We start from the raw sequence: 57,671 nt of genomic DNA, 5'->3' as shown, positions 1-57,671 counted from the left end.
CATGGGCGCAGAGCGACACTCATGATTATCAATATCCAGATAAGTTAGAGAAGTTCTCGCAAGCCACTCTCATTGAAAAAACACCGAAAGGCACTGCACCTCAGCATGCAGTTTTCGGAGCGATTGAGGATTTCTTAAATCACCCAGCTGATTTGAAAGCTCCGTTATTGGCGCATGCGATTACTCATTGTCGAACTATGCTCGCCAAGGCGAAACAGCAAAAGCAGTGGTTGTCGTTTGATGACCTACTGACCCAGTTATCTGCGTCGATCGATGTCGATGAGCAGTCACTGCTGGTGGAAAGGATTCGCACGCTCTACCCGGTGGCGATGATCGATGAATTTCAGGATACCGACCCACTGCAATACAGTATTTTTAGCCGAATCTATCTTGATAATCCGCAGTGCGGCTTGTTTATGATCGGTGACCCAAAGCAGGCTATTTATGGCTTTCGTGGCGCAGATATCTTTACCTATATCAAGGCGAGAAACCAAGTTAGTGCTCACTACACCTTAGGCACTAACTGGCGTTCAAGTGCCGATATGGTCAGCGCAGTAAACCAAGTTTTTATGAACTCGGATAGCCCGTTTATCTACGATCAAGACATTCCATTCTTGCCCGTTGCTGCCAGTCCATCGGCCGACAAACGCCAATGGGTAATGAACGGAGAAACTCAGCACGCACTCACCTTTTGGCTGCAAGAGGCTGAAGACAAGCCGTTACCAAAGGGCGAATATCACAAGGCAATGGCAGAGGCGACGGCGAGTCAAATTCAAACCATTCTGACCGCTTCTCAAAACCAGCAAGCCTATTTTGATAACGGCAAAAAACAACATGCCGTGAATGCGGGTGATATTGCTGTCTTGGTTCGAACCGGCAGTGAAGGTCGCCTGATCAAAAATGCGCTGTCTGAACAAGGCATTGCGAGTGTGTATTTGTCGAACCGAGACAGTGTGTTTACCAGCTTAGTCGCACAAGATATTCAACGCTTGCTACAAGCTGTGCTGACACCTGAAAACGATCGAGCATTACGCGCCAGTTTAGCGTCGGAGTTGTTTGCTCTGGATGCCGCATCATTGGATGAACTCAACAACGATGAAGTGGTGTGGGAAAACGTCGTTAACGAGTTTAGAGAATATCGTAAGTTGTGGCTTCAGCGCGGCGTGTTGCCAATGCTTCGCAGCGTGATCAGTAAACGACATCTCGCGGAACGCTTACTGGAAGAAGAAAATGGTGAGCGCTCACTCACTGATTTAATGCACATTGGCGAATTGTTGCAACAAGCTAGGCAGGAGCTCGACAGTGACTATGGCTTGTTGCGTTGGTTGGCAGAAGCGATATCAGATGCACAAAATGGTTTAGGCGGCAGTGAAGATGACATTCAACGTCTTGAGTCAGAGAGAAACTTGGTTCAAATCGTTACTATTCACAAATCGAAAGGTTTGGAATATGACCTTGTATTCCTCCCATTTGTCGCGAGTTACCGAGAAGCGAGCGAAGGCAAGTTCTACGACCATGACTCAGATACCACGGTACTTGATATTACGGGTAGCGATAGTGCCTTAGCGCAAGCCGACAAAGAGCGATTGGCGGAAGACTTACGTTTGATTTACGTGGCGCTGACTCGTGCTGTTTATGGATGTTTTATTGGCATGGCACCGCTACGTAAAGGGCGTTCAACCAAAGAGCCGACCGGCGTTCACTTGAGTGCCATGGGCTATTTGGTTCAAAACGGACAAGAGCAAGGCATCGCCGAGTTGCATCAAGCTCTATCGGCTATTGAGGGTAAGAATTCCAGTGTGCTGTTAGCCGAAACACCTACCGCTCACGAACAAATTTTTGTGCAAACAGAGCAAGTGAGTGACGACTTACAGGCCAGTGAACTTAAGGCTTCAATTGACCGAGCTTGGCGTATCACCAGTTACTCGGGGCTTGTCAAACAGGGCAGTCACGGTGCGAGTCATGACGCGACCATTGAGGTGTCTGGTTTTGATATTGACTCGGCTGATGAGCAGGATGAGTCTGAGTTGATTGAGCCTGAACGCTCTATCTTTACGTTCCCTCGTGGTGCTCGCCCAGGTACTTTCTTACACACCTTGTTTGAGGAGGTTGAATTTACCGAGCCAGCAACCAGTGAACATAACACGCAAGTAATCACTCACTTATTAGAATCAGAGCAATATGAATTAGAGTGGCTACCTGTGCTTCAGCAACTGGTCGATACAGTGCTGAACACCGCATTAGACGGCAAGAACTTAAAGCTAAGCGAGAAAGACTCGACGCAACGTTTAGTTGAGATGGAATTCTTACTGCCGATCGAAGTATTGGCTGCATCTGAACTGAATCAAACCATTCAATATCACGATCCATTGTCAGCCAAAGCGGGCGATCTAGGTTTCCAAACCGTGCAAGGTATGTTGAAAGGCTTCATCGATTTGGTGTTTGAGCACCAAGGTAAATACTATGTACTCGACTGGAAATCGAATCACTTAGGAGATGATGTTGCTGTCTACCATGGCGAGGCATTGAAATCGGCGATGGCCGACCATCGCTATGATTTGCAATATCAAATCTATGCATTGGCGTTGCACCGTTTCTTACGCAGCCGCGTTGCCAATTACAGCTACGAACAACATTTTGGTGGCGTGTACTACTTGTTCTTACGAGGAATGGACGGCCAATCTCAGCAAGGTATTTTCTCGGCCAAACCAACACTGGCTTTACTTGATGAAATGGATCAATTGATTGACGGTAAAGTGATAGACAGACGTTCGGCACAATTGAATGACGATGAAACTGGACAGATGGGGCTTTTATAATGACAACAACGACCACTAATACCGGCATAGATACTGCGAACACAGCAAAGCCAGTTTCACTTATTCCTGAGCAACTGATGGATGTACTCCAGTTTCTTGCGGATAAGGGTTCTATTCGTCAGTTGGATTATCAATTTGCCCGTTTTCTTGCTCAGCAAGCCACGAGCTACCCTCAAGAGATCGGCTTTCTCGCGGGGGTAGTGAGCCATGAATTAGGCAAAGGACACATTTGTACTCAGCTTATACAGCAGCATACGACAGGCCCTGAACTAGCGGCAGATCTTGCTCAGTTACTTGGGTTATACGGTGAAACTGCACTGCAATTGAACCAAAAACTGTTGGGTATTGATTGGGTGGCTGTGCTTCAATCATCAAACTTAGTGGGAACGACCAACGATTGTGTTAAGCCTCTAATGTTCGATGGGCAGCGTGTCTATTTACAGCGTTATTGGAACTACGAAGTTGTGTTGGCTGAGACCTTAAACCGTTTAAGTAAGCCGGTAGAGTTCAATACTGAGCAGAAAAAAGCGCTGACTGAAACGCTCAATCTGCTTTTTGCACGTAGCTATCATTTTCTGTTTAACGCCTTAGCCAGGGCTGAAGCAAATCAGCAGACGTCTCAGGTATTACGCCAACAATTGGTGTGTGACCATCTTGATATTGTGAATGAGCAGGCTTTAGATTGGGGATCAATCGACCAAGCGATTGTACAAGCTAAGCAGGTGACGGACTTAGATGTGTTGGACGACTTGGTGCCGTTATCGGCATGTTTGAACTGGCAAAAAGTCGCGGCAGCGGTGGCGCTGAGTCGTCGTTTTGCGGTGATTTCTGGTGGGCCGGGTACTGGTAAAACAACCACGGTAACCAAATTACTGTCGGCGATGGTCGAGCAATCTCTCAGCCAAGGTAAAACACCAACGATTAAGCTAGTGGCACCAACGGGTAAAGCGGCGGCGCGTTTAACCGAGTCGATCGGTAAAGCAATTGAACAGCTGCCATTAGCGCCTGAAGTGAAAGCCAACATACCGACCGAATCGAGCACCTTACACAGATTACTCGGCGCGATTCCTAACCGTGCTGAGTTTAGGCATAATCGACGCAATCCACTCCACCTTGATATCTTGGTAGTGGATGAAGCTTCAATGGTTGATCTGTCGATGATGTATAAGCTGGTGGATGCACTTCCTGAGCACGCAAGGCTCATCTTATTGGGTGATAAAGACCAACTCGCTTCAGTAGAGGCAGGTGCTGTGCTCGGTGATATCTGTTCATTCAACTCTGCAGGGTACAGCACAGCGCAAGGCAATTTGATTGCAGAGATGACAGGTTTTGATGCGATAGCTAAACCAAGACAAGACAAAGCTGGAGCGGTGAATCCGCCTGCGATTGCGGATAGCTTGTGTATGCTGCAGAAGAGTTATCGTTTCGATGCGCGCTCCGGTATCGGTCAGCTGGCAAAAGCAATCAATAATGGTTCTGCGAATCAAGTAGACCAAGTGTTTGCCAAAGGTTTTGGCGATATCGAAAACCAACCTCTGTCGAGTGACAGCTATAACCTGATGCTGCGTACTTTGGTTAACGAGTATGGTGCGTACCTCAATAGAATGAATGTGCCGTTGGAAGAGTTAGAAACTCAAGAAGCGAGAGCGAAATCGGTACTCGATTTGTTCAGCCAATGCCGACTGTTGTGTTCCATTCGTGAAGGGGATTTTGGTGTTAAAGGCCTCAACCACAGAATTGAAAGAGCACTGGCCGCAAGGCGTTTGGTGAGCCCTCATAATGATGAGCTGTGGTATCACGGACGTCCTGTTATGGTGACGCGAAATGATCATGGCTTGGGTTTGTACAATGGTGATATTGGTATCTGTATGCTTGAGGCGGGTTCTAGTCAACCTGACTTAACCCCTCGTTTGAAGGTCTATTTTGAGTTGCCCGATGGCAGCGTAAAAGCTGTGCTACCAAGCCGAGTGCCCGATCATGAAACGGCTTATGCAATGACAATACACAAATCTCAGGGTAGTGAATTTGATCTGACCTTAATGATCTTGCCGCCAGATTTCAGCCCTATTTTAACGCGGGAGCTTATCTATACAGGTATTACACGTGCGAAGAAACGACTGATGATGTTCAGCGATACAAATGTGTTGAAGCGTGGGATTAAGGTGAAAACAGAGCGAGTGAGTGGTTTAGGCAGTCGCTTAACGAATTAGTCGTTATGGACGGCTAGAGAAGGTTTTGAACTTAGGGCTAGACAAACACAAAGCAACCATCCTTGGTTGCTTTGAGCGTTATTAGGAATCAGAGCCTAAAAACGCTCGAGTAAACGATATGTGGTTTATCTTGTACTTTGCTTGGCAATTCAAAATAAACTCTTTTAGATTCTCGCTAACAGGGAACACGCAGTGTACGTCTAGCCCTTCTAAGAATTGGTTATCAGCCATATCCCAAAAACTTTGCAGCGAGTTACAAACAATGGTTCTCATATCAATATTGCTCTTTTTGCTGTTTATATTAACGAGCAGAGCTAATGTTAGCGTGCTGGCCGTCAACGGGTATAGCAATCCGTGCAGTGACCACCTCAATGAGTTCGACATGACTATCGAGATGGCAATTCCAATAAAAACATTTGTTAAGATTATTAAAGCGTCTAAATTCTATACAATTATACGTGTGAGTGAAAGTGCATAGTTAATAAATCTCATATAGAAAACGATTACATTTGCAATTATTTTTCTGTCGAAGTGAGATTGTGCTCCAAAATTTTATTTATACGTTGAGCGCCAAGATCTTTGAGTTTCTCTGATAGTTGTATAACCCTTGTTTTTCCATCGGTAATTCATCAACCGCTATCTCGTAAAAACCCTGTTCACGGAACCAGTGAAGGCTGTGCGTAGTAAGGACAAAAATCTGGTCGATATCACGAGATTTTGATTGGTGACGCATGTAATCCAGCAACAATTGCCCACGGTTTCCATCGCGATAGTCAGGGTGAATCGCCACACACGCCATCTCTGCCATGTGATCTTCCGGATACGCATATAGTGCAGCGCAACCAATAATCAGTCCGTCTTTTTCGATAATCGTAAAGCGGTGAATCTCTTGTTCCAATTGTTCTCTTGAGCGACGAACGAGAATGCCTTGTTCTTCCAAAGGACGAATAAGGTCAAATATGCCACCAATATCGTCAATCTGAGCTTGTCTTACTTGCTCGGCACTAGCCATGACCACTTGGGTTCCAATACCGTCAAAAGAGAACAACTCTTGGATTAATGCGCCATCTACCTTGTAGCTGATTAGATGACAACGAGGCACACCAGCTCGACAAGCGGAGATCGCTCCTTTCAAGAAGCGCAGTGTTCCTGTGCTCATGTCTTCGGCAGGATTTTGAGATTCCGTTAATCGTTCTAGAATTTGCTTGGCATCTTTAGGGAAGAGTTCGGCGAGCACGTTACCGCGTTCATCTGTTACCCCTTGTTCGGAGCAGAAGCCAATCAGCTTGTCGGCCTTTAGACGAATAGCAACTTGGGTAGCGACCTCTTCAGAAAGTAGGTTAAAGCTTTCGCCTGTCACGGAGCTGGCAATAGGGCCAAGCAGTACAATTGAACCTTGGTCAAGCGTGCGATTGATCCCTTCGATATCGATTCGACGAATACGCCCGCTGTGGCAATAATCCGTACCGTCATCCACGCCAAGCGGTTGAGCCGTAATGAAGTTACCACTCATAACATTGAGTTGAGTGCCTGCCATCGGCGTGTTGTTTAAGCTCATTGAGAGGCGTGCGGTGATGGCAAGTTGAAGCTGTCCAGCAGCCTGCATAGCGACGCCCAAAGAATATTCATCAGTGACCCTAATATTCTTGTGATAAGGCGTATGGCAATCTTGCTTGGCGAGCAATTGGTTGATCTGCGGTCTTGCCCCGTGAACGAGAACAATCTTTACTCCAAGGCTGTGGAGCAAGGCTATATCACTAATAATGTTACCAAAGTTCCTGTCGGCAACGGCTTCGCCTCCCAGCATAATGACCATGGTTTTGCCACGGTGAGCATTTACGTAAGGGGTTGATTGTCTGAAACCTTTTACTAGCGCTGTACTTCTTAATTTCACAGAACAAGTCCATTTTGTTTATTTATTCGATAATTTAGCATTTAAATTCAAATGTAAACAACACCTTTTTGGAATAAAGCGCAAACTATTCTTATCTAGGCTTCAATATATAAACTGTCTCAGTGTAGAATGCGCATAGCATCCTTATGAGTAGTCACCGAATGCAACAAGCTCCAGCAACAAAGAACAAAATCGATGAGATAACCAAAGGTCTCTATAGCGAAGCTGATCAGCGCAATCAATCTAAGTTGAAGCGTAAGATCATTGAACGTTGTTTAATGGTTCTAGCCTTAGTGGGTTCGTTTGCGGTGGTTTCTTTGTTCGGCGATGTGCTTTCCCGAGTGCAAAATGCGGCGACGCCCGACAATCTGATATACGGCACTTGGATAGAGCAAGATGTTGCACATTATGCGACCGATGAGTTTGTTCTGAATGCTAATGGTGTGTCAGTTCGTGGGTCTGTTGTTTCGACGAGCTTTGACTTTGATGGAAACTACTTTGAATACAAGGCGGGTGATAAAACCTATCGCTTCCGCATGACCAATTCTGACAATACAGAAATGGTGCTCGATTCTGACAGTCACTACAATCCCATCTTCCGCCTTAAGGGCCATATCGATAACTCCGTCCGATAGGTTATCTTCTTGTAAACTCTTACAATCTAAGATTGTGTTATCTGACTGTTTTTGTCATCCTCGATGCATAGAATTTTTAGGATGACTCTTGTGATTAAAAAATGGCTTCCCCTTGTCGCTGCCTCTTTGTTATTTGGCTGTGCTCAACCCACTGATCTTGCTCAGCAACACCTTGATGACGAATTTCCTCGTACCTTGAATAAGGTCGATCAGGTTGAATCCAATAAACCAAGAGACTACACCGCATTTGCAGAACAAGCTGAGATGGTGGTTTCTAAATCCCCTTCGATGGCTAAAATCTATGAGCCGCTTTATCAACAACTCAATGAGTGGGCGATGCTGAGTGGAGATCCAAGCGAGCTAGCGAATTTTGGCGTTCAAACCGCTCAACTAGGTGGTGGTGATAAACAAGGCAATGTTTTGTTCACGGGCTACTTTTCTCCTGTGATGGAGCTGCGCCACGAAGCGAATGAAGAATATCGTTACCCTGTTTACGGGCTTCCTGAGTGTGGTAAAGAGTGTCCAACACGCCAAGAGATTTACAACGGCGCACTAGAAGGTCAGGGCCTTGAGTTAGGTTACTCAGCAAACCGTATCGACCCATTTATGATGGAAGTACAGGGCAGTGGATTTGTACACTTCGGTGATGATGACACGCTGCAGTATTTCGCCTACGCGGGTAAGAACAATAAAGCTTATGTGAGCATTGGCCGTGTTCTGATTGAACGAGGCTTAGTTCCACGCGAAAAAATGTCGCTAAAAGCAATCAAAGAGTGGGTATTGGCAAACGATCCTGAAGTGGTCAAAGAGCTGCTTGAGCAAAACCCATCTTTCGTGTTTTTTGAAGCGAGAGACGACCTATCTGTGATGGGTAGCGCGGGCATTCCTCTATTACCGATGGCGGCGGTTGCGGGCGATCGCTCTATCTTGCCTATGGGGACGCCGATTCTTGCTGAGGTTCCATTATTGAATGCTGATGGTACTTGGAGCGGCGCTCATCAACTAAGACTGCTATTGGTTTTGGATACGGGCGGCGCGGTTAAGCAAAACCATTTGGACCTTTACCACGGCATGGGCCCTCGAGCGGGTACAGAAGCGGGCCATTACAAGCATTTTGGTCGTGTGTGGAAGCTCGGTTTAGATGGCAGCGCAACTGAAGCGCCTTGGGCTTTGCCTCCTGAAAAGGTTGAGTAAGCTACAATAAAATAGGGCATTGAAAGCGAATCGCTAATCCCCTAGACTTTTTATTCAAGAGTGCGTATAAAACGCACTCTTTTCTTTTTCTCAGAAATAAATTGGCGGCAACAATGCGTGAATTGACCACTCCAGCTTCAGAAAACTATGACCAACGATTTGGTGGCACCCGTCGCCTATATGGCAATAGTGAAGTCGACATACTTAGAGCAGCACACGTGTGTGTGATCGGTATTGGTGGTGTCGGTTCATGGGCGGTTGAAGCGCTTGCTCGTACCGGTTTAGGTGAGCTGACTTTGATCGATATGGATGACGTGTGTGTAACTAACATCAACCGTCAGATCCACGCAATGTCGGGTACCGTTGGTAAAAGCAAAATCGAAGTGATGGCAGAGCGCGTTAAGCTGATTAACCCTGAGTGTAAAGTTAACCTGATTGACGACTTTATCGGCCCGGATAATCAGGCTGAATACCTATCGAAAGAGTTCGACTTTGTATTAGATGCGATTGACAGCATGAAAGCTAAGGCTTCACTATTGGCATATTGTCGTAGCAACAAAATCAAGGTGATCACCACTGGTGGTGCGGGTGGTCAAATCGATCCGACTCAAATCAAAGTGGCTGACTTGACTAAGACGATTCAAGATCCGCTAGCGAAGAAGCTAAAAGACACCCTTCGTCGTCATCATAATTTTCCTAAGAACCCTGCGCGTAAGTTTGGTATCGATTGTGTGTTCTCGACTGAGCAATTGAAATACCCTCAAGCCGACGGCAGTGTATGTGCTGCGAAAGCAACAGCGGAAGGTCCAAAACGCATGGACTGTGCGACGGGTTTTGGCGCTGCGACAGTGGTCACCGCGACTTTTGGTTTTGTGGCTGTTTCACGTATTGTTGAAAAGCTGATTCAAAAGCACGCTAAGTAACGTCTTTTACTCAATTAACAATCGACTGGATATTAAAATGACCACATTCCCAAGCTCTCCATTCGGCACTGAAATTACCAGTGATGATATCGTCGCGAAGATGCAGACATTCAGCGGCTGGGAAGACCGTTATCGCCAAGTGATTCAATGGGGTAAGAAACTGCCAACGATGCCTGATGAACTGAAAAGTGAGCAGGTGATTGTCTCTGGCTGTGAAAGCCAAGTGTGGTTGGTTTCTCAGAATATCGATGGTGTTTGGCACTTTTGTGCTGATTCTGATGCGCGTATCGTTCGCGGTCTGATTGCTTTGGTGATGGCTGCGTATGATGGAAAAACATCAGAGCAGGTTCAAGCGTTCGATATTGATGGTTACTTTGAACAAATCGGTCTAATTACCCACCTTAGCCCATCTCGCGGTAATGGATTAAAAGCGATTGTTGCTCAAATCCAAGAGCTAAGTGCTTAATATCTCCTTGATACACAGAAGCAAAAAGGGTTGACGTTAAACGCCAACCCTAAGTAATTTCGCTACTCCCTAAAGCATATCAACGGCTTTTTCTATCGCCGCTACGAGCTTTTCAACATCATCCATGTTGTTGTAAATACCAAATGAAATTCGAACCGTTCCTTTCACATTAAGTGCATCCATTAATGGGTGAGCACAATGATGTCCTGCACGTACTGCGATACCTTGCTGATCCAGTAGAGTCGCTATATCTTGATGGTGAACACCATCCATCACAAAAGTAATCACACTTGCGTTAGGTTGATACCCTAAAATCTGAATGTCATCCAGTTTACTGAGAGCAAGATAAGTCTCGTGTTGTAGTTGGTGGATATGATTTTCGACATCTTGTTGTACAAAACCACTTAACCATTCTATTGCGGTGCTTAGTGCTATGGCTCCTGCCACATTTGGCGTGCCCGCTTCGAATTTGCCAGGCAGTTCTGAAAAAGTAGTGCCAGAGAAAGAGACGCGCTCGACCATTTTGCCACCACCATGCCAAGGTGGCATCGCTTCTAACAATTCAAGCTTGCCGTAAAGCACACCGATGCCCGCAGGGGCATAGAGCTTGTGTCCAGAGAATACGTAGAAATCCGCACCTAAAGCTGCAACATCAATAGGCTCATGGACGATGCCTTGCGCGCCATCGACCACAACAATCGCATTCATCTTGTGTGCTTTTTCTATGACAGCTTCAATTGGCTGACGAGAACCCGTTACGTTGGTTACCTGAGCTAATGCAACAATCTTGGTTCGTTCATTTAAAAGCGTATCAAACGCGACTAGGTCAAATTCGCAATCCGGTGTCATCGGTACTTTAACGACTTTAGCCCCGGTTTGTTCTGCCACAATTTGCCAAGGAACTATGTTAGCGTGATGCTCCATTTCACTCACTAAGATCTCATCGCCAGGCTGAAGAATACTTCTTGCGTAAGTTTGAGCAATTAAATTGAGCGCTTCGGTTGCACCGCGAGTCCAGATGATCTCTTTTGAAGAGCTTGCACCGATAAACTGAGCGACCTTATCTCTGGCTGCTTCAAACTGACTGGTCGCGTTCGCTGTTAAACTATGGCTACCGCGGTGAACATTGGCATTTTGCTTGGAGTAATACTGGCTAATGGCATCAATAACTACCTGAGGTTTTTGTGTCGTTGCCGCGCTGTCTAAGTAAATCAATGGTTGTTGATTGATGGTTTGTGATAGCGCAGGGAACTGCTCTCGGATGTGATTGATATCAAGCATCTATTCTTACCTAAAATCTTGGAAATTGGTGCCAGCGTTATGCTTAGCGGTATTGTTATTTTATCGCGACTTGTTGACCGTTGCTGACTAATCTTGATGATTCCAGCTATTTTCTTGCTCTTTGACCTGATTGAACAGCTTTTGGTTAACGGGAACTTCTATCTGATGCTTAAGCGCTGTTTTTATTAGGTGTCCAGTGATGAAGTCGATCTCTGTCTTACGTTGGTAAAACATATCCTGCTTCATGGATGAGTTGTTTTGAGCCGTAGCGTGGATAACCTTGTTGACACTTGCTTCTAATCCGTCGAATGAACAAGCTATCTCTTCGGCCTGCATAACTTGTGTGAGCTCTTCAACGATAGAACTTAAAATACCCTCAAACCTTTGGTCTGCAAGTTCACCATTCTTGATTTGTTCCAACCCAGTAAGTGGGTTGATAGCACAATTTATGGCGAGTTTAGTCCAAAGCGCGGTTTTTATTTGTGGGTTCCAACTCACAGCGGGGAGAGCATGATCCAACACATCAACTAAAAACGTGCACTGCTGACCCGTTTGGTTAAAAGCACCTAACTGGGTTTGCCCTATTCCTGTGTGAGATACACTATTACGATCAGGTTTGAATGCTGCTTGGGTCGTGGTTGCCAATACTATCGGGTGAGTATCAATTTGAGTGGCGATGTTGTCGACCGCCCCCATTCCGTTATGCATGAATATGAGAATGGTGTCGGGATCGAGATGTTGAAGCAGTGGAGTGGTTGCTTCTGCTATTTGCCAAGCTTTGACCGTGAAAATAACCAAGTCACTCGCTGATAGCTTTTCGATATTGTTGTTACTGAAGGAAAGGGAAGCTTGTCCATCAAGTGATAAGTCAATTGAGTTATCAGTGGAACGACTCCACAAAGACACATTATGACCAGCTTGAAGTAGTTTTATTGCCCATAAAGAGCCGATGGCCCCTGGCCCAACAATAGTGATGTTCACAGCAATACCGAGATAAGAAAGTGATGCTGCAAGGATAGCTAGGCATTAAATGAAAGCAATAAAAAATGGCACCCTAGGGTGCCATTTTGGAAACTTTTCTTAGAAGTTCGATTAGAACTTGTAAGTTACTGCAACGTAGTGACCTACGCCAGAAGAATCAGCTTGTGAAGAAGCGTCCCATGGTAGGTCTGCACCATCTTTAAAGCCGTATACATCGCTGTATAGTTTCAGGCCGTAACCAACTGCAAAACGATCTGAGTGCCAGTAGATACCGTTGAACATTGCGCCGCCGTTGCTTACTTGAGCGTACTCATCTTTCATACCGAATTGGTAATCAATGTAACCTTGGTAAGAGATGAATGAACCGTTCTCGAAGAAGTAGAATGGCTTGAACCAGTTAGTCGAGATTTGGAAACCGTTCCAATCTTTTTGGTTTGAGTCGTATGTACCGTAAAGGTTTAGACCCATTTTACCGAACCATGGAACCATTACGTCAGAACCTAGACCAACTTTCTGAGTGTTAACACCACCGTTGTTACCATCCCACTCGAAAAGAGTTGAAAGGTATAGTTCTTCAACTGGACCGAAAGAAAGGTCTTTACCAGTTAGGCCGTCAAGAGACATACGAGGAGCAAACTTCATGAAGATTTTGCCATCTTTGTCTGCTTTGTCGCTGCTTGAGTCTGATGTTAGGTTAAATACATCAACATAGCCGTAAAGGTCGAAGATTCCAGAGCGACCACCAAATTCCATCTCTAGGTAATCATGAGTAGATTCGTAAGGACCTTTCTCGTTGATTGCACCCATGATGTTGAACTGCATCCACTTGTAATCGTTTTTGTGGATGTCGCCGTCAGAATAATCTGCTGCCATTACTGGAGCAGAAGTCGCTGCAAGTAGGCCAAGAGTTAAAAGTGATTTACGCATAATGGAACTCTCTATGTTTAAAATAAGTAACCCGCTAATCCGTGCGTGTTTGTGTGTCCGAATGCCGAGCATCATAGCGATTTTGTTCTCAAATAAAAGTGAGACAGAGTGAAAATTGCAATTATTAAAGTGAGATCGATCACACTAATGATCTAAATAATGGAACTTTACGGTGGCAATGCATCCTGATGCACCTCTAATTCTATTGATTTTGTGAAATTCGATTATTTTGTGGATAAATAGGTGAAATACTGCGCTAAGCAAACGATTCTACTAATTAGAGTGATATGCATATCAAAATCAACAGTATTCTTTTCTAAGCGTTTTCTCTTAAAAAATGACTCATTCAAACCACCTCTTAATCTCGTCTTTGATCTATTTTTGACCAACAGCGTAGTGGAGTTGGAATCAATTGATGGACAACTCATGTGATGACTGCCTAGGGATTTGAACCTAGCTACTTTTTGAATCACGGAGAATTAAAGACAGTTCACTGCACTAGATTTTGAAATACTTTTTAAAGATTAGTTATTGGACTAATCATTTGTGTGACGAACTGGTCTAACTTTTTTGGAGAGAAGACCGATGAAATATTCACCTATACTCGCTGTAGCGATATCAGCCCTTTTCATTGTTGGGTGTGATGATGACGATGAACCAACAACTCAACTACAAGCTGTACATGCATCGCCAGATGCGCCTTTAGCTAACGTTTTAGTCAATAGCCAGGCTCGTTGGAGCGGTGTCGATTATGCTCAGGCATCCGGGTACGCTTCAGTAAATCAAGGCCAGACAACTCTTCAAGTCGATGTCCAACTCCCAGGTGACGCAGTTGCCACTGTAATTTCGCCAAGCCAATTCGATTTGAGCGGTGAATTAGATTACACCGTGATGGTGGTCGGTGACGCTGACGGTTCTAATAACCCGGTTGAGGCTTTAGTTGTGACGCGACCTTCTGAGGGAACGGCAACGAGTTCAAGTTTAGATGTGCAAGTTGTTCACGCGGCAACAGGGGTTGGAGATGTGAACTTATACGTAACGGCGCCGAATGATCCATTGGGTGCTCCGCTTGGCACTCTCGGTTATAAAGATTTTACTGACGTGCTGAATATTCCAGCTGGTCAGTACCGAGTAAGATTAGAAACAGTGAGCGGAAGTGCTATTGCTTTTGATTCTGGAGAGATAACTCTGGCTGGCGGTAGCGAGCTAACTATTGCAGCGGTATCAAGAGCTGACTCAAACAGTGTATCTCCGGTGAAGTTGATGGTGATGGACGGTAGTGGATCATCGTTAATATACGACATGGCAGAAACTGCCGAAGTAAGAGTCGGGCATTTGGTCGATGGCGCACCAGCTGTAGATGTATTTGTTAATTCTGCTAAGTTTGCTCCTCTTGATGGTTTAATGTTTAAAGAAATTCGCGGTTTCTTAGATTTAGCAGCAGACAGTTATGATATTGATATATACGAAACGGGAACGACGTCTCCGTCATTTATTGATGTTGATGGATTAGCTGTATTTGCTGGCATGGATTACAGCATCTATGCGGTAGGGACGGTAACTCCACTGAGTTTGGAACCATTGGTTATTCCTGAAAACCGTCGTCCGGTTGCGACCAGCGCGGTGCTAAACATTACCCACGCCGCTGCTAACCCAATAGCGGCTTCGGTGGATATTTACTTAACAGAAAACGCGGGGATCTCTGGTAGCACTCCAGCGCTAAGTGATGTGAAGTTCAAAGATTATGCGAATGGCATTTATGTTGCGGCGGGGTCTTATTTTGTGACGATTACTGTAGCGGGTCAGCCGTCGGTTGTGGCTATCGACTCTGCGCCCGCAACCTTAGCTGATGGTGTAGTGTATCAAGTGGTGGCGATCGATGACTCGGCTGGCACAGGCTTCAACCTTATTGTGAGTGATACAACAGACTAGTTCTTACAGGTTACTAGTGACAAAGAAAAAGAGGGTAGCGTGATGCCACCTTCTTTTCTTTTGCTTTTTTGTTCAACTACTCTTGGTTGGTTTTTGCTTTTTCCAGTAAATCTGTGAAAAAGTGGCGCAACGAATAGAGCATGATCAAACTTGGAATCACCATGAGTGCAGTCAGTATAAAGAAGGTTGACCAATCATTGAGGTAATCAACCAACTCACCACTGAATGAAGCCAGCGTTGTTCGACCGAAATTCCCCAACGATGCTAACAAGGCATACTGTGTCGCTGAGAAAGCTTGCCCGGTTAATAGTGTTAAGAAAGAGACAAAAGCTACGGTTGAAAACGCAGTTGTAAAGTTATCGACAATGATGGTTGCCAAGAACAAGGTTTCACTCGGGCCAGTGTGAGCGATCCACGCAAACATTAGATTACTGGCCGCCATTGCCACACCGCCGATCATCAGTCCGCGTACAATACCGAATTTCACATTGAAGACACTGCCTACCAAAGTGAAGAATATCGTCGCGCCCCAGCCAATTAACTTGGAGTAATGACCGATCTGTTCATTACTGAAACCTATCTCTTTATAGAAGGTGATCGACATGCGACCTAGGAAGGCTTCACCTATCTTAAATAGGAACACAAACAGCAATAGAGTAATGGCAACTTGAACTCCGTTTCTTTTGAAGAAATCATAAAATGGTTCAATTACCGTCACACTGAACCAAGCGACAAGCTTTGAGCCGACCACTTTATTGTGTCGCTGTTGTGCTTGTTCTTGTAGGGCTTCACGTTGTGTATTTGGCTCTCCGACAAAAAGAGTAAACAGCATTAATACAACAACGACACCTGCCATTCCGTAATACACGCCATTCCAACCGATTGAGTCTGCATTAATAAAGGCAAGGTAGCCTGGTAGTGAATACCCCGTCCACCACCCAATTACGGCCATTGCGGAAGCTTGCGGCAGTTTTGATGCTTCGGATTTTGGGAAGGTATCAATACGAAATGCATCAATCGCGATGTCTTGCGTGGCTGAGGCAATGGCAATAGCGAGCGCCAACATTGAGGTAAACGCCAAATTCTCTGCGGGATTGACGCCTGCGATGAATAAGGTGCCGATTAAAACAATGGTTTGGCAGAAAAAGATCCAACTGCGGCGCTGGCCGAGTATTGCGTGAAGCACCGGCAGTTTTACTCGGTCTACCAATGGTGCCCATAAAAAGTTAATCGCATACACGGCAAACACACTACCAAAGTAGCCAATGGCAGCACGCGTTAAACCTGCATCTTTTAGCCAGCCAGACATGTTGGATCCAATAAGAACCCATGGGAAGCCACTCGAACAGCCGAGCATAAACACCCAAAGTAGACGTTTATCTAGGTAGCTGCGAAAAGTCTGCATCCAAGAAAGAGAGGGAGTGCCTGATGACATAGGGCGTCCTTGTATAGAAAAACGCCCTTAAGAAATAAGGGCGTTACATTGGATTACTTAAGAAGGGTCACTTTAGTGATGACGATTGGGTCGACTGGGATGTCTGACATGCGGCCCATTCGCTTGGTTGGAATCGTTGCCATCTTTTGAACAACATCAAAACCTTCAGTTACTTTGCCAAATACAGCGTAGCCTGGGTTACCACCTTTTGCGTTCAAGAAATCATTATCAGAGAAGTTAATGAAGAACTGGCGAGTTGCAGAATCTGGCACATTAGTACGAGCCATAGCGATTGTTGCTGTATCGTTCTTCAGGCCGTTGCTGCCTTCATTCTTGATAGGAGCATAAGTCGCTTGTTGATTCATGTCTTGATCGAAGCCGCCACCTTGTGCCATGAAACCAGGGATAACACGGTGGAAGATAGTGCCTTCGTAGCTGCCGTCTGCAACGTATTTTAGGAAGTTCTCCGCGCTAACCGGTGCTTGTTCTTGGTTTAGCTCAATTGTGAAGTCGCCTAATGTTGTTTCTACGTTCACTTTAGGACCAGCCCAAACGCTCACGCTCACCAACATTAATGCGATAGAAGATAAAATACGAACCATTAGAAACGTTCCTTCATGTAAGTTTGTAGCTCTTGGTCGTTAGCGATTTCCGTAAGAACCAAGTTAATCACGTCATTAAGAACCATAGAGATGTCGTCATTTGACGCACTCAAGGCACCAGTGCGCGTTGCAGTACCGTTGAATGTTTTCACTAGTTTGCCTTCAGGCGTTTCAGCCGTAACTTCAAGCGTTACTTTACCGTCCATTTTGTTTTCCATAATGGTGTGTTCTACGGTAACAAGCGCTTCTTGAATCTCCAAAACAATTGAGTTTTCACTGTTTACGCTTGCACGAAAACCTTGAGACTCTAACTGCTGAGCAATAGCGTTTTCTAGAGAAATACGCATGTTTTGCTTAGCATGAATTGGTTGAATGTTTGAACGGCCACTATCAACCAATGCAACATATTGAGCGGCACGAACATCTTTACTGGTTAGTGTGTATGTTTTGCCTTGTACAAGGTTGCTTGAGCTTAGTGAAGCTTCTGGCATTACATTGATTTGTTCTTGCTGAGGGGCTGAACATGCTGTCAAAGCCATAATAGAAGCAGCCAAAATCAGTTTTTTCATTCCTTTATCCTTTCTAAATTCACACCAGAAGCTCGGTATCTTAAATTCTTGTGAAGTCGTTTCTGCTTATTTATTAAAATTCGCAGGCTCTCTTGTTGCTTGTAATATCTCAAATTTTTGGTTTAGTTCAAGCGTTTCAACGTTAGCTTCACCAAATAGTCTTGCTAGTTTGACATCGTATCCGAGGTGTCGGTTGCCAATAACAATTAATTTGCCTCCATTGCTTAGAACATGCTTTGCATCACAGAACATTTGCCACGCAATGTGATCCGTAATCGCTTGTTGCTGATGGAATGGAGGATTACACATCACTAAGTAGGTGCTGTTTTTCTTGAAGCCATCTAAACAGTTGTTGGCGATGAACTGGAAGTTGCCTTCTTCACCAAGGTTATCTTTGACGTTTTGGCGCGCCGATTCCACCGCCATAAAGCTTTCATCCACACAGGTGATACGGGCTTGTGGGTTCAATTGCCCTGCTTTTACACTCAATACACCGTTGCCACAACCAAGATCGATGATATGACGTAGCTCAGGATCTTGAGGGATGTGCTCTAGCATATAGCGAGCGCCTTGATCGAGTGCTTCCCCTGAGTAAACATTTGGTAAATTTTTCAGGCGGATATCTTCACCGTCTACATCCCATTCAACAAAAGGCTCTACCGTTTGAATTGGCTGGCAGTTTGGAGATGAGAAGACTAAGCGGTGTTTTTTCTTCGCTAGTGATGTTTTGGTTTCGCCTAGGTATTTTTCGAACAGGTTAAGCGTAGAGGTGTGAATCTCTTTTACCTTGTTGACGCCGATCACTTGGCAGCCTTCAGGCAATGCTTGGCGTAGCTGGCTCAGTTGCCAGATTAGGTGACGATTTGTTTTTGGCAGCTGCATGATCACAAGGTCGATACCGTGTGGGATATCATCCATCGTGTTCAAGAAGTTCACTCGGTTACTTTGATTGCGCTGCAAGTTTTTCAGGGCGCCACGGTGAGAGATAAATGAGTCGCTCATCATAGTGACATCATGATCTTTCGAGAACCAAGTCGATAGGGCACCGAAGCTGTCGTTCATGATCAGGATGTGTTTACCAGGTTCAAGGTTCATCTCTTCAACATGGCTAATAATGTATTCGTCGCCCGCATCCCAAGCTTGAAGGGTTTCATTTGAACGTTTCGGGAAACGATGTAAGGTCAAAGTTCTGTCGTGAAGGGTAAGTTCGGTTTTCATTGCTTGAGATACTTATGTAAGAAATAACAAAGATATTGTCTCAAATGCAGGCTGAACAAGATAGAAAAAACTCAACCAAACCTATGCCATTCGCTATGAAATACTCAGACACTCGACCTGTTAGGGTTTATACTCAGCCCACGGATAATGCCAATACGTTATTAAGGAATCACAATGATCCAAGAAGTTATCGAAACAAAATTGCACAATGAGTTTTCACCAAGTCATTTAAACGTGGTCAATGAGAGCTATATGCACAATGTTCCGGCTGGTTCTGAGAGTCATTTCAAAGTGATTGTTGTCAGCGATGTGTTTGAAGGTTTGCGTCTTATTGCTCGTCATCGAGCGGTAAATAAAGCTCTTTCAGAAGAGCTAGCGAATAATATTCACGCACTGTCCATTCACACTTATACAAAAGATGAATGGATGAAGCAGCTCGATAACGTGCCAGACAGCCCTATGTGTATGGGTGGTGGCAAGTAACACAGCGAGCATATTGACAAAAGGTGGTGATGCCGCCTTTTTTGTCGCCAAACCTATGTGTTTTTCGTTGTTATATCACTCAAACTGATGGCAATTTGAACGACTAAAAATACCTACAATGAGTAATGTTTTTATTAACAGTGTTTCAACATAACTCGTAAAATATTAGTTTGTGACAGAGTATTAATCTCTTGTTTAAAACACGATTCAAAAGCCAATCTATCTGTGCGGCTCGTCAAATTTATACATATTTGAGAGTCCATATGCTTCAAATCTCACCAAATAAACGCGGTATTCAAGTTATTGGTCATGGCATCAAGTTGTCAAAAAATGCTAGAATACGGCACCTGATAAATCTCACATAATATTTGTGATGAGTTTATTAATGTAATGTTGCGATTTTGGTATCTCAAATTTACCAAAACCGGACACTGTAATGTCGTGTCTAAGGGCGATTTTAAAACGTCCTGAATTTACGCAATTAAAAGAATCTTTTTCCCGATAAAGTAGTGCAAGTGCGTATGATTACAATAAAGAAGGGTTTGGATCTTCCTATCGCAGGAACTCCATCCCAGGTGATTAATGATGGTAAGTCCATCACTAAAGTCGCCTTGCTTGGCGAAGAGTACGTTGGTATGCGTCCTACGATGCATGCTCGCGTTGGTGATGAAGTGAAGAAAGGCCAAGTTCTTTTTGCAGATAAAAAGAACCCAGGTGTTGTATTTACTTCTCCAGCAAGCGGTAAAGTTATTGAAGTGAACCGTGGTGCTAAGCGTGTTCTTCAATCAGTAGTGATTGAAGTAGCAGGCAATGAGCAAATCACGTTCAATAGCTATGAAGCTAACCAACTAGCAAGTCTTGACCGTGAAACGGTTAAAGCTCAGTTAGTTGAGTCTGGCGCATGGACCGCTTTGCGAACTCGTCCGTTCAGCAAGGTTCCAGCAGTTGATTCTGAAACTCAGGCTATTTTCGTTACTGCTATGGATACTAATCCGCTAGCAGCTGAGCCAGAATTAATCATTAACGAGCAGTCTGATGCTTTCGTTGCTGGTTTAGATCTTCTTTCAACTCTGACTAACGGTAAAGTGTACGTTTGTAAAAAAGGTACTAGCTTACCTCGTTCAGCTCAGTCTAACGTTGAAGAACATGTTTTTGATGGCCCACACCCTGCAGGTCTTGCAGGCACGCATATGCATTACCTATACCCGGTAAATGCACAAAATGTAGCGTGGAGCATTAACTACCAAGACGTTATCGCATTCGGTAAGTTGTTCCTTACTGGTGAGATTTACTCTGAGCGTGTTGTTTCTCTGGCTGGTCCAGTAGTTAATAACCCACGCCTAGTTCGTACTCAAATTGGTGCTAGCCTTGAAGAGTTGACGGACAGCGAGTTGATGCCAGGTGAAGTTCGCCTGATCTCAGGTTCAGTATTATCTGGTGTTCACGCTTCAGGTCCACATGCTTACCTTGGCCGTTACCATCAACAGGTTTCGGTTCTTCGTGAAGGTCGTGATAAAGAGCTATTTGGCTGGGCTATGCCTGGTAAGAACAAGTTCTCTGTTACTCGTTCATTCCTTGGTCACGTGTTTAAAGGTCAGTTGTTCAACATGACAACGACAACAAACGGTAGTGATCGCTCTATGGTTCCAATTGGTAACTACGAGAAAGTAATGCCATTAGATATGGAGCCTACTTTGCTGCTTCGCGATCTATGTGCTGGCGACGTTGATAGTGCACAAGCACTTGGTGCGCTAGAGCTAGATGAAGAAGATTTAGCACTGTGTACCTTTGTATGTCCTGGTAAGTACGAGTACGGTCAGTTACTTCGTGAATGCCTAGATACAATTGTGAAGGAAGGGTAATTTTCATGGGCCTTAAAAAGTTTATTGAAGACATCGAGCATCATTTTGAACCAGGTGGTAAACACGAAACGTGGTTTGCGCTTTACGAAGCTGCAGCAACACTTTTCTACACACCAGGTACAGTTACAAAGAAAAGCTCGCATGTCCGTGATAGCGTTGACTTAAAACGTATCATGATCATGGTTTGGCTTGCGGTATTCCCAGCAATGTTCTGGGGTATGTACAACGCAGGTGGTCAAGCTATTGCAGCACTAAACCACATGTATTCAGGTGCAGAACTAGTTTCTATCATTGATGGTAACTGGCACTACTGGCTAACCGAAATGCTTGGAGCCTCCTTAGGAGCCGATGCAGGTTGGGGCAGTAAGATGCTCTTGGGTGCGACTTACTTCTTACCTATCTACGCGACGGTCTTTATCGTTGGTGGTTTCTGGGAAGTACTGTTCTGTATGGTGCGTAAGCACGAAGTTAACGAAGGTTTCTTTGTTACTTCTATCTTGTTCGCGCTTATTGTTCCGCCAACACTTCCTCTATGGCAAGCTGCACTAGGTATTACCTTCGGTGTTGTTGTTGCTAAAGAGATTTTTGGTGGTACGGGTCGTAACTTCCTAAACCCTGCACTTGCTGGCCGTGCGTTCCTATTCTTTGCATACCCTGCTCAGATTTCTGGTGACGTAGTTTGGACTGCAGCTGATGGTTTCTCTGGTGCAACAGCGCTTAGCCAATGGGCTCAAGGCGGTGGTAGCGCGCTAATGAACACGGTATCTGGTGAGACGATCACTTGGATGGACGCATTCATTGGTAACATTCCAGGTTCTATCGGTGAAGTATCAACGCTTGCACTTATGATCGGTGCTGCAATGATCGTATACATGGGCATTGCTTCATGGCGCATCATTGCGGGTGTTATGATCGGTATGATTGCTGTATCAACATTGTTTAATGTGATCGGTTCTGACACTAACGCAATGTTCAGCATGCCTTGGCACTGGCACCTAGTTCTAGGTGGCTTCGCATTTGGTATGTTCTTCATGGCAACAGACCCTGTATCAGCGTCATTTACCAATGGTGGTAAGTGGTGGTACGGCATCCTAATCGGCGCAATGTGTGTAATGATTCGTGTAGTTAACCCTGCATACCCAGAAGGCATGATGCTTGCGATCCTATTCGCAAACCTATTTGCTCCTCTGTTTGACCACGTTGTAATCGAGAAGAACATTAAGCGGAGACTAGCGCGCTATGGCAAGTAATAACGATAGCATTAAAAAGACGCTGTTTGTTGTTATCGCATTGAGCTTAGTGTGCTCAATCATCGTTTCAACAGCTGCAGTTGTTCTTAAACCTAAGCAACAAGCTAACGCAGTTCTGGATCAGCAAACTAAGATCCTTGAAGTTGCGGGCATTGAACTTGCGGGTAATATTCCAGCACTGTACGCAGAGAACATTGAACCTCGTCTAGTTGATTTCGCTACTGGCGATTTCGTTGACGGCGACGCTGCTGCATACGACCAACGTAAAGCGGCAAAAGATCCAGCTCAGTCAATCAAGCTTTCAGCTGAAGATGACATCGCTAAGATCATTCGTCGTGCTAATACGGGTACTGTATACCTAGTGAAAGATGGCGCTGAAACTTCTAAAGTTATCATCCCTGTTCACGGTAACGGTCTATGGTCAATGATGTACGCATTCGTTGCGGTAGAAACCGATGGCAACACAGTTTCTGGTATCACTTACTACGAGCAAGGTGAAACTCCTGGACTTGGTGGTGAAGTTGAGAACCCAACTTGGCGTGCTCAATTCGTTGGTAAGAAATTATTCGACGAAAACCACAAACCTGCTATTCAGGTTGTTAAAGGTGGCGCTCCTCAAGGTTCTGAGCACGGTGTAGATGGCCTTTCTGGTGCAACACTGACTAGCGTTGGTGTTCAACATACATTTGACTTCTGGTTAGGTGATATGGGCTTTGGTCCGTTCCTAGCAAAAGTTCGTGACGGAGGTCTGAACTAATGTCTAGTGCAAAAGAAATTAAAAAGAGCATCTTAGCGCCGGTGTTGGACAACAACCCAATTGCGCTACAGGTTCTTGGTGTGTGTTCTGCTCTTGCGGTAACCACTAAGCTAGAAACAGCATTTGTTATGACTATCGCGGTAATGTTCGTTACTGCTCTGTCTAACTTCTTCGTTTCTTTGATCCGTAACCACATTCCTAACAGTGTGCGTATCATCGTTCAGATGGCAATTATCGCATCACTAGTAATCGTGGTAGACCAAGTGCTTAAAGCATACCTATACGATATCTCTAAGCAGCTATCTGTATTCGTAGGCCTAATCATTACTAACTGTATTGTAATGGGTCGTGCTGAAGCATTCGCAATGAAGTCTGCGCCAATCCCATCTCTAATCGATGGTCTTGGTAACGGTCTTGGTTACGGTTTCGTTCTTATCACTGTTGGTTTCTTCCGTGAGCTTCTAGGCTCTGGCAAACTATTTGGTATGGAAGTACTACCTCTAGTGAGCAACGGTGGTTGGTATCAGCCAAACGGCTTGATGCTTCTAGCACCTTCTGCATTCTTCCTAATTGGTTTCTTGATTTGGGCAATTCGTGTGTTCAAACCAGAACAAGTAGAAGCGAAGGGGTAAGGTAGTCATGGAACATTATATTAGTCTGCTAGTTAAATCGATTTTCATCGAAAACATGGCGCTTTCTTTCTTCCTAGGTATGTGTACATTCCTAGCGGTATCTAAGAAAGTTAAAACTTCTTTTGGTCTTGGTGTTGCGGTAGTTGTAGTACTTACAATCGCTGTTCCTGTAAACAACCTTGTTTACACACACATCCTGAAAGAAAACGCGCTTGTTGAAGGTGTCGATTTAAGTTTCCTTAACTTCATCGCATTCATCGGTGTTATCGCGGCACTTGTACAAATCCTAGAGATGGTTCTAGACCGTTTCTTCCCACCTTTGTACAACGCACTAGGTATCTTCCTTCCACTGATCACAGTTAACTGTGCAATCTTTGGTGGTGTATCTTTCATGGTAACTCGTGACTACAACTTTGCTGAATCTGTTGTTTACGGCTTCGGTTCTGGTGTGGGTTGGATGTTAGCTATCGTTGCTCTTGCGGGTATCCGTGAGAAGATGAAGTACTCTGACGTACCTCCAGGTCTTCGTGGCCTTGGTATCACGTTCATTACTGTTGGTCTGATGGCGTTAGGCTTTATGTCTTTCTCTGGTGTTCAACTGTAGGGTAAGCACCCAGTAATAAGGAATAACAAATGTTTAGTATTATTCTTGGCGTAGCGATGTTTACCATTATTGTACTGGCTCTAGTACTAGTGATTCTTTTCGCTAAGTCTAAGTTAGTACCATCAGGTGACATCACTATTTCAGTAAACGGCGACCCTGAAAAGGCGATCGTTACTCAACCTGGTAGCAAGCTACTTGGTGCCCTGGCTGGCGCTGGTATCTTCGTATCTTCTGCTTGTGGTGGCGGTGGCTCTTGTGGTCAGTGTCGTGTAAAAGTTAAGTCTGGTGGTGGCGACATCCTTCCAACTGAACTTGATCACATCACAAAAGGTGAAGCTCGCGAAGGCGAACGTCTTGCATGTCAAGTTGCTATGAAAACTGACATGGAGATTGAACTAGACGAAGATATCTTTGGTGTTAAAAAGTGGGAATGTACTGTTATCTCGAATAACAACGAAGCTACTTTCATCAAAGAACTTGCTCTAGCGATCCCTGAAGGTGAAGAAGTTCCGTTCCGCGCGGGTGGTTACATTCAGATTGAAGCTGAACCACATCACGTGAAATACGCAGATTACGATATTCCTGAGGAATACCGTGGTGACTGGGATAAGTTCAACTTGTTCCGTTATGAGTCTATCGTTAAAGAGCATTCGATCCGTGCTTACTCTATGGCTTCATACCCAGAAGAGAAAGGCATCATCAAGCTTAACGTGCGTATCGCAACTCCGCCGCCAAACAACCCTGACGTAGCTCCTGGTGTTATGTCTTCATACATCTGGTCTCTTAAAGAAGGCGACAAATGTACTATTTCTGGTCCATTTGGTGAGTTCTTTGCTAAAGACACAGACAATGAAATGGTATTCATCGGTGGTGGTGCAGGTATGGCGCCTATGCGTTCTCATATCTTCGACCAACTTAAGCGTCTTAAGTCTACTCGTAAGATGTCTTACTGGTATGGCGCGCGTTCTAAGCGTGAGATGTTCTACATTGAAGATTTCGATGGCCTAGCGGCTGCAAACGAAAACTTCGTGTGGCACTGTGCACTGTCTGATCCTCAACCAGAGGACAACTGGGACGGTTACACTGGTTTCATCCACAACGTACTGTACGAAAACTACCTGAAGGATCACGAAGCTCCTGAAGATTGTGAGTACTACATGTGTGGTCCACCGATGATGAACGCTGCTGTTATCGGCATGCTGAAAGATCTTGGTGTAGAAGATGAAAACATCCTACTAGATGACTTCGGTGGTTAATCCACTTAAGTGATTGATATTATGGCTGACTCCTACGAGTCAGCCATTTGTTTTTCTAAGACAGCTTTTGACAACATACTGGCTTATATAAGAAAGAGTAAGGCATTCAAAATACCTATTTTTTACTCTTATTTTTCCTTATATAAATCCTCAACATTAGACAGGAGTAAGCAAGTGAGAATTTGGCTTGTTGCATTAACTTCTTTGATTTTTCTTGCGGGCTGTGAGCAGTCAAGAGAGCAAGTGCATTTGAGTGGCCCAACGATGGGCACGAGTTACAATATTAAATACATCAATGGTGATGAATTTCCTGAGTCTAATGAAGTTCATACAGAGATCGATCGTCTACTTGAAGAAGTAAACGACCAGATGTCGACTTACCGTGAAGATTCCGAATTAAGCCGTTTCAACCAGTATAAAGGTGCGGATGCGTTCGAAGTATCTGAGCAAACAGCGACGGTTGTGAAAGAAGCGATTCGTTTGAACGGTCTTACTGAAGGAGCTCTGGATGTAACGGTTGGTCCGTTAGTTAACTTATGGGGTTTTGGTCCTGAAGCTCGTCCTGAAGTTGTGCCATCAGATGAAGAGCTGGCGGCTCGCAAGGCTAAGATTGGTATCCATCATCTTAGTGTTGAAGGCAACATGTTGAAGAAAGACCTACCTAACCTGTATGTCGATCTATCCACGATTGCAAAAGGTTGGGGTGTTGACGTCGTCGCTGACTACCTTGATTCTATCGGTATTCACAACTACATGGTTGAAGTCGGTGGCGAAATTCGTCTGAAAGGTTTAAACCGTGAGAACGTGGGCTGGCGTATCGCGATTGAGAAACCAAGCGTTGATGAGCGTAATATCCAAGAGATCATCGAGCCGGGTGATATGGCTATCGCAACCTCTGGTGATTACCGTAACTATTTTGAACGTGATGGTGTTCGTTACTCACACATCATCAACCCTGAAACAGGAAAGCCTCTTCACCATAAAGTGGTTTCTGTGACTGTTTTAAACCCGTCTTCAATGACTGCAGACGGCTTATCTACGGGCCTTATGGTCTTAGGTGAGGAAAAAGGAATGGAAGTCGCAAACCAACATAACATCCCAGTGTTCATGGTGGTAAAAACAGCAGATGGCTTTAAAGAAATTGCTTCTGAAGCATTTAAGCCATACTTAGGTAAATAAGGTAAGCGAGATAATTATGAATACATTTCTGATTACATTTGGTGTTTTTCTTGCAGTAATCGCAGCGATGTCAATTGGCTACATTATCCAAAAGAAAGTTGTGAAAGGTAGCTGTGGCGGTTTGGGTGCTGTTGGTATTGATAAAGTATGTAACTGCCCTGAACCTTGTGACGCGCGTAAGAAGCGTGAAGCACGTGAAGCTTACCGTGAAGAGAAGCTGGCTGAGCGTCAACAAAAAGAAGCGGCTTGGAGTAAAGACCGTATCGCTTAATTGGTGACAGTCATAGGGGATAGAGTTATCTATGCCCTCAAATTGAAAAGCTCAAGATTATCGTCTTGAGCTTTTTTAGTTTTGAGGTCTAGCAATTAATCTTGGTATACCAAAAATGGAAACAGAGGCGAATGACTATTGTTCGATTTGCATGCTGTTACGCGCAAACACTAGTTGGTTTCTACCTTGCTCTTTTGCCGTATAAAGAAGCTCATCAGCGGCTTTGATCTGCTCATCTAGCTTCGCGTCTAAATCGGTTACGCCGATACTGATACTGACCTTGATTCTTTGAGAGTCATGCTCAACAACATGGCTTTCAATGGCTTCTCTCATGGACTCTAAGTTGTCAACAAAGCTCTCAAACGAACCACACGACTGAATACAAAATTCTTCGCCACCGAAGCGTACAGCAACATCATCTTTAAAATGGTCTTTGATGATCTTGCCGACTTCCACGAGGACTGCATCACCACCATCGTGACCGTAGGTGTCGTTCACTTTCTTGAAGAAGTCGATATCCATCATGGCTATACTGCGCTGCTCACAACCTTTACATGTTTGATTGAACAGGTAACGACGGTTCCATAAGCCAGTAAGAGCATCCTCGTTGGCATGTCGAAATAGCTCGTTGGCCGCTTCTTTCATATCAAGCAGTTGATGGATACGGCAAAAAAATTCTTCTTGGTTAAAAGGCTTGTAAAGGAAGTCGTTAGCCCCCGCTTTAAGGAATCGAGCTGTCATGGTGCGATCATCGCTGCCTGATAACCCTAGAATAGCCAACTGGTTTCTGTCGTGATCGCGTCGTATCTCACGGATCATCGCTATACCGTCTTTCTTCGGCATATCATGGTCTGTAACAACGAACGTAATATCGGGATCGTTATGAAGGAGCTTTAATGCTTGTTCGCCATCTTCGGCTTGGATAGTTTGGATAGTTTGGATATATTGGTGTTCTAGAAGTTGAGCTATGTAACGGCGAACGACCGCTGAATCATCGACAACCAATGCTTTGTGATGGCGATTATTCGAAATTCTTTGAACCAGGGGAAGTAGGTAGCTTACTGATGACATACTGTCTTTAAGTATGTAATCGATAACGCCTTTGGCTAGGACTTGCTCTCGCAGTTGATTGTCGAACATCCCGGTCAGGACAATGATTTTCTGTTGATAGCCTAAGACGAGATCAATGATCTCGCCGTCTTGGCCGTCAGGTAAACAGTAGTCGAGGACTGCACACAAGAAATCCGTTTCTTGCTCTAAGATCGCTTTGGCTTCTTCTACAGATTCCGCCAACGCAACTTCATAGCCATCGTTCTTAAATTGTTGGTAAAGATAGTTTCTGAATGCGCGACTATCCTCTACCACTAGTATTTTTTCACTCAAAAGCTATCCCTACTTATAGACTAAATACTCCTAACAATACTATCAGAATAGTGGGCGGCGAATGAAGTGAAACCTGTTGAGCTGGACTCCAGATCATTTTAAATCTGAGAATAATTGATTATACTGTTCATAGATACAGTTGTAAGGTTGAGTTATTTCCAAATGTGCAGTTCGGACCAAGAGAAAGTCAGAAAAATAATCCATGTCGATATGGATTGTTTTTACGCGGCTGTAGAAATGCGTGATAACCCTGCTTACCGAAATCGCCCGTTAGCTGTTGGTGGGCATGAAAAGCAACGCGGCGTTTTGAGCACCTGTAATTATGAAGCCCGCAAGTTTGGTGTTCGCTCTGCAATGCCTACCGGAAAGGCCCTACAGCTTTGTCCTAATCTATTGGTTGTGCCGGGAAGAATGTCGGTCTATGTCGAGATATCTAAAAAGATCCGTGAAATCTTCTCTCGATACACATCAATCATTGAACCACTTTCCTTGGATGAAGCTTTCCTTGATGTCACCGATTCTAAGCGGTGTCACGGTTCAGCAACACTTATTGCCGAGTCTATTCGCCGTGATATTTGGAACGAACTGAACCTGACAGCTTCTGCAGGAATTGCACCGATTAAATTCTTGGCGAAAGTGGCCTCAGATCTGAATAAGCCCAATGGTCAGTTTGTTATCCCTCCACAAGACGTGCAATCAGTGATCGATGAGCTACCACTTGAAAAGATTCCCGGTGTCGGCAAAGTGAGCATAGAAAAGCTGCACCAAGCGGGTTTCTTTACTTGTAAGGATATCAAAGAGTCTGACTATCGAGACCTGCTACTCAAGTTTGGCCGTCAAGGTGCATCACTCTGGAAGCGCAGTCATGGCATTGATGATCGAGAAGTTATCATCGAGCGCGAGCGAAAATCGGTAGGTGTAGAGCGCACCTTTACCCAAAACATTTCAAGCTACGCAGAATGTTGGCAGGTAATCGAAGATAAGCTATTTCCTGAACTCGAGACTCGCTTAGAAAAGGCTAGCCCAAGCAAAGCGATCATCAAGCAGGGCATTAAGCTCAAGTTCGCCGACTTTCAACAAACCACGATTGAACACATCCATGCCTCTCTCGATCGTGAACACTTCAAAGAGCTGCTTAGTGAAATACTGAAAAGACAACAGGGGCGAGAAATACGCCTGCTTGGTTTAAGCGTAATGCTGCAACCTAAAGACCAAATGCGTCAGTTGAGCTTCTTTTAAAGATAATGAGTGAGATGAATACCGACTACGCTTCATAGCCTAGTCGGTTTTTTATAAGTAAGAATTACCTAGGAAGTTGTTTTACTCGCGCTAAGGTATCACTGAACGGTTGCTGCTCTAGCTTGCCGTAACCGACCATTTTACTGGCTTTGAGTTTGGTTGAAAGCGGGGTGGCGATTCCACATAAGAAGCGAGTAATTGCCTCGTCGGTAATCAGTTGTTGGCTAGCCGAAATAAACTCATGTATCCATGTCATCACCGTCTCATCATCGATAGGTTCAACATCAACGGTTGGTAAGATTGCCACTTCTCCTCGACATACAGAGCAGTGACCGCAGTTTGTTGGTGCTTTATCATCGGCAAAATAACTCGCAAGGCGTGAGCTTAGGCAAGTATCCGCCTCAAAGAAATTCAGCATTTGGTTAAGGCGGTTTATCTCGCTGTTTTCTTTTGCTTTAAACAACTCAGTTAGACGCTCTGACAGTTGCATCATATCTTCAGAAGTATTGTGGATCGCGTAGACATCGGTGATCTGCTTGCTTTCTAGTTCAATCCAACCTTGTTCATTGAAGTAGTCGATAGCCGCAATCACACGCTGACGATCGGCTTGGAAGTGTGTCCAAAGCGCATCGAAGTCGACTTGGCACCACACTCTTGCTTGAGGAGAGCATTGGAAAATCGCTTCGACAAATTGACGACGTTCACTTTGAAATTGCTCTGTGATCTGCTGTTTCGGACGAATGAACTTAAATTTGTAGTCTGCGAAGTAGCTGTACTTGGGCTCAATCACACCTTCAATTTCGAGATACACCAGTAGTGTTCTTAGCGGTAACTGACGAATGTTGGATTCACGTGATAGTTGATTAAGCATGATCTCCCATTGATTCGAGCCAGAAGCGCCAATGTTTTGATTTTCGTAGATCTCTGTTAATACCGCTTGGATCGATATGTTGTCTGGCGTATCACCAAAAACGAAGTTCTCGAGTGTGCTTAAACCGTGTTTGTTAGCCAGTAAAATACATTCAGACGCTTGCCCATCTCGACCAGCTCTGCCGATCTCTTGTGAGTAGTTTTCGATCGATTTTGGTAAGTCAAAGTGAATCACTCGGCGAATGTTGGACTTATCCACGCCCATACCAAACGCGATAGTTGCGACGATACAGCTCACGTCATCATTCATGAATTGGTGTTGAATAGCATCTCTATTTTCAGGCTTAAGACCCGCATGGTAAGCCACTGCATTAACGCCAGCATTGCGAAGCTGCTGAGCCACCATCTCTGCCGTTTGTTGAAGGGTGACATAAACAATAGTCGGAGCGAGAGAAGCTTGGTTAACCACATTGCACAAGGTTTCTAGCTTACTGGTTTGTTCACAAGGTTGAATCGACAGATCGAGATTTTGACGATAGAAACCCGTAACCACAACGCGCTCCTCATCAATTTCAAACTTTGACTTCATATCTTGGATAACCGCTGTAGTCGCAGTGGCTGTCAGTAGTAGAACCTGAGGAATATTGAGCTGTTTTTGGTATTGAGGAAGCTTCAGGTAGTCGGGTCTGAAGTTGTGTCCCCATTCTGAAATACAGTGCGCTTCATCGACCACAAGCAGTGAGATCGACACTTGGGAGATAAACTGACGAAAGCGTTCGTTCTTCAAGCGCTCGACGGAGATCATGAGGATCTTGGTGTCACCGTTACGCACTGACTGCATAACCTGTTGTGTGGTTTGTCGGTCTTGGCTTGATTCGATTGCCGCTGCGCTAATGCCTTTACTGTGCAGGAAAGCGAGTTGGTCTTTCATCAAGGCTAACAGTGGCGATATCACCAAGGTTAAGTGCGGTAACTCTAATGCTGGTAATTGATAGCACAGCGATTTACCTGAGCCTGTCGGGAATATCGCGGCAGTCGAGTGACCAGATAGAACGTTATCAATGACTTGCTTTTGCCCATTGCGCAGTGAGTCGAATCCGAATACTTGTTTTAGCTTCTGCTCAATCATTTATGTTCTACCTGAGTTATTAAGTGTCGTATTGATGCTAAAGCGGGCGCCCATTCATGATAGCGTCGCTTGATGAATCAAATGTCTTGCACCTGATTGTACCTAATTCTATTCTGTAGCTCCTATAGAAAAGCACCCCAATAGTATGAATAAGTCTGAGCTTCGCCAAATAATCATAGAGCAACTTGAATCCCGATTACGTATCGCACAATCTGCTACTCAACGCGCTATTGATGCTGCGACAGATGAAGAGACAGTGCCTGAACATAAGTACGATACATTGGCATTAGAAGCTTCGTATCTCGCCCATGGTCAAGCGGTGAGGGTACAAGAGTGTGAAGACGATATTCAGTGTTATCGTAACTTAGTGTTGCGTGATAGTGAGAAGGTTACGGTGAGCAGTTACGTTGTGGTCATTGACGAGCATGATCAATATAAACACTTTTTTATGGGGCCGAGAGTCGGCGGACTTTCTGTCACGTGGAATGAGAATGAGATTGCCATCGTGACGGCAAATGCACCTTTTGGCCAGGCTCTAATGGGTAAAGAAGTTGGTGATGAGATTGAGTTTAAGGTCGCAGATAAACAGTTTTGCTACGAAGTTATCTCTATCGACTAACTAACTGACTAATAGATATAAAACGTTTCTCTGACAAAGGAGCATATACCAAGGGTATAGTAATCTGTCAGATTGATGAGAGGATGTTATGAAAAACAATGTATTTATGAAAAACAGTGTATTAATTGCATCGTTAACAGCGGCGATCTCTGTTGTGAGCCTGCCAACATTTGCGGCTCAATGTCGAGTTGATTTGAAGAATGAGTTGCGAATCGATGACCAAAAAGTCGAAATTCATCAGGTAAATGGTGATACCGCCGTGTTCGATGATAATAACGATCTCTATATTCATGGCGAGAAAGTTGAGCTTGATGCTGACCAACAAGCGGCGATTGAGAAATATCGCGAAAACATGAGTGAGTACTTACCTCGAGCGAAACAAATGGCCAACGATAGCTTAGCGTTAGCCAATGACGTGATTGATGATATCGCGGCTAGCCTGGATTCACCTGAGTCATTTGATAATGTAAAAGAATCAATGAAAACCTACTTTGCAGAACTGGAAGCGCGTTATTACAAAGATGGCGAATTAGTGTTGCCTGCAGAAAGCTTTGATTCGATGGCCAATGGCTGGTCTGAAGATTTCGAGAAGGCGAAAGAAATCTTTAACCAAGAATTTATCTCTAGCGCTTTTAATGCGATGTCAGAAAAAATGAAACAAGACGGTGGCCTAAACCTGACTGAACTGGCTGACAGTATGGCTGAATTAAAGCTGAAAGTTGAAGAGCGAATGAAAGAACACTCTCAACAAGTACAGGAGGAAGCGAATGAGTTCTGTGATTCACTTGATGAGATGGCAGAACAAGAGCAAGAACTGCATGAAATCATTCCGAACTTAAAAGATTACCAAGTCTTCACAATTTAATTCGAGTCTAGTGATGAATAGTAAGAGCACCGGTCGGTGCTCTTTTTGTTTGTATAAATGGAACCACACGGCGAGTATTTATCTCAATTCAATCCATTTCCTTCTTAAGCCTACTGCTTCGCTTTGTTGCTTATAATTGAACGATAAGACTGGTTTTTTGTTAATTTTGTTGTTCTAAATAGCGCATTGATTGTAAAAATCAGAGAATTGTTCATTTATTGGTTGTGCCTATCATTGCTTTTTATTACTGTACTTCTCAACTAGTTCACTGATTTTTAATGCGGGCGATATGGACCAACAATCTTCCTCTTCAAGAGAGCACTTTAGCTCTCGTTTAGGTTTTATTTTAGCAGCGGCTGGTGCAGCGGTTGGCTTGGGTAATATTTGGGGTTTCCCGACTCAAGTTGCTAGCAACGGTGGTGGCGCTTTCCTTTTAGTCTATTTGATCATGATCTTCGTGGTTGCTTTCCCTATGTTGGTGGTTGAGATGGCTATAGGCCGTCACGGCCAAGCAAACCCAGTTGATAGCATGCGATCTTTGACGACAAACCCTTTGGGTAAGAAAGTCGGTGAGTTTGTCGGTTGGGTTGGACTGAGTGTACCAAGCGCAGTGTTGGCGTTTTACAGTATTGTTGGTGGCTGGTTGATCTGTTTCCTAATTGGTGCGGTCGCGGATCTTATCGGCCTAGAAGCGATTGCTGATTGGTTTAAGGGCTTCAGTGTTGAGCGCAACGTATTTGGTACCGTCGCGTTCTATGTACTGACTATCTTGATTGTGCAGGGCGGTGTTAAGCAAGGCATCGAGAAATGGTCGACTCGTTTGATGCCTGCGCTGTTTGTTTTATTTGGCTTATTGTTTGTTTACATCATGACGCAATCTGGCGCGATGGAAGGCCTAAAACATTACCTTATTCCAGACTTTGAGAAAGTGTGGGATAGAAAACTGATTCTGGCGGCAATGGGACAGGGGTTCTTCTCACTCACTATTGGCGGTTGCTCGATGTTGGTTTATGGCTCTTACTTAAGCAAGAAAGAGAACCTACCAAAAATGGCGATGAACGTAACTCTGGTGGATACTGCTGTCGCTTTTATTGCTGGATTAGTGGTGATGCCAGCAATGTTTGTTGCGATGCAAAAAGGCGTTCAAATCTACGCTGAAGACGGCTCACTATTAAGCTCTGACACTCTAGTATTCACGGTTTTGCCGTTGATGTTTGATAGTTTAGGTGTGCTTGGACAGATCTTTGCGATTGTGTTCTTTTTACTACTAACGATTGCTGCACTGACTTCTTCGATTTCGATGCTTGAAGGCCCGGTTGCGCTAGTGAGTGAGCGTTTCAATACTAGACGAACGCCAACAAGCTGGGTGATTGGTGGTGCTATCGCGCTGTTTAGTGTGGTGATTGTTTACAACTTTGCTGCGATGTTTGGCATGGTAGCGATGATTGCAACTCAGTATCTTCAACCAGTCGCTGCACTGATGTTCTGTGTGTTTGGTGGTTGGGTATGGAGCCGAGCTTCAAAAGTGAAAGAGCTTGAACAAGGCAGTCCTGATTTTCAACTTGGTTGGTTTGGTAAGGTTTGGCCAATGTATGTGAAGTTTGTGTGCCCAATTTTGGTAGCAACGGTTATCTGGGCATCTTTCGGTTAATGCAGAACCCTATCTGGGCTTTTTGAAATTACCTCCTCTGAACTTGAAATATTAAGCACAAAGCCACTCATAAAGAGTGGCTTTGTTGTTTTTATATAAAGCTTAGTGGCACGAAATATAAAGCTATAGAGGCACGAACAAGATAGAAAAAAGGCGCTGAACATAATATTCAGCGCCTTTGTATTGTTCGTTAAGCAATCGTGATTACTTAATTTCCATACCTTGAGCTTGCAAGTCCGCATGGTAAGAAGAACGTACAAACGGGCCACACGCTGCGTGAGTAAAGCCTAGCTCTAGAGCAATCTCTTTCAGCTCATCGAACTCAGAAGGCGGCACGTAGCGTTCTACTGGTAAGTGGTGACGGCTTGGTGCTAGGTATTGACCTAGTGTCAGCATAGTCACACCATGTTCGCGAAGGTCTTTCAGTACTTGAACGATCTCTTCTTTTGTCTCGCCAAGACCCATCATCACACCTGATTTTGTTGGGATATCAGGGTGCTGCTCTTTGAATTTCTTCAGTAGATCAAGAGACCACTTGTAGTTCGCACCTGGACGCGCTTTACGGTATAGACGTGGCGCTGTCTCTAGGTTGTGGTTGAAAACATCTGGCGGGTTGTCTTTCATTAGGTCAAGCGCAACGTCCATACGACCGCGGAAGTCTGGAACCAGTGTTTCGATACGAATATTTGGGTTGAGTTCGCGAATCTCACGGTTACAGTCAGCAAAGTGCTGAGCACCGCCGTCACGCAAGTCATCACGGTCAACTGAAGTGATTACAACGTACTTCAGTTTCATGTCTTGAATTGTTTTAGCCAGTTTCTTCGGCTCTTCAGCTTCAGGAGCAACAGGACGACCATGGGCAACATCACAGAACGGGCAGCGACGAGTACAGATAGCGCCAAGAATCATAAACGTTGCCGTACCGTGGTTGAAACACTCGGCTAGGTTAGGGCAAGACGCTTCTTCACAAACTGAGTGCAGGTTGTTTTTACGCATTGCTGATTTGATTTCTTGAATACGATGGCTGTCTGAAGGAAGTTTAATCTTCATCCATTCAGGCTTACGTAGAACTTCTTTCTGTTCAGCAGGCATATTCTTTACGGGAATTAATGCCATTTTGTCAGCGTCACGATATTTAACGCCTTTTTCCATTTGGATTGGTTTGCTCATGATTTTATGCTTCTGCTGTAATGTTACTGGTGGCTTGAATGTCTACTTGGTCATAGCCGAGTAGCTCTACGAGCTCTTGTATTAACTGTTGCTCAACGTTTTCTAGTTCACTTGGTCCGCCGAGTTGGCTTACCTGCGCCATTTCCATACCTTGGTAACCACATGGGTTAATACGTAGGAATGGAGACAGGTCCATATCGACGTTGAGTGCTAACCCGTGGAACGAGCAGCCACGTCGAATACGTAATCCAAGTGAACAGATTTTCTTGCCATCGACATAAACACCAGGAGCGTCAGGTCGGGCAGCTGAATCTATATTGTAAGCTTTCAGAGTATTGATTACGAGGTTCTCGATATGAGTAACCAAATCACGTACTCCGAATTTCTTGCGGCGGATGTTAATCAGAAAGTAAGCCACTAATTGGCCTGGGCCGTGGTAAGTCACTTGGCCACCGCGATCGCTTTGTATTACAGGGATATCACCGGCATTTAATACATGCTCAGCTTTGCCTGCTTGTCCTTGAGTGAAGACAGGGTTGTGTTCAACCAACCAAACTTGGTCTAGGTCTTCTTCCGTGCGTTCGTCTGTGAACTTATGCATGGCTTTCCATACAGGTTCGTAATCCTGACGGCCTAATTTTTTTACGATTAGCTTATTTTGCAAAGCTGCACTCCCTCAAGGATTAATAAAGTGAACGCATTATAAACGCGAAACATGATTCTAACTACAGACGGACTGCAAGGTTTTTCAACTTTCTTTGTATTTATTGAAAATTAAGTTGAATGAATTTGAGCTAGATAGGGCGCTTTAAACAAAAACAGCGGCAATAAGCCGCTGTTTTTCATGTGTAATTGGAGATTACAGAACCATACGAACGATTTCGATCTCGCCCAGTTCTTTATAAAGAGTTTCTACTTGCTCAATTGAAGTCGCAGTAATATTGATAGAAACAGAGTGGTAGTTACCTTTCGCACTTGGTTTTAGCGTTGGGCTGTAGTCACCAGGAGCATGACGCTGGATCACTTCTAGTACTAGCTCAGTCAGTTCTGGCTTAGCGTGGCCCATTACTTTGTAAGTGAATGAACAAGGGAACTCTAAGAGGTCTTTTAGTTTTGCATCAGAATTGATGTTCATGATTAGCTCCAAAAGGCTAGACTCTCGCAAATTGGCGAAATGTCGATAAAAAGCGTGTTCGGTCAACAGACACGAGTAATAAGGCGGAATATTACGTGTAAATATCACCGAACTCAAGATCAACAAAAGCCGCACATGGCGGCTTTTGGTTCGCTAATGAGTAAATCATGAACTTACTCATTAGGTTAGCTATACAACAAGCTTGGGTTTTACCTAGAACAAACCTTTTGCTTGTTTAGAATAAACCCTTGAACAGAAGAACTAGGTAGTCCCATAGACGGCTGAATAGGCTGCCTTGGTCTACATCTTCAAGTGCTAGTAGTGGGTATTCAGCAACGTCTTCACCGTCTACTTGGTAGAATAGTTTACCAACTACATCGCCTTTGCTGATTGGCGCTTCTAGCTCTTTCTCAAGAACGAAGCTTGCCTTCAGGTTCTTAGCTTGACCACGAGGTAGCGTTACGAAAGTATCTTCGTCGACACCCAGTGCAACTGTGTCCTTGCTACCCATCCAGATCTTCTCTTCTACGAAGGTTTCACCGGCTGTGTGTGGTGCCACTGTTTCAAAGAAGCGGAAGCCGTAGCTAAGCAGTTTTTTGCTTTCTGTTTTACGAGCATTCGCATTCTTGGTGCCCATAACTACAGCCACTAGGCGCATTTTGCCTTCTGTCGCTGAGCTTACTAGGCTGTAACCTGCATTGCTTGTGTGGCCCGTTTTGATGCCATCAACGTTCATGCTCTTATCCCATAACAGACCGTTACGGTTGTATTGGGTGATGCCGTTGTATGTGAATTTCTTCTCTGAGTAGATACGGTACTCGTCTGGTACGTCGCGAATCAGCGCCTGACCAAGTAGCGCCATATCGTAAGGCGTTGAGTATAGGTTCGGGTTGTCTAGACCGTGCACGTTAGCAAAGTGCGTGTCTTTCATGCCGATAGAGCTTGCCCAAGCGTTCATTAGGTCAACGAATGCATCTTCAGAGCCAGCGATGTGTTCAGCCATAGCAACACATGCGTCGTTACCTGATTGAATGATGATACCGCGGTTTAATTCTTCAACTTTAACCGTAGTGCCCACTTCAACGAACATCTTAGATGAATCTGGGAAGTTTTTAGCCCAAGCATTTTCACTGATTACAACATCGTCGTTTAGGTTGATGTTGCCACGGTCGAGCTCTTGGCCGATCACGTAGCTCGTCATCATCTTGGTTAAACTTGCTGGAGAAAGCTGAGTATTCATCTCTTTCTCTGCTAGTACTTTGCCTGAATGGTAATCCATCAGAACAAAACCTTTAGCGGCGATTTGAGGTGCATCAGGAACAACAATAGGAGCGGCGAATGACGATGTAGCTATCGTTGCAGAAAGAGCAACAGAAGTAGCAAAAATCGATTTAACAAGTTTATTAGATTTAATCATTTTGAATGCAATTATTTGGTGAACTATTCATATATTAACAGAATCACTCTGTCACACCAGAGCGCTGATTACCAGAAGTAACTGTTAGATTAATTAGCGAGTTAGGGTGTGTTTTTTTATATAAGCTGACGGGTGACCCATCAGCTTAACTTGTTCTAATTTCTCTTGAGTCAGAGCATAGTCATGAAATGGCCCAATCATCAGACGGTAGTTGTCATCATTTGGCTGCAAGAACGTTGCTACTTCTAGCTTTTCGGCTAGATCTTTTGCTAACTTCTCTGTTCTATCTTCATGCGGAGATGTCGCGACTTGAATAATAAATTGCGGTAAAGCAGCCTTTTTATTTGCGTCGGTTGGCATAGCTACAGTAATGACTTCAATCTCAACATTTGCCGTGCCGGTTCTTAACACATCGAGCTTGTAAGCTGCCGCATAACTAAGGTCAATGATTCGGCCTTCATGGAATGGGCCGCGGTCATTGATACGAACAATCGTCGTTTTGTTATTGTCGGTATTCGTCACTTTTACATAGCTTGGAATTGGCAATGTTTTGTGCGCCGCAGACATCGAATACATGTCGTAGATCTCGCCATTAGACGTTAAGTGACCATGAAACTTCTTACCGTACCAAGAGGCTTTGCCTTTCTCAGTAAAACCTTCGGTTTTCTTTACGATCTTGTAGTCTTCGCCACGCAAAGTGTAATCCGTATTACCACCTAAACTATAAGGTTCATACTGAGGGTGAGCATCCTCGAGATGCTCTACTGAGATCGGTGCGTCTGGTGCAATATCTGAATCAATATCGTAGCGCCCTGTTGGCTGCTTTGAAGAACAACCATTGATTAAAATCGCTAGCCCCAAGATAGAGACTATTTTTTTGATTGGCAGCTCTTCAACCAAGGATGCTTTGTTTTGAAACGTTGTAATAGACATCGATTAGGTCGCCTTTGAGAATGCTTTTCTGTGTGTATGTATCGACATTAAAATACCAAAACCAGCCATGAGGGTAACCATTGAAGTACCGCCATAACTGACTAGAGGAAGAGGAACACCAACCACAGGTAGAATGCCACTTACCATGCCAATGTTTACAAAAATATAAACGAAGAAGCTCAGTACAATACTGCCGCCCATCATTCGACCGAATGCGGTTTGAGCTTGGCTCGCAAGCACTAAGCCACGTCCAATAATGAACAGGTAGATAGCAAGCAAGAACAAGATACCAATCATGCCCCACTCTTCGGCGATGACCGCAAAAATGAAGTCGGTGTGGCGCTCTGGAATGAATTCTAATTGAGATTGAGTGCCTTGCAGCCAACCTTTTCCTGATATACCACCCGAACCTATCGCAATCTTACTTTGAATGATGTGGTAACCCGCACCTAATGGATCTGATTCAGGATCAAAGAGGGTTCTTACACGTACCTTTTGATATTCACGCATCAAGAAGAACCATAAGATTGGAATAAATGCCCCTAACGCGATTGCGGCGCTAGCAATGATTTTCCAACTGATACCTGCCAGGAATATCACGAAGATACCTGATGCGGCGATAAGGATAGATGTACCTAGGTCAGGCTGCTTTGCGATTAGAATCGTCGGTACAAACACCATCACTAGCGAGATCGCTAATGTTTGGAATGTTGGTGGAAGTGAGCGCTTACCGATAAATCGTGCCAGCATCAAAGGCACCGCGAGCTTTAATAGCTCTGACGGTTGGAATCGAACAAAGCCGAAGTTTAACCAACGCTGGGCGCCTTTAGAGGCTTCACCAAAGAACAACACGCCCAATAGCAAGATGACACCACCTACAAATAGCAGTGGTGCCAAGGTTTCATAAGTGCGAGGTGAGATTTGCGCTAGGAAGATCATCACACCTAAAGACAGAGCCATGCGCATCGCCTGGCGATCCATCATCGCAAGGCTTTGTCCGCTTGCGCTGTACATGATCAGTAGGGCAAAGCCCATTAAAACCAGAATGCCGAGCAATAGCGGCAGGTCGATATGCAGCCTTTCGAATAGGGCTCTATTTCGTCCAGTTGAAGGATCAAGTTTCATTATTTAATTGGCTCACTTTGATAATCTTCTGCAAGGATAATATGGTCTAAAATCCTTCTTACTACTGGGCCGCCGTTAGAAGAACCGCCACCTGCGTTCTCTAGAACGATAGTCACGACGGCTTCAGGATCTTCAAAAGGCGCGTAACCCGTAAAGAGGGCGTGATCGCGTAAGTGCTCTGCGATTTCATCCGCGTTGTACTCTTCATCTTCTTTTAAGCCGAATACCTGCGCGGTACCCGATTTACCAGCGGTTTGGTAAGACATTTTCTGGAATGAACGTCTTGCCGTGCCTTTTTTACCGTGGTTAGCCAGCCTCATACCTTCCTGAGCGATATCCCAATACTTCTTCTTAACCCCGGTTAGCGGTGGGTAAGTTTCAATGTCCGACATGATTTGTTCATCGAATGGACGACCGTTATCAATGGTTGAACGAAGTAGGTGAGGTGCGGTTACTTCACCTTCATTGACCAAAACTGATGTGGCTTTTGCAATCTGCATGGGTGTTGCAGTCCAGTAGCCCTGTCCAATACCAACTGGAATAGTATCACCTTGATACCAAGGCACACGGTGTCTGGCCATCTTCCAATCACGAGTTGGCATATTGGCTTTGCTTTCTTCGTAGATATCGATGCCAGTATAATCACCAAAGCCGAACATCATCATCCATTTGGATATGCGATCAATGCCGAGATCATAAGCAATTTGGTAAAAGAAGGTATCCACCGACTCTTCAATCGCTTTTTCTATATCCACGACACCGTGTCCCCAACGCAACCAGTCACGGAATGGTCTCGTTTTTGAGTTTGGTATCTTCCAATAGCCTGGGTCATTGCGCGTAGTGTTTGGTGTAATAACACCTTCTTGCAGAGCAGCAACAGCAATGAAGGGTTTGATCGTCGATGCTGGTGGGTAAATCCCTAGCGTGGCACGGTTAACCAAAGGGCGGTTTTTGTCTTGAAGTAGCGCGTTATAGCCTTTAGACGAGATACCATGCACGAATGCGTTTGGGTCGTAGCTTGGGCTCGATACCATGGCTAACACGCCATTGTCTTTCGGATCGAGAACGATAGCTGAACCACGGCGGCCATCAAGTAACTTATGTACGTATAGCTGTAGCTTGATATCTAAGTTAAGTACGATATCTTTGCCTGGAACCGAAGGGACAAATTTGAGGGTACGAATCACTCGTCCACGACTGTTAACTTCGACTTCTTGGTAGCCAGCTGTACCGTGCAACATATCTTCGTAATAACGCTCAATACCCAACTTACCGATATCACGTGTAGCTTGGTAATTGGCGTCTTTTTCTTCTCGCATCAAGCGCTGCATATCACGGTCATTGATGCGCGATACATAGCCTATTACGTGAGTGAGCACATCACCGTAAGGGTAGAAACGCTTCAAAGTTCCCGTAACTTCAACACCTGGGAATTTGTGTTGGTTTACAGAGAAGACGGCAACTTGTTCTTCAGACAGTTGATTAAGAATAGGTACTGATTTAAAGCGTCGTGAATTACGACGATCACGATTAAAGCGCTCGATACGCTCTGGCGGGATCTCAATTAATGCTTGCAGACGAGCAAGCGTGTCATCCATATCTTTAATTTTTTCGGGTATGATTTCTAGATTGAAAACAGGACGATTTTCGGCAAGAAGTATACCGTTGCGATCGTAAATCAAACCACGGTTAGGGGCGATCGGAACGACCTTGATACGGTTGTCGTTAGAACGAGTTTTATAGTCTTGGTATTGATTGACCTGAATGTTGTACAGGTTAACAACCAACATCGACATCATGACTATGATCCCCGCAAACGCAACAAAAGCACGGCTAGTAAATAGTCGTGCTTCTGCTTTGTAATCGCGGATTTGGCTACGTTTACGTAACATTAACGCTTATTCTCGATGATAAGGGTGGTTAGCAGTGATGCTCCAAGCTCGATACAAGCTTTCAGCCATGATAACGCGTACTAATGGGTGAGGGAGAGTAAGCGCAGACAGAGACCAACTTTGGTCTGCGGCCGCTTTACATGCAGGTGCTAATCCTTCAGGCCCGCCAATTAGGATAGATACGTCACGTCCATCCAGCTTCCAACTTTCTAATTGCTCAGCAAGTTGAGGTGTATCCCACTTTCTACCTGGGATATCGAGCGTGACAATACGGTTGCCTTTTGGAACTGCAGCCAGCATCGCTTCACCTTCTTTTTGAAGAATGCGTGCAATATCTGCATTTTTACCGCGCTTTCCTGCAGTAATTTCAATGAGCTCTAATGGCATATCGTGAGGGAAGCGGCGTTTGTATTCTTGAAACCCTTCTTCAACCCACTTTGGCATTTTTGTGCCAACTGCGATTAACTGGATCTTCAAAGCTTAGCCCCAAAGTTTTTCTAGTTGGTACAGCTCACGATGCTCTTCTTGCATAACGTGAAGCATGCTTGTGCCCATATCTAGAACAACCCATTCACCTTCTTGCTGACCGTCCATACCTAGAGGTTGCATACCCGCTTTACGCACTTCATCAGCAACATGCTGTGCAATAGAGGCAACATGGCGTTTAGAGGTGCCAGTACAAACAATCATGTAATCAGTAACGCTTGATTTGCCTTCTACATCGATAGTTACAATCGATTCTGCTTTCATGTCGTCGGCTTTGTCTGCAAGAAAATCTTTTAGTTCTTCACGTAACACTGGGTGTTCCTTTAATCTGAATTTAGCTTTGTTTAGGGCTTGTTGACCCTAGAATATAACACGCTTTTATGCGTGGAATGGTATTGAAGCTGAAGGGATACAAAACTCTACGCTTAACTGATGAATTAGTGGCCAAGGCGACTGCTCATATTGAGTTTTTGTCATCAATTCAGCTTGAGTGAGCAACGCGAACAAAGAGTGTAATTGAGAAATCGAAACTCTTGTTAGCGCGGCGTTATAAAGAGGCTTTTTAGATTGCCAGATACGGTGTTTTTCGAAGACCTGACCAATCGGCATCTGTTTCATTTGTTGCTGCATTTGTAATAGCAGAGCAAGCTCTCGTTGTATGCTACGTAATAAAATGACGGGTTCGACACCTTCAGCTTCTAGCTGACGCAGGATTCGTTGTGCTCGGTTACCTTTGCCTGCCAATAACGCATCACTCCAATGGAATGGAGTAAAATGGTTGTGTCGACTCAGCGATTCTTCTAAGCGTACTAACGTGAGTTTTCCATCTGGGTATTGGAGAGCCAGTTTTTCTAGGCTTTGGGTGAGAGCAAATAGATTACCCTCATGCCATTGCGCCAGCATTTGAATCGCTTCAGGGTCTGGCGTTAAACCGATTTGACGGCAACGCGCTTGGACAAACTGAGGTAACCGACTGACATCTGGCGTTAGGCAACTGACCCAGTGACCCTGATTCGAAAGAGCCTTAAACCACTTAGCGCTTTCTTGAGCTTTGGTGAGCTTAGTGCCCACCAAGATTAACAAGATATCACTGTGGATATGCTCGGAGATTGCGAGTAGCTCTTTCGCTATTGCGGCATTGACGCCTGACTCTGGCAGTTCAAGCTCGATGACCTGACGGCTAGAGAATAGGCTCAGTGCTTGAGTGCAGTCGTAGACTTGATTCCAGTCGAGACTGCTATCAATCGCAAAGCGGTGACGTTCTTCAAAGCCTTGCTGTTTTGCAGCCTTTTGAATCGCTTCTCGGCTCTCTTGCAACAGTAGCGGTTCGTTACCAAAAATTAGGTAAACATTACTCAACTGTTTAATAAGTTGCTCTGATAAGCGGTCAGCAAAAATACGCATCAAATAAACCTATTACTCAGCCGAATCGCTAAGTGTTGGTTGTTCTTCTGAAGCTGGTACGATCTCAACATTCTTGATGTTGTATTGCTTTTCGAGTTCTTTCACTTGAACGTGCTCTAGTGCATCTAGGTCCATGCTATCAGCTGCAATGTTCGCTTTTAGTCGAGCCATCTGACGAAGGATTTGGCTTGTTGCCAACTTACGCATCTCATCTTCGATCATGTCTCGTTCAACCGACTTCGCAAGTGCAGTTAGCGGGTTATCTAGGTAACTACGGGTTACGCTGGTTGAGAACGTCTTTGAGCCTAGATCCGGGACAGTTACGCGGTATGAAGCGCGGAATGTCAGTTCTTTCTCTGCTGCACGAGTGTTTTGGTATAGAGACAGAGTTCGCTCACCTACGCTCTCACTAATAATATGCAGGTTAGGTGTATTCTCAGCCGGTGGCACAATTTCTACATCATTCATACGCAGTTGACCTTTCATCATACGTGTAAACGTACTGTATTGGTCGTAACTGGTTACGGAGATCTTGTTGAGTTCTTCGGGTACGGAGTAATCACCACGCAGGTGGAAACCACAGGCACTTAATAGGCTGACGGTTAAAACAACAACAGTAACTTTCAATGAAGATAGTGAAATCAGGCGCATTATTTGATGGCTCTCATGAAGGTAGAATACTTATTTAAAGGCTTTAGTTCGTTTGAGTGGTTAGGCTCAAGTCTAAAGCGCTTAAATAAGTAGACAGGGTAATTAGCTACCCTGTCTACAGACTGCTTTTGATGAACTAAGTTCGTTAATTCTTTAGCAATTGCATTGTGCTAACGAAATTAGTTAGCGACGATGTTTAGAAGCTTACCTGGTACGAAGATAACTTTACGGATAGTTAAGCCATCTAGGAACTTCTTAGCGTTCTCATCGTTTAGACCAAGCTCGCGAACTTGCTCTTCTGTTGCATCAGCAGCAACGGTTAGTTTCGCACGTAGCTTACCGTTGATCATTACAACGATAGTCTTCTCGTCTTCAACTAGCGCTTTCTCATCGAAAGTTGGCCATGTTGCTGAGTCTACGTTTGATTCACCCAGTGCAATCCACATTTCGTAAGAGATGTGTGGCGTCATTGGGTAAAGCATGCGAACAACAGCTTTTAGCGCTTCATCAAGGATTGCACGATCTTGTACAGACTCTTGAGGTGCTTTCGCTAGCTTGTTCATCAATTCCATGATCGCAGCGATTGCTGTGTTGAACGTTTGGCGACGGCCGATATCGTCCGTTACTTTCGCGATAGTCTTGTGGATATCACGGCGAAGTGCTTTTTGGTCACCAGACAGAGCAGAAGCATCAACAGATTCAGCAGCACCCTTAGAAGAGTGAGCGTGAACCAATTTCCAAACACGTTTAAGGAAGCGGTTAGCCCCTTCAACGCCAGACTCTTGCCACTCAAGCGTCATGTCTGCAGGTGATGCAAACATCATGAATAGACGTACTGTATCAGCGCCGTACTTGTCTACCATCTCTTGTGGGTCGATACCGTTGTTCTTAGACTTAGACATTTTGATCATGCCTGAGTGTTCAACTTCACGACCTTGATCGTCGACTGCTTTTTCGATGCGACCTTTACCGTCACGTTCAACCGTTACGTCAGTCGGTGCAATCCACTCTTTGGTGCCTTTTTCGTTTTCGTGATAGAACGCGTCAGCCAGAACCATGCCTTGACATAGTAGTTGCTTGAACGGTTCATCAGACGTCACGTAGCCAGCATCACGTAGAAGCTTATGGAAGAAACGAGAGTAAAGCAGGTGCATACAAGCGTGCTCGATACCACCAACGTATTGGTCAACTGGTAGCCAGTAGTTTGCTTTCTCTGGATCTAGAATGTCGTCTGCTTGCGGTGAACAGTAACGTGCGTAGTACCAAGAAGACTCCATAAACGTATCGAACGTGTCAGTCTCACGTAGAGCGGGTTCGCCGTTGAATGTTGTTTCAGCCCAAGACTTGTCAGCCTTGATTGGGCTCGTTACGCCATCCATTACTACATCTTCAGGAAGAATGACTGGCAGTTGGTCTGCTGGTACTGGGTGAACTTCACCGTCTTCAGTGGTTACCATTGGGATTGGAGCGCCCCAGTAACGTTGACGAGATACACCCCAGTCACGTAGACGGAAGTTTACTGTCTTCTTACCTTTGCCTTCAGCTTCAAGCTTCGCAGCAATTGCATCGAATGCTTCTTGGAACGCAAGACCATCGAATTCACCAGAATCAAACAGTACACCTTTTTCAGTGTAAGCCGCTTCAGACACGTCTAGTTCAGAACCATCTTCAGGTTTGATTACTGGGATGATATCGATGCCGTACTTAGTTGCGAACTCGTAGTCACGTTGATCGTGAGCAGGAACCGCCATTACCGCACCTGTGCCGTAATCCATAAGTACGAAGTTTGCTACGTATACAGGAACAACACGACCGTTAAGAGGGTGGATAGCCGTTAGGCCAGTATCCATACCTTTCTTTTCCATCGTTGCCAGTTCAGCTTCAGCAACTTTAGTGTTACGACACTCTTCAACGAATGCAGCAAGCTCTGGGTTGTTCTTCGATGCTTTCTCTGCAAGTGGGTGACCTGCAGCGATACCAACGTAAGAAACACCCATTAGTGTGTCTGGACGAGTTGTGTACACTTCCAGTGGCGCTTCTTCACCGTTAACAGCGAAAGATAGCTCAACACCTTCAGAGCGGCCGATCCAGTTGCGCTGCATGGTCTTAACCATTTCAGGCCAACCTTCAAGGTTGTCTAAATCGTCTAGTAGCTCTTGAGCGTACTCAGTGATCTTAATGAACCACTGTGGGATTTTCTTTTGTTCTACTGGAGTATCACAACGCCAGCAGCAGCCATCTTCTACTTGCTCGTTTGCAAGTACAGTTTGGTCGTTCGGACACCAGTTCACTGAAGATGTCTTCTTGTAAACTAGGCCTTTTTCGTAAAGCTTAGTGAAGAACTCTTGTTCCCAACGGTAGTACTCAGGCGTACACGTTGCGAATTCACGGTTCCAGTCGTAACCAAAGCCTAGAAGCTTAAGCTGGTTCTTCATGTACTCAATGTTTTCGTAAGTCCATGGTGCAGGTGCTGTATTGTTTTTAACAGCGGCGTTTTCTGCAGGTAGGCCGAATGCATCCCAACCAATTGGCTGCATTACGTTTTTGCCTTGTAGACGTTGGAAACGAGATACCACATCACCGATGGTGTAGTTACGCACGTGACCCATGTGCAGTCGGCCACTTGGGTAAGGGAACATAGAAAGACAGTAGAATTTTTCTTTGTTTGGGTCTTCACTTACAACGAAAGTCTCGCTGTTATCCCAGTGTTGTTGAACCTTTTGTTCAATCTCTTGCGGGTTATATTGTTCTTGCATCGATGGTATCCGGTTATCTTGGAATTTGTGAGTTCGGTTAGAACAGAATCTTACAGATCGTCATAGAATACCTAAAGGAGCTGAGTACAACAATAGTTATACCCTTCATACTTGCAGTTGCCGCTTAGTAGATTGTGTAATTTTCACTGAATTTCGCAGGGCAACTATACTTAAGAGTATGAATTGCATTTGTTTGTAAGCGGGAGTGCATTGCAGCGCATCCGTTTGCTCACTAAAAGGTTGGTTATCTTAAGGAGGTTGTTATGCCGAAGAAAAAAGCGCTCTATGAAGAAGTCGTCGAAGAGGTGATTGAAACGCTGAAGCATAGCCCTGAAGAGCTCAACAACAAAATCGAAACGTCGGGCAAGTTTGCGAAAGCAGCTAATGATATGACTAAAGATGAGCTTTCATTGATCTCTGCCTACGTGAAGTCGGACTTAAAAGAGTTTTCCGAAAGCTATGAAGAGAGTAAAAGCGGTCCATTCTATTTGATGATTGCGGACTCTATTTGGCAAGGGCTGTTGGATATTACTGATCGTACTAAGGTGGAATGGGTTGAACTGTTCCAAGACTTAGAACACCAAGGCTTGTATCAAGCGGGTGAAGTCATTGGCTTGGGAACCTTAGTATGTGACGAGTGTGGTCACCAAACCGAATATAACCACCCAACCAATATCATTCCATGCATTAAATGTGGTTCTAAAGGGTTTAGTCGTAAAGCCCTTAAACCGTAAGCTTCTGAACCATAGCGTATCAACGCAAAACCACAGAAATGAAAAAGGGTTGACCCGATCAGTCAACCCTCAAATCACTTTTCGTCGAATCTAGCTTTTTGGCTTTCTAATTACCCAACCAATCACCAAGCTGAGCATCGCCCAGATATACAGTGGCCAAGTACCTGCTGTGTGATAAGGCGTTTGACCATCCGTTGAAATGAGTTCAGCTTTTAACACTGCCGTTTCAAACTGAGGCACTTGCTTGATTATATTGCCTTTGTAATCAGTAACTGCCGTCACACCGTTGTTGGTCGAGCGAATAACCGGCTTACCAAGCTCCAGAGCACGCATCTGTGCAATTTCCATATGTTGCAGAGGGCCAATCGAACGACCAAACCACGCATCGTTAGAGAGCGTTAAAATAAAGTCAGTCTCGTCGGTTACGTTCTGCCTAACTTGATCATTAAAGATGATCTCGTAACACAACGCAGGCGCTAAGTGACGACCATTTGCCACTATGTTTGGTTGAACAAAGTCGCCACGGCTAAATGATGACATTGGCAAGTTAAAGAAAGGTGCTAATGGACGCAAGATATCTTCAAACGGCACAAACTCACCAAATGGTAACAGGTGGTGTTTATGGTAGCGTTCGTCTGGATCGTAGCTGTACTCACCGTATGGATTCACACCGAGAGAAAGAACACTGTTGTAGTATTTCTTATCTTCAGACTGATTCAGCACACCGGTAATGATCGAACTGTTGTTCATCTTCGCTGCGCTATCCAAGTTACGTAGGAAAGATGGGATCTCAACTTCGAATGCTGGAATAGCCGCTTCAGGCCAGATGATGATATCCGCTCCCCAGTTTTCTCTGCTTAGGTCGGTGTACTTCATCATGGTTGGCCAGCGATGACTCGGTAGCCATTTACTGTCTTGATCGACGTTGCCTTGTATCAAGACGACTGACGTGGTTTTTTCAGGGTTCGGCGTGACCCAGTCGATGTTGCGAATACCAAAGCCTGCACTAAATACGACGGCGGGAATGAGAGCGATGCTCCAAGCCCGGTTAACAATCGCATAAGTGAATGCAGAGGCTGAAACAATGATCGCTAAAGTTACTAGCTCTACGCCGCCAATCGGTGCAAATGAACCCAATGGCGAATCGATTTGGCTGTAGCCTAACCAAAGCCAAGGGAAGCCCGTCATTACCCAGCCACGCAGCCAATCACAGACTAGCCAGAATGCAGGAGCTGCAAGGAAAAAGCGGCTTAGGTTATTGGCAGGGAAGAATTTATTCAAACCCCAGGTAAATAGCCCTGAATAAACGGCTAGGTAGCCAACAAGCAATGCCATCAAAAATAGGTTGGCTGCCAGTGGCATGCCGCCAAAACCATCAATGCTGACGTATACCCAGCTGATACCTGTGGTGAATTGACCTAAACCCCATGCGTAGCCAATCCAAAGCGCACTTTTAGGAGAGCGGTTGTGGATCAGTAACAGCAGCAAAGCTGGGCTGAGAATAGCAAGAGGCCATATAGAGTATGGAGCGAATGAAAGGGTGGTTATAGCGCCAACAAAAACGGCCGCAAGCGGCCGTAATAGGCGATGAATAAAGGTATTAGTCATCTAATTTCTGTCATCTCTTTAGAGAGAAGTTGTTATTCTTCGATAGTCGGAAGAGGCTGTTCGTCAGGAATGGTTACCTGTAGCTGAATCACACGACGGTTATCTGCTGATGTTATTTTGAAATGGTAGTTTTCGATTTCTACAATTTCGCCACGAACCGGCAGGTGGCCGAGTGCTGTCATAACCATGCCGCCTACCGTATCCACTTCGTCGTCACTAAAGGCAGTGTTAAACGTATCGTTGAACTCTTCAATAGTGGTTAAAGCTTTTACAGAGAAGGTATGCTTACTCAGCTTACGAATATCTAGCTCTTCTTCATCGTCGAACTCGTCTTCAATTTCACCAACGATTTCTTCGAGGATATCTTCAATGGTTACCAGGCCAGAAACTCCACCAAACTCATCGACAACGATAGACATGTGGTAACGCTCTTCTTGGAACTCCTTAAGCAGGCGATCAACTCGCTTACTTTCAGGAACAACCACGACAGGGCGAATCACTTGTTCGATATCAAATGGAGCACTTTCTGAACCCAAATACTTAAGTAGGTCCTTCGCTAATAGAATGCCTTCAACATGGTCTTTATCTTCACTGATCACTGGGTAGCGAGAGTGTTGAGCATCAGTAATGAGCGCAATCAATGTATCTAGATCATCTGTGCGTTCAACTGTAACCATTTGAGAGCGAGGCAGCATGATATCGCGTACTCGCATCTCTGAAATTTCCATAACACCCTCGAGCATGTCGCGTGTGTCGTGGTCAATTAGGTCATTAATTTCTGAGTCGCGGATTACATCTACGAGCTCTTGGCGATCTTTTACTTCACCTTGAAATAGTTGGCCTAGGCGTTCAAAGAAGGACTTTCTACTCGGACCTTCAGATTTTTTACTTCCCTCAGAAGTGGGGGGGTTACCTTCGTTCATGATTTCTCAAAAAATAACGCTATCAGAAGTGTGATAGCACACGTTACAACTCAGATTCCTGTGAAAATCACAGGTTCGATGAGTTATTGTTTCTCTGCAACCTACTTTACTAGAATCAATTTACTTTTCTAGAATGTAAGGGTCTTCAAACCCCATAGATTGCATGATTTCTGTCTCGAGTGACTCCATCTCTTCAGCTTCATCATCTTCGATATGATCATAACCTAGCAGATGCAGACTGCCATGTACAACCATATGAGCCCAGTGTGCTAGCAGAGGCTTACTTTGCTCTTCTGCTTCTTTTTCGACAACTTGGCGGCAGATAATGAGGTCGCCCAGTAGATCTAACTCGATCCCTGGAGGAGCCTCGAATGGAAAAGACAACACGTTAGTTGGCTTATCTTTGCCACGATATTCATGATTGAGCTGGTGGCTTTCTTGTGTATCAACGATACGAACCGTCAACTCAGCGTTCTCTTGAAACTGAGGAATTGTCTTGTCCAACCAAAGCTGAATATCTTGCTCAGTTGGAAGACCTTGCTCATTTTCGACCGCTAATTGCAGGTCTAGTTCAATAGACATCTATTTATCACCTTGTTCTGCAATTACAGAGCTATTTTGTGTTGCTAATTGTGTCGTAACTACCTGCTGAGCCTCAAGAAGTTTGGCTTCACGCTCTTCACGTTTACGCTTTTCAAACTCTTTGCGCTCTTTCTGGTCTTTTGCTTCCCACTTCTCGTATGCGTTGACGATACGAGCAACTACAGGGTGACGAACGACGTCTTCAGACATGAAGAAGTTAAAGCTAATGTCGTCGACTTCATTGAGCACTTCAGTCGCATGGCGTAAGCCTGATTTTGCACCACGAGGTAAATCGATTTGCGTAATATCACCTGTGATCACAGCGCGTGAGTTAAAACCGATACGGGTTAAGAACATCTTCATCTGTTCTACCGTGGTGTTTTGGCTCTCATCAAGAATGATAAACGCATCATTCAATGTACGACCACGCATGTAAGCCAGTGGCGCAACTTCAATTACGTTACGTTCAATCAGCTTCTCAACTCGCTCAAAGCCAAGCATCTCAAACAGCGCATCGTAAAGTGGACGTAAATATGGGTCTACTTTTTGGCTTAAATCACCCGGTAGGAAACCAAGCTTCTCACCGGCTTCAACAGCAGGGCGCGTCAATAGAATGCGACGAATCTCTTGGCGTTCAAGTGCATCAACTGCTGCAGCAACGGCTAAGTAGGTTTTACCTGTACCTGCTGGCCCAATACCAAAGGTGATGTCATGAGTCACCATGTTCATTAGGTACTGTGCTTGGTTTGGCGTTCGAGGTTTGATGACGCCTTTTTTAGTCTTAATGGTCACTTCTTTGCCGTAGTCAATTTCAGACTCGACGTGTTGCTCCAAAATGCCTGACTCGGTGATCGCCAGATGTATTTGCTCTGGTTCGATATCGATTATGTTGCCTTTAACTGGAGCCGTTTCAACATAGAGGTGTTTGATGATGTCTAAAGCTGCGGCTGTAGTGTGAGGCTTACCGACAATGGTGAAAAAGTTGCTACGGTAATTAATCTCAACGCCCAGACGACGCTCAAGATGCTTGATGTTGTCGTCAAATGGTCCGCATAAACTTGCCAAGCGCTTGTTGTCTGCTGGTTCTAGATTTATCTCTAAGGTAACGATTTTATTGCTCAAATTAGCCTCTCATTTTGTGCCACTCACTCTTAAATAAAACAAAGAGCAAAAAGCCCGATTTAGACCGGGCTTCTGATGGTGATATCCCTATTTCTAAGATGGTCACTTAGTTAGGTAATTTCAAGCTTTGTGTTTGCGCTTTGTGCTCAAACAGTTGTATTGCCTATGGCGTAAATGTCGCTACACCTAGCTCGTCTTCACGTTTTGTTTTTTCCATCATTTCTGCTGGAGTCATAACAACGCGTAGACCCATGTCTTTTTCTGTGCGAACTAGCTCACCACGTAGTGAGTTGGTGTAAACCTCAGTGATCTTCACATCTACGAATTGACCGATTAGGTCTGCAGAACCTTCGAAGTTCACAACACGGCTGTTTTCTGTACGGCCGCGAAGTTCCATTAGGTTCTTTCTTGATGGGCCTTCAACAAGGATACGTTGCTCTGTGCCTAACATTAGACGAGAGAAACGCATAGCTTGTGTGTTTACCGTTTGCTGCAGTTCGTACAGACGATCTTTCTTCTCTTGTGCTGGTACATCACATGGGTAATCTGCCGCTGGCGTACCTGGACGTGGAGAGAAAACAAAGCTGAAGCTCATATCGAAATCAACGTCTTTAATTAGCTTCATTGTATCTTGGAAGTCTTGCTTAGACTCACCAGGGAAACCAACAATAAAGTCAGAGCTGATTTGAATGTCAGGGCGAGCTTTACGCAGTTTACGGATAATAGATTTGTACTCGATAGCCGTATGTGGGCGCTTCATCATCGTAAGAATACGGTCACTACCACTTTGTACTGGTAGGTGAAGGAAGCTCACTAGCTCTGGTGTGTCTTTGTAAACTTCAATGATGTCGTCACCAAACTCAAGCGGGTGGCTTGTTGTGAAACGAATACGGTCGATACCGTCGATAGAAGCAACAAGACGAAGCAGTTCTGCGAATGAACAGATATCGCCTTCGTGTGTTGGACCGCGGTATGCGTTTACGTTTTGACCTAGCAGGTTAACTTCACGTACGCCTTGCTCTGCAAGTTGAGCAACTTCGAAAAGTACATCATCCATTGGACGGCTAACTTCTTCGCCACGTGTGTATGGTACAACGCAGTAAGTACAGTATTTAGAACAACCTTCCATGATAGAAACGAACGCCGTCGCGCCTTCAGCTTTTGGCTCTGGCAGGTTATCGAACTTTTCGATCTCTGGGAAAGAGATATCCATTACTGGCTTTTCGTTAGACAGTGATGATTTAATCATCTCTGGCAAACGGTGTAATGTTTGTGGGCCAAAGATAACGTCTACGTAAGGTGCACGTTGACGAATGTGATCACCTTCTTGAGTCGCTACACAGCCACCCACACCGATCACCACACCTTCTTTTTTATCTTTAAGCGTTTTCCAACGACCAAGCTGGTGGAATACTTTTTCTTGCGCTTTTTCGCGGATAGAACAAGTATTCAATAGTAGTACGTCTGCTTCCTCAGGTACTTCAGTTAGCTCATAGCCATTTGCAGCGTTAAGCAGGTCGGCCATTTTTGATGAATCATATTCATTCATCTGACAGCCCCAAGTTTTAATTAGCAGTTTCTTACTCATTATATGTTCGCTCGATCGTTAGTTTAATTTAAGGGAGCAAATCGCCCATTATTCATCCGCTAGCCCCGTTTGTCATAATTCGGTATTCAATTTTATGACAGGCTCTAGCGGCAAGCGGCGTATTGTACTGGTTTCAAAACCGACTGACTAGTAGTCTGAACAAATCTCTTATGTAGTGGTTTTTATTATCGTTAACGCCATATGCCATAAGGGATAACCCTTTTTTCGAATAAGGTTTTTGGTTACAAGTTAGTTATGAAAAAGTACAATCAAAAACAGTCAAAGAATCAAACTGATAAGTACGAAATATGAACAGTTACGATATTGTAGTAGTCGGTGGCGGCATGGTTGGCGCAGCAACAGCAATCGGTTTTGCAAAGCAAGGTCTGAGTGTTGCGGTGATCGAAGGTTTTGCCCCACAAGCATTTGATGAGTCGCAAGCGATGGATATTCGAGTGTCAGCGATTTCTCAGGCGTCAGTCGATTTACTTGACGATCTTGGTGCATGGCAGAACATAGCAGCAATGCGAGTTTGCTCTTACAAGCGCTTAGAGACTTGGGAACACCCAGAATGTCGTACTCGATTTGATGCTGCCTCACTAGACCTTCCTCGTTTGGGCTATATCGTTGAGAACAGACTCATTCAATTAGGTTTATGGTCTCAATTTGATGCCTACGACAATCTCGAACTGTTATGCCCAGAAAAGCTTGATGTGATTGAGTTTGGTGAAATCAATATCGTAAAGCTTCAATCAGGGGCTGAGTTGTCTGCGAAGTGGGTGGTTGGTGCTGATGGTGCGAATTCAGCCGTTCGCCAACAAGCTGGAATTGGCATCACGGCTTGGGATTATCGACAACACTGTATGCTTATCAATGTAGAAACAGAACAACCTCAGCAAGATATTACTTGGCAGCAATTTCTACCAAGTGGCCCTCGTTCATTTTTGCCTTTGTGTTCTCTAACCTCTGACGGTCAAGAAGTCGGGCTGGGCTCGTTAGTTTGGTATGATTCTCCACTGCGTATTAAGCAACTGTCAGCAATGGCCCCTGAAAAACTACGTAACGAAGTACTTACTCACTTTCCTAAAGAGTTAGGTGATATCAAAGTCTTGAATTCGGGTTCTTTTCCTCTGACACGACGTCATGCTCAATCATACTCGAAGAATAACTGTATTTTGGTCGGAGACTCTGCGCATACCATCAACCCTTTGGCTGGGCAGGGTGTTAACTTAGGCTTCAAAGATGTATCAGTACTGCTGGATGTCACCAAAGAAAAGGGTGAATTGAACCAGTCTGTAGCAAGACGCTATGAAGTGATAAGAAGAGGCGACAATCTAATGATGCAAAGTGGCATGGATTTCTTCTACAAGACATTCAGCAACGACATTGGCCCACTGAAATTTGTACGTAATGCTGCTCTAAAACTAGCTGAAAATTCAGGGCCGATTAAAGCTCAAGTGTTGAAGTATGCCCTGGGCCTTTAATTGAGTATTACAGACACTTTATAAAGAGAAGGAGAGCGAATGCTCTCCTTTTTTGTATCAGATGACTACTATCGCTGTTGCGTCACACAAACCGGTGCATCGATCTCTAAAGAGTACCCTGTATAAACCAAAGACCCATCTTCATTATCTCGCTTGAATGAGGTGATGTTGTTGGAGTGCTGGTTGGCGGCGATAAGCCATTTCCCATCGTTCGTTATATGGAAGTCTCTTGGGAATTTGCCTTCAGTGTCGTAGCTATCAATGAAAGTCAGCCTTTGAGTCTCAGAGTCGATTTTGAAGCTACTGATTCTTGATTGGTGTCGACATGACACATAAAGGAATTGCTCATCAGGCGATAGCTTAATCGCAGCTGCGGCTTCTCCCTTCTCCATATTAGGCAATGCATCAATCTCTTCCACTACATTCCAAATGCCTAAAACCTTTTCCAAAGTCAGCAACGTTTCAGAGAGTTCACAGACCACATAGGCTCTGTCTTCAGCTTTGTTAAAGATTAAATGGCGAGGTCCATTGCCGGCGGGCACCTTAATAGACTGCATTGGCTCATCAAGGAACTCTTCTTGCTCTTCATCAAAGCAATAGAAGTTGATGCGATCGGTGCCGAGATCGACAGTCACAAACTGTGGTGAGTTTTGTAAGAACAGGCATTGATGGGCGTGTGGGCTAGTTTGTCTCTCTTTGTTTGGCCCGGAACCAACCATCTGGATTGTTTTGAGTCGTTTATCGATGCTGCCGTTGATACTTAAGCTAAAAATATCGAATGTGCCTGATGAGTATTGCGACGTGATAGCAAACTTATTGTGTGGATCTATCGCGACGTGACAAGGGTGATCTCCCGAGATGAGGCTTGTATTGTGTGTTAGCTGTGAATCAACATTAGGTATATGAATGAGCTGGGGCTGTTTTTGCTGGTCCACTTCCGATGCAGTATAGATCCCAGTCTTTGTTACAGTAATAAAAGAGGGGTTAGTACATTTGATGATCAGCTCTAGAGGTAATAGTTTTCCTGTTTCTAGATCTAACTGAGTTTGATAAACACCTTGGCTTTTACTTGGTGTATCTGTGTAGCAACCGATCGTTAAGGGGAGGGGTTTCATAGGCTAGTCATACTCAATTAGAAAATGGAGCTGACATTGTCTTATAAAATCGTATTAAAAGTGAGGTTATAGAAGAGAATACTTGGTGACTTGGCTAGCAGATTTGCATATTCCAGATAAAACAAAACCCAGCTAAAAAGCTGGGTTCTATTTAATGATGGTGCGGTCGGAGAGACTTGAACTCTCACACCTCTCGGCGCCAGAACCTAAATCTGGTGCGTCTACCAATTCCGCCACGACCGCAGCAAATCTTTATAGTCATATCGAATATTGGTGCTTCAATAAGACGTTGTATAAGTGGTGGCTACTGCGGGATTTGAACCTGCGACCCCATCATTATGAGTGATGTGCTCTAACCAACTGAGCTAAGTAGCCATAATAAATCTAATAGATTCACTATTTGTTCTCTA

Annotated in this window: 51 protein-coding genes and 2 tRNA genes (1 of these 53 running past the window's edge); 22 read left to right on the top strand and 31 right to left on the bottom strand. The window is 44.6% G+C overall.

Annotated elements, in window-relative coordinates:
* Both recB and recD read left to right on the top strand, forming a co-directional pair.
* A protein-coding gene (recB, locus tag AB4585_RS21355; protein ID WP_372170836.1) for an exodeoxyribonuclease V subunit beta crosses the window boundary here: on the top strand, positions 1-2,819 show its 3' portion. The gene continues 856 nt to the left of window position 1, outside the view; only the last 2,819 of its 3,675 coding nucleotides appear in the window; its start codon lies off the left edge, out of view; its stop codon occupies positions 2,817-2,819.
* Complete coding sequence (recD, locus tag AB4585_RS21350) at positions 2,819-5,029, top strand: exodeoxyribonuclease V subunit alpha (RefSeq protein WP_372170834.1); 2,211 nt, start codon at positions 2,819-2,821, stop codon at positions 5,027-5,029. Before recB ends, recD begins: the two co-directional genes overlap by 1 nt.
* Positions 5,030-5,110: 81 nt before the next feature.
* Here recD and AB4585_RS21345 read toward each other — a convergent pair whose 3' ends face one another.
* Both AB4585_RS21345 and argA read right to left on the bottom strand, forming a co-directional pair.
* Positions 5,111-5,302, bottom strand: a complete 192-nt coding sequence (locus AB4585_RS21345; protein ID WP_046224581.1) for a hypothetical protein — start codon at positions 5,300-5,302, stop codon at positions 5,111-5,113.
* Positions 5,303-5,585: 283 nt separating this feature from the next.
* Positions 5,586-6,923, bottom strand: coding sequence for an amino-acid N-acetyltransferase (gene argA / locus AB4585_RS21340; RefSeq protein ID WP_017065782.1), 1,338 nt, complete (start codon positions 6,921-6,923; stop codon positions 5,586-5,588).
* Positions 6,924-7,084: 161 nt separating this feature from the next.
* On the opposite strand from argA, the gene AB4585_RS21335 reads away from it, so the two are divergent.
* From AB4585_RS21335 to csdE, 4 genes are all read left to right on the top strand, one after another.
* Positions 7,085-7,558 carry a DUF2850 domain-containing protein gene (locus AB4585_RS21335; RefSeq protein WP_017064193.1) on the top strand — a complete coding sequence of 158 codons (474 nt, stop codon included), beginning with the start codon at positions 7,085-7,087 and terminating at the stop codon, positions 7,556-7,558.
* Positions 7,559-7,639: 81 nt separating this feature from the next.
* Positions 7,640-8,752: a murein transglycosylase A gene (mltA, locus tag AB4585_RS21330; RefSeq protein WP_017064192.1), complete on the top strand. Its 1,113-nt coding sequence runs from the start codon at positions 7,640-7,642 to the stop codon at positions 8,750-8,752.
* Positions 8,753-8,865: 113 nt separating this feature from the next.
* Entirely contained in the window at positions 8,866-9,675 is an 810-nt protein-coding gene (gene tcdA, locus AB4585_RS21325) for a tRNA cyclic N6-threonylcarbamoyladenosine(37) synthase TcdA (protein ID WP_017059899.1), read from the top strand.
* 37 nt (positions 9,676-9,712) lie between these two features.
* The gene (csdE, locus tag AB4585_RS21320) at positions 9,713-10,141 is read left to right on the top strand and encodes a cysteine desulfurase sulfur acceptor subunit CsdE (RefSeq protein ID WP_017059900.1); all 429 of its coding nucleotides are present in this window, start codon (positions 9,713-9,715) and stop codon (positions 10,139-10,141) included.
* A gap of 69 nt (positions 10,142-10,210) precedes the next feature.
* Here csdE and csdA read toward each other — a convergent pair whose 3' ends face one another.
* From csdA to AB4585_RS21305, 3 genes are all read right to left on the bottom strand, one after another.
* Positions 10,211-11,422 (bottom strand): cysteine desulfurase CsdA, encoded by a 1,212-nt coding sequence (csdA, locus tag AB4585_RS21315; protein WP_171732567.1) that lies wholly within the window; start codon positions 11,420-11,422, stop codon positions 10,211-10,213.
* Positions 11,423-11,509: 87 nt separating this feature from the next.
* A complete protein-coding gene (panE, locus tag AB4585_RS21310; protein ID WP_017059902.1) occupies positions 11,510-12,403 on the bottom strand; it encodes a 2-dehydropantoate 2-reductase in 894 nt (297 codons plus the stop codon).
* A gap of 111 nt (positions 12,404-12,514) precedes the next feature.
* On the bottom strand, positions 12,515-13,330 hold the full coding sequence (locus AB4585_RS21305; RefSeq protein ID WP_102320250.1) for an outer membrane protein OmpK: 816 nt from the start codon (positions 13,328-13,330) through the stop codon (positions 12,515-12,517).
* 585 nt (positions 13,331-13,915) lie between these two features.
* On the opposite strand from AB4585_RS21305, the gene AB4585_RS21300 reads away from it, so the two are divergent.
* Complete coding sequence (locus tag AB4585_RS21300; protein ID WP_372170831.1) at positions 13,916-15,262, top strand: DUF4397 domain-containing protein; 1,347 nt, start codon at positions 13,916-13,918, stop codon at positions 15,260-15,262.
* A gap of 76 nt (positions 15,263-15,338) precedes the next feature.
* Here AB4585_RS21300 and AB4585_RS21295 read toward each other — a convergent pair whose 3' ends face one another.
* From AB4585_RS21295 to AB4585_RS21280, 4 genes are all read right to left on the bottom strand, one after another.
* A complete protein-coding gene (locus tag AB4585_RS21295; RefSeq protein ID WP_146491381.1) occupies positions 15,339-16,697 on the bottom strand; it encodes an AmpG family muropeptide MFS transporter in 1,359 nt (452 codons plus the stop codon).
* 53 nt (positions 16,698-16,750) lie between these two features.
* The gene (locus tag AB4585_RS21290; protein WP_136974111.1) at positions 16,751-17,299 is read right to left on the bottom strand and encodes a peptidylprolyl isomerase; all 549 of its coding nucleotides are present in this window, start codon (positions 17,297-17,299) and stop codon (positions 16,751-16,753) included.
* Complete coding sequence (locus AB4585_RS21285; RefSeq protein ID WP_017067736.1) at positions 17,299-17,868, bottom strand: YajG family lipoprotein; 570 nt, start codon at positions 17,866-17,868, stop codon at positions 17,299-17,301. The genes AB4585_RS21290 and AB4585_RS21285 overlap by 1 nt, the downstream gene beginning before the upstream one ends.
* Positions 17,869-17,934: 66 nt before the next feature.
* Entirely contained in the window at positions 17,935-19,086 is a 1,152-nt protein-coding gene (locus tag AB4585_RS21280) for a methyltransferase (protein WP_372077230.1), read from the bottom strand.
* Positions 19,087-19,260: 174 nt separating this feature from the next.
* Between AB4585_RS21280 and bolA the strand changes: the two genes are divergently transcribed.
* From bolA to nqrM, 9 genes are all read left to right on the top strand, one after another.
* A complete protein-coding gene (bolA, locus tag AB4585_RS21275; RefSeq protein ID WP_017064186.1) occupies positions 19,261-19,569 on the top strand; it encodes a transcriptional regulator BolA in 309 nt (102 codons plus the stop codon).
* 521 nt (positions 19,570-20,090) lie between these two features.
* Positions 20,091-21,431 carry a Na(+)-translocating NADH-quinone reductase subunit A gene (locus AB4585_RS21270; RefSeq protein ID WP_032545690.1) on the top strand — a complete coding sequence of 447 codons (1,341 nt, stop codon included), beginning with the start codon at positions 20,091-20,093 and terminating at the stop codon, positions 21,429-21,431.
* A gap of 5 nt (positions 21,432-21,436) precedes the next feature.
* On the top strand, positions 21,437-22,681 hold the full coding sequence (locus tag AB4585_RS21265; RefSeq protein ID WP_010439046.1) for an NADH:ubiquinone reductase (Na(+)-transporting) subunit B: 1,245 nt from the start codon (positions 21,437-21,439) through the stop codon (positions 22,679-22,681).
* A complete protein-coding gene (locus AB4585_RS21260; protein WP_004735209.1) occupies positions 22,671-23,438 on the top strand; it encodes a Na(+)-translocating NADH-quinone reductase subunit C in 768 nt (255 codons plus the stop codon). Before AB4585_RS21265 ends, AB4585_RS21260 begins: the two co-directional genes overlap by 11 nt.
* On the top strand, positions 23,438-24,070 hold the full coding sequence (locus tag AB4585_RS21255) for an NADH:ubiquinone reductase (Na(+)-transporting) subunit D (RefSeq protein ID WP_008223083.1): 633 nt from the start codon (positions 23,438-23,440) through the stop codon (positions 24,068-24,070). Before AB4585_RS21260 ends, AB4585_RS21255 begins: the two co-directional genes overlap by 1 nt.
* Before the next feature lie 7 nt (positions 24,071-24,077).
* Complete coding sequence (gene nqrE / locus AB4585_RS21250; RefSeq protein WP_009848375.1) at positions 24,078-24,674, top strand: NADH:ubiquinone reductase (Na(+)-transporting) subunit E; 597 nt, start codon at positions 24,078-24,080, stop codon at positions 24,672-24,674.
* A gap of 29 nt (positions 24,675-24,703) precedes the next feature.
* Positions 24,704-25,930, top strand: a complete 1,227-nt coding sequence (gene nqrF, locus AB4585_RS21245) for an NADH:ubiquinone reductase (Na(+)-transporting) subunit F (protein WP_017059912.1) — start codon at positions 24,704-24,706, stop codon at positions 25,928-25,930.
* A gap of 174 nt (positions 25,931-26,104) precedes the next feature.
* Entirely contained in the window at positions 26,105-27,109 is a 1,005-nt protein-coding gene (locus AB4585_RS21240; protein ID WP_372170828.1) for an FAD:protein FMN transferase, read from the top strand.
* A 16-nt stretch (positions 27,110-27,125) separates the two neighbouring features.
* Positions 27,126-27,380 carry a (Na+)-NQR maturation NqrM gene (gene nqrM, locus AB4585_RS21235; protein WP_009848378.1) on the top strand — a complete coding sequence of 85 codons (255 nt, stop codon included), beginning with the start codon at positions 27,126-27,128 and terminating at the stop codon, positions 27,378-27,380.
* Positions 27,381-27,515: 135 nt separating this feature from the next.
* On the opposite strand, the gene AB4585_RS21230 is transcribed toward nqrM, so the two are convergent.
* On the bottom strand, positions 27,516-28,763 hold the full coding sequence (locus AB4585_RS21230; protein ID WP_372170826.1) for a diguanylate cyclase: 1,248 nt from the start codon (positions 28,761-28,763) through the stop codon (positions 27,516-27,518).
* Positions 28,764-28,925: 162 nt separating this feature from the next.
* On the opposite strand from AB4585_RS21230, the gene dinB reads away from it, so the two are divergent.
* The gene (gene dinB, locus AB4585_RS21225; RefSeq protein WP_029235195.1) at positions 28,926-30,002 is read left to right on the top strand and encodes a DNA polymerase IV; all 1,077 of its coding nucleotides are present in this window, start codon (positions 28,926-28,928) and stop codon (positions 30,000-30,002) included.
* A gap of 64 nt (positions 30,003-30,066) precedes the next feature.
* Here the strand turns inward: dinB and AB4585_RS21220 are convergent, their stop codons facing one another.
* On the bottom strand, positions 30,067-32,001 hold the full coding sequence (locus AB4585_RS21220; protein ID WP_372170823.1) for an ATP-dependent DNA helicase RecQ: 1,935 nt from the start codon (positions 31,999-32,001) through the stop codon (positions 30,067-30,069).
* Positions 32,002-32,146: 145 nt separating this feature from the next.
* Here AB4585_RS21220 and AB4585_RS21215 point away from each other — a divergent pair, with 145 nt between their 5' ends.
* The 3 genes from AB4585_RS21215 (at position 32,147) to AB4585_RS21205 (ending at position 35,136) form a co-directional block, all read left to right on the top strand.
* On the top strand, positions 32,147-32,620 hold the full coding sequence (locus AB4585_RS21215) for a GreA/GreB family elongation factor (RefSeq protein ID WP_017059917.1): 474 nt from the start codon (positions 32,147-32,149) through the stop codon (positions 32,618-32,620).
* Positions 32,621-32,708: 88 nt separating this feature from the next.
* The gene (locus AB4585_RS21210; protein WP_136982350.1) at positions 32,709-33,485 is read left to right on the top strand and encodes a YggN family protein; all 777 of its coding nucleotides are present in this window, start codon (positions 32,709-32,711) and stop codon (positions 33,483-33,485) included.
* 289 nt (positions 33,486-33,774) lie between these two features.
* Complete coding sequence (locus tag AB4585_RS21205) at positions 33,775-35,136, top strand: sodium-dependent transporter (protein WP_017059919.1); 1,362 nt, start codon at positions 33,775-33,777, stop codon at positions 35,134-35,136.
* 204 nt (positions 35,137-35,340) lie between these two features.
* Here the strand turns inward: AB4585_RS21205 and lipA are convergent, their stop codons facing one another.
* The 12 genes from lipA to leuS form a co-directional block, all read right to left on the bottom strand.
* Complete coding sequence (lipA, locus tag AB4585_RS21200; RefSeq protein WP_017064177.1) at positions 35,341-36,306, bottom strand: lipoyl synthase; 966 nt, start codon at positions 36,304-36,306, stop codon at positions 35,341-35,343.
* 4 nt (positions 36,307-36,310) lie between these two features.
* Positions 36,311-36,970 (bottom strand): lipoyl(octanoyl) transferase LipB, encoded by a 660-nt coding sequence (gene lipB / locus AB4585_RS21195; RefSeq protein ID WP_017068510.1) that lies wholly within the window; start codon positions 36,968-36,970, stop codon positions 36,311-36,313.
* A 195-nt stretch (positions 36,971-37,165) separates the two neighbouring features.
* On the bottom strand, positions 37,166-37,444 hold the full coding sequence (ybeD, locus tag AB4585_RS21190; RefSeq protein WP_026084358.1) for a DUF493 family protein YbeD: 279 nt from the start codon (positions 37,442-37,444) through the stop codon (positions 37,166-37,168).
* A 232-nt stretch (positions 37,445-37,676) separates the two neighbouring features.
* Positions 37,677-38,858, bottom strand: coding sequence for a serine hydrolase (locus tag AB4585_RS21185; protein ID WP_017068508.1), 1,182 nt, complete (start codon positions 38,856-38,858; stop codon positions 37,677-37,679).
* A gap of 93 nt (positions 38,859-38,951) precedes the next feature.
* Positions 38,952-39,791 carry a septal ring lytic transglycosylase RlpA family protein gene (locus tag AB4585_RS21180; protein WP_017071279.1) on the bottom strand — a complete coding sequence of 280 codons (840 nt, stop codon included), beginning with the start codon at positions 39,789-39,791 and terminating at the stop codon, positions 38,952-38,954.
* A gap of 3 nt (positions 39,792-39,794) precedes the next feature.
* On the bottom strand, positions 39,795-40,916 hold the full coding sequence (gene rodA / locus AB4585_RS21175) for a rod shape-determining protein RodA (protein ID WP_017062334.1): 1,122 nt from the start codon (positions 40,914-40,916) through the stop codon (positions 39,795-39,797).
* Positions 40,916-42,808: a penicillin-binding protein 2 gene (gene mrdA / locus AB4585_RS21170; RefSeq protein ID WP_017068507.1), complete on the bottom strand. Its 1,893-nt coding sequence runs from the start codon at positions 42,806-42,808 to the stop codon at positions 40,916-40,918. Before mrdA ends, rodA begins: the two co-directional genes overlap by 1 nt.
* 6 nt (positions 42,809-42,814) lie before the next feature.
* The gene (rlmH, locus tag AB4585_RS21165) at positions 42,815-43,285 is read right to left on the bottom strand and encodes a 23S rRNA (pseudouridine(1915)-N(3))-methyltransferase RlmH (protein WP_017068506.1); all 471 of its coding nucleotides are present in this window, start codon (positions 43,283-43,285) and stop codon (positions 42,815-42,817) included.
* 3 nt (positions 43,286-43,288) lie between these two features.
* A complete protein-coding gene (rsfS, locus tag AB4585_RS21160) occupies positions 43,289-43,606 on the bottom strand; it encodes a ribosome silencing factor (protein ID WP_004735247.1) in 318 nt (105 codons plus the stop codon).
* 66 nt (positions 43,607-43,672) lie between these two features.
* Positions 43,673-44,698 carry a DNA polymerase III subunit delta gene (holA, locus tag AB4585_RS21155; RefSeq protein ID WP_017068505.1) on the bottom strand — a complete coding sequence of 342 codons (1,026 nt, stop codon included), beginning with the start codon at positions 44,696-44,698 and terminating at the stop codon, positions 43,673-43,675.
* Between the two features lie 12 nt (positions 44,699-44,710).
* A complete protein-coding gene (gene lptE, locus AB4585_RS21150; protein ID WP_017068504.1) occupies positions 44,711-45,349 on the bottom strand; it encodes an LPS assembly lipoprotein LptE in 639 nt (212 codons plus the stop codon).
* 179 nt (positions 45,350-45,528) lie between these two features.
* On the bottom strand, positions 45,529-48,105 hold the full coding sequence (leuS, locus tag AB4585_RS21145) for a leucine--tRNA ligase (protein WP_017068503.1): 2,577 nt from the start codon (positions 48,103-48,105) through the stop codon (positions 45,529-45,531).
* 263 nt (positions 48,106-48,368) lie between these two features.
* Between leuS and AB4585_RS21140 the strand changes: the two genes are divergently transcribed.
* On the top strand, positions 48,369-48,839 hold the full coding sequence (locus AB4585_RS21140; protein ID WP_017062329.1) for a zinc ribbon-containing protein: 471 nt from the start codon (positions 48,369-48,371) through the stop codon (positions 48,837-48,839).
* 90 nt (positions 48,840-48,929) lie between these two features.
* Here AB4585_RS21140 and lnt read toward each other — a convergent pair whose 3' ends face one another.
* The 5 genes from lnt to miaB all read right to left on the bottom strand — a co-directional run bounded on the left by lnt (position 48,930) and on the right by miaB (position 54,662).
* Positions 48,930-50,447, bottom strand: a complete 1,518-nt coding sequence (lnt, locus tag AB4585_RS21135) for an apolipoprotein N-acyltransferase (protein WP_137002401.1) — start codon at positions 50,445-50,447, stop codon at positions 48,930-48,932.
* Between the two features lie 32 nt (positions 50,448-50,479).
* Positions 50,480-51,370, bottom strand: a complete 891-nt coding sequence (gene corC / locus AB4585_RS21130) for a CNNM family magnesium/cobalt transport protein CorC (RefSeq protein WP_012603382.1) — start codon at positions 51,368-51,370, stop codon at positions 50,480-50,482.
* Positions 51,371-51,490: 120 nt separating this feature from the next.
* Positions 51,491-51,952, bottom strand: a complete 462-nt coding sequence (gene ybeY, locus AB4585_RS21125) for an rRNA maturation RNase YbeY (RefSeq protein ID WP_012603383.1) — start codon at positions 51,950-51,952, stop codon at positions 51,491-51,493.
* Entirely contained in the window at positions 51,953-53,074 is a 1,122-nt protein-coding gene (locus tag AB4585_RS21120; protein WP_017062327.1) for a PhoH family protein, read from the bottom strand. It abuts the gene before it with no gap.
* Between the two features lie 163 nt (positions 53,075-53,237).
* Positions 53,238-54,662 carry a tRNA (N6-isopentenyl adenosine(37)-C2)-methylthiotransferase MiaB gene (gene miaB / locus AB4585_RS21115; RefSeq protein ID WP_065584439.1) on the bottom strand — a complete coding sequence of 475 codons (1,425 nt, stop codon included), beginning with the start codon at positions 54,660-54,662 and terminating at the stop codon, positions 53,238-53,240.
* Positions 54,663-54,970: 308 nt separating this feature from the next.
* Here miaB and AB4585_RS21110 point away from each other — a divergent pair, with 308 nt between their 5' ends.
* Complete coding sequence (locus AB4585_RS21110; protein WP_372103845.1) at positions 54,971-56,146, top strand: 2-octaprenyl-3-methyl-6-methoxy-1,4-benzoquinol hydroxylase; 1,176 nt, start codon at positions 54,971-54,973, stop codon at positions 56,144-56,146.
* A gap of 68 nt (positions 56,147-56,214) precedes the next feature.
* Here AB4585_RS21110 and AB4585_RS21105 read toward each other — a convergent pair whose 3' ends face one another.
* The 3 genes from AB4585_RS21105 to AB4585_RS21095 form a co-directional block, all read right to left on the bottom strand.
* Complete coding sequence (locus AB4585_RS21105; RefSeq protein ID WP_017071286.1) at positions 56,215-57,261, bottom strand: lactonase family protein; 1,047 nt, start codon at positions 57,259-57,261, stop codon at positions 56,215-56,217.
* Positions 57,262-57,419: 158 nt separating this feature from the next.
* Positions 57,420-57,504: transfer RNA gene (locus AB4585_RS21100), tRNA-Leu, on the bottom strand.
* A 55-nt stretch (positions 57,505-57,559) separates the two neighbouring features.
* Positions 57,560-57,636: transfer RNA gene (locus AB4585_RS21095), tRNA-Met, on the bottom strand.
* Between the last annotated feature and the right edge of the window lie 35 nt (positions 57,637-57,671).

Source organism: Vibrio sp. 10N.222.49.C9, from assembly GCF_041474985.1.
Taxonomy (GTDB): Bacteria; Pseudomonadota; Gammaproteobacteria; order Enterobacterales; family Vibrionaceae; genus Vibrio; species Vibrio crassostreae_C.
The sequence above is the reverse complement of the archived record's forward strand: the minus strand, read 5'-3'. Positions and strand labels throughout refer to the sequence as shown.

Bases quoted from the DNA above. Each gene is read 5' to 3' on its own strand.
- recD (WP_372170834.1), top strand. From the start codon at position 2,819: ATGACAACAACGACCACTAATACCGGCATAGATACTGCGAACACAGCA.
- AB4585_RS21345 (WP_046224581.1), bottom strand. From the start codon at position 5,302: ATGAGAACCATTGTTTGTAACTCGCTGCAAAGTTTTTGGGATATGGCT.
- AB4585_RS21335 (WP_017064193.1), top strand. From the start codon at position 7,085: ATGCAACAAGCTCCAGCAACAAAGAACAAAATCGATGAGATAACCAAA.
- mltA (WP_017064192.1), top strand. From the start codon at position 7,640: ATGACTCTTGTGATTAAAAAATGGCTTCCCCTTGTCGCTGCCTCTTTG.
- tcdA (WP_017059899.1), top strand. From the start codon at position 8,866: ATGCGTGAATTGACCACTCCAGCTTCAGAAAACTATGACCAACGATTT.
- csdE (WP_017059900.1), top strand. From the start codon at position 9,713: ATGACCACATTCCCAAGCTCTCCATTCGGCACTGAAATTACCAGTGAT.
- csdA (WP_171732567.1), bottom strand. From the start codon at position 11,422: ATGCTTGATATCAATCACATCCGAGAGCAGTTCCCTGCGCTATCACAA.
- AB4585_RS21305 (WP_102320250.1), bottom strand. From the start codon at position 13,330: ATGCGTAAATCACTTTTAACTCTTGGCCTACTTGCAGCGACTTCTGCT.
- AB4585_RS21300 (WP_372170831.1), top strand. From the start codon at position 13,916: ATGAAATATTCACCTATACTCGCTGTAGCGATATCAGCCCTTTTCATT.
- AB4585_RS21295 (WP_146491381.1), bottom strand. From the start codon at position 16,697: ATGTCATCAGGCACTCCCTCTCTTTCTTGGATGCAGACTTTTCGCAGC.
- AB4585_RS21290 (WP_136974111.1), bottom strand. From the start codon at position 17,299: ATGGTTCGTATTTTATCTTCTATCGCATTAATGTTGGTGAGCGTGAGC.
- AB4585_RS21285 (WP_017067736.1), bottom strand. From the start codon at position 17,868: ATGAAAAAACTGATTTTGGCTGCTTCTATTATGGCTTTGACAGCATGT.
- AB4585_RS21280 (WP_372077230.1), bottom strand. From the start codon at position 19,086: ATGAAAACCGAACTTACCCTTCACGACAGAACTTTGACCTTACATCGT.
- bolA (WP_017064186.1), top strand. From the start codon at position 19,261: ATGATCCAAGAAGTTATCGAAACAAAATTGCACAATGAGTTTTCACCA.
- AB4585_RS21270 (WP_032545690.1), top strand. From the start codon at position 20,091: ATGATTACAATAAAGAAGGGTTTGGATCTTCCTATCGCAGGAACTCCA.
- AB4585_RS21265 (WP_010439046.1), top strand. From the start codon at position 21,437: ATGGGCCTTAAAAAGTTTATTGAAGACATCGAGCATCATTTTGAACCA.
- AB4585_RS21260 (WP_004735209.1), top strand. From the start codon at position 22,671: ATGGCAAGTAATAACGATAGCATTAAAAAGACGCTGTTTGTTGTTATC.
- AB4585_RS21255 (WP_008223083.1), top strand. From the start codon at position 23,438: ATGTCTAGTGCAAAAGAAATTAAAAAGAGCATCTTAGCGCCGGTGTTG.
- nqrE (WP_009848375.1), top strand. From the start codon at position 24,078: ATGGAACATTATATTAGTCTGCTAGTTAAATCGATTTTCATCGAAAAC.
- nqrF (WP_017059912.1), top strand. From the start codon at position 24,704: ATGTTTAGTATTATTCTTGGCGTAGCGATGTTTACCATTATTGTACTG.
- nqrM (WP_009848378.1), top strand. From the start codon at position 27,126: ATGAATACATTTCTGATTACATTTGGTGTTTTTCTTGCAGTAATCGCA.
- dinB (WP_029235195.1), top strand. From the start codon at position 28,926: ATGTGCAGTTCGGACCAAGAGAAAGTCAGAAAAATAATCCATGTCGAT.
- AB4585_RS21220 (WP_372170823.1), bottom strand. From the start codon at position 32,001: ATGATTGAGCAGAAGCTAAAACAAGTATTCGGATTCGACTCACTGCGC.
- AB4585_RS21215 (WP_017059917.1), top strand. From the start codon at position 32,147: ATGAATAAGTCTGAGCTTCGCCAAATAATCATAGAGCAACTTGAATCC.
- AB4585_RS21210 (WP_136982350.1), top strand. From the start codon at position 32,709: ATGAAAAACAATGTATTTATGAAAAACAGTGTATTAATTGCATCGTTA.
- AB4585_RS21205 (WP_017059919.1), top strand. From the start codon at position 33,775: ATGGACCAACAATCTTCCTCTTCAAGAGAGCACTTTAGCTCTCGTTTA.
- lipA (WP_017064177.1), bottom strand. From the start codon at position 36,306: ATGAGCAAACCAATCCAAATGGAAAAAGGCGTTAAATATCGTGACGCT.
- AB4585_RS21185 (WP_017068508.1), bottom strand. From the start codon at position 38,858: ATGATTAAATCTAATAAACTTGTTAAATCGATTTTTGCTACTTCTGTT.
- AB4585_RS21180 (WP_017071279.1), bottom strand. From the start codon at position 39,791: ATGTCTATTACAACGTTTCAAAACAAAGCATCCTTGGTTGAAGAGCTG.
- rodA (WP_017062334.1), bottom strand. From the start codon at position 40,916: ATGAAACTTGATCCTTCAACTGGACGAAATAGAGCCCTATTCGAAAGG.
- mrdA (WP_017068507.1), bottom strand. From the start codon at position 42,808: ATGTTACGTAAACGTAGCCAAATCCGCGATTACAAAGCAGAAGCACGA.
- holA (WP_017068505.1), bottom strand. From the start codon at position 44,698: ATGCGTATTTTTGCTGACCGCTTATCAGAGCAACTTATTAAACAGTTG.
- lptE (WP_017068504.1), bottom strand. From the start codon at position 45,349: ATGCGCCTGATTTCACTATCTTCATTGAAAGTTACTGTTGTTGTTTTA.
- leuS (WP_017068503.1), bottom strand. From the start codon at position 48,105: ATGCAAGAACAATATAACCCGCAAGAGATTGAACAAAAGGTTCAACAA.
- AB4585_RS21140 (WP_017062329.1), top strand. From the start codon at position 48,369: ATGCCGAAGAAAAAAGCGCTCTATGAAGAAGTCGTCGAAGAGGTGATT.
- lnt (WP_137002401.1), bottom strand. From the start codon at position 50,447: ATGACTAATACCTTTATTCATCGCCTATTACGGCCGCTTGCGGCCGTT.
- corC (WP_012603382.1), bottom strand. From the start codon at position 51,370: ATGAACGAAGGTAACCCCCCCACTTCTGAGGGAAGTAAAAAATCTGAA.
- ybeY (WP_012603383.1), bottom strand. From the start codon at position 51,952: ATGTCTATTGAACTAGACCTGCAATTAGCGGTCGAAAATGAGCAAGGT.
- miaB (WP_065584439.1), bottom strand. From the start codon at position 54,662: ATGAGTAAGAAACTGCTAATTAAAACTTGGGGCTGTCAGATGAATGAA.
- AB4585_RS21110 (WP_372103845.1), top strand. From the start codon at position 54,971: ATGAACAGTTACGATATTGTAGTAGTCGGTGGCGGCATGGTTGGCGCA.
- AB4585_RS21105 (WP_017071286.1), bottom strand. From the start codon at position 57,261: ATGAAACCCCTCCCCTTAACGATCGGTTGCTACACAGATACACCAAGT.